Source organism: Asanoa siamensis (genome assembly GCF_016862555.1).
Taxonomy (GTDB): Bacteria; Actinomycetota; Actinomycetes; order Mycobacteriales; family Micromonosporaceae; genus Asanoa; species Asanoa siamensis.
This window is the reverse complement of record NZ_BONE01000056.1, coordinates 1-51,521: the sequence shown is the minus strand read 5'-3', so window position 1 is coordinate 51,521 and position 51,521 is coordinate 1. Positions and strand designations below refer to the sequence as shown.

Annotated in this window: 45 protein-coding genes; 20 read left to right on the top strand and 25 right to left on the bottom strand. The window is 71.2% G+C overall.

All coding sequences use genetic code 11. The features are described 5' to 3' along the window. The first annotated feature begins 59 nt into the window (after window positions 1-59). On the top strand, window positions 60-854 hold the full coding sequence (locus Asi02nite_RS28850; RefSeq protein ID WP_203717138.1) for an MBL fold metallo-hydrolase: 795 nt from the start codon (window positions 60-62) through the stop codon (window positions 852-854). Window positions 855-911: 57 nt separating this feature from the next. Here the strand turns inward: Asi02nite_RS28850 and mdh are convergent, their stop codons facing one another. Both mdh and Asi02nite_RS28840 read right to left on the bottom strand, forming a co-directional pair. Beyond that, on the bottom strand, window positions 912-1,862 hold the full coding sequence (gene mdh, locus Asi02nite_RS28845; RefSeq protein WP_203717137.1) for a malate dehydrogenase: 951 nt from the start codon (window positions 1,860-1,862) through the stop codon (window positions 912-914). 69 nt (window positions 1,863-1,931) lie between these two features. Next, complete coding sequence (locus Asi02nite_RS28840) at window positions 1,932-3,050, bottom strand: peptidoglycan DD-metalloendopeptidase family protein (RefSeq protein WP_203717136.1); 1,119 nt, start codon at window positions 3,048-3,050, stop codon at window positions 1,932-1,934. 446 nt (window positions 3,051-3,496) lie between these two features. On the opposite strand from Asi02nite_RS28840, the gene Asi02nite_RS28835 reads away from it, so the two are divergent. The 7 genes from Asi02nite_RS28835 to Asi02nite_RS28805 all read left to right on the top strand — a co-directional run bounded on the left by Asi02nite_RS28835 (window position 3,497) and on the right by Asi02nite_RS28805 (window position 11,421). After that, window positions 3,497-5,128 carry a peptide ABC transporter substrate-binding protein gene (locus Asi02nite_RS28835; protein WP_203717135.1) on the top strand — a complete coding sequence of 544 codons (1,632 nt, stop codon included), beginning with the start codon at window positions 3,497-3,499 and terminating at the stop codon, window positions 5,126-5,128. Between the two features lie 123 nt (window positions 5,129-5,251). Then, complete coding sequence (locus Asi02nite_RS28830) at window positions 5,252-6,178, top strand: ABC transporter permease (protein ID WP_203717134.1); 927 nt, start codon at window positions 5,252-5,254, stop codon at window positions 6,176-6,178. Continuing rightward, window positions 6,171-7,118, top strand: a complete 948-nt coding sequence (locus Asi02nite_RS28825; RefSeq protein WP_203717133.1) for an ABC transporter permease — start codon at window positions 6,171-6,173, stop codon at window positions 7,116-7,118. Before Asi02nite_RS28830 ends, Asi02nite_RS28825 begins: the two co-directional genes overlap by 8 nt. Then, a complete protein-coding gene (locus Asi02nite_RS28820; RefSeq protein WP_203717132.1) occupies window positions 7,115-8,278 on the top strand; it encodes an ABC transporter ATP-binding protein in 1,164 nt (387 codons plus the stop codon). The genes Asi02nite_RS28825 and Asi02nite_RS28820 overlap by 4 nt, the downstream gene beginning before the upstream one ends. After that, window positions 8,271-9,272 (top strand): ABC transporter ATP-binding protein, encoded by a 1,002-nt coding sequence (locus Asi02nite_RS28815; RefSeq protein WP_203717131.1) that lies wholly within the window; start codon window positions 8,271-8,273, stop codon window positions 9,270-9,272. Before Asi02nite_RS28820 ends, Asi02nite_RS28815 begins: the two co-directional genes overlap by 8 nt. Next, window positions 9,272-9,925 carry a formylglycine-generating enzyme family protein gene (locus tag Asi02nite_RS28810; RefSeq protein ID WP_203717130.1) on the top strand — a complete coding sequence of 218 codons (654 nt, stop codon included), beginning with the start codon at window positions 9,272-9,274 and terminating at the stop codon, window positions 9,923-9,925. The genes Asi02nite_RS28815 and Asi02nite_RS28810 overlap by 1 nt, the downstream gene beginning before the upstream one ends. Before the next feature lie 32 nt (window positions 9,926-9,957). Beyond that, window positions 9,958-11,421, top strand: coding sequence for a metallophosphoesterase family protein (locus Asi02nite_RS28805; protein ID WP_203717129.1), 1,464 nt, complete (start codon window positions 9,958-9,960; stop codon window positions 11,419-11,421). Here Asi02nite_RS28805 and Asi02nite_RS28800 read toward each other — a convergent pair whose 3' ends face one another. From Asi02nite_RS28800 to Asi02nite_RS28760, 9 genes are all read right to left on the bottom strand, one after another. Then, complete coding sequence (locus Asi02nite_RS28800) at window positions 11,422-12,447, bottom strand: aldo/keto reductase (protein ID WP_275410400.1); 1,026 nt, start codon at window positions 12,445-12,447, stop codon at window positions 11,422-11,424. It lies immediately after the preceding gene. Window positions 12,448-12,491: 44 nt separating this feature from the next. Next, on the bottom strand, window positions 12,492-13,571 hold the full coding sequence (locus Asi02nite_RS28795) for a hypothetical protein (protein ID WP_203717127.1): 1,080 nt from the start codon (window positions 13,569-13,571) through the stop codon (window positions 12,492-12,494). Beyond that, a complete protein-coding gene (locus tag Asi02nite_RS28790; protein WP_203717126.1) occupies window positions 13,568-14,089 on the bottom strand; it encodes a SigE family RNA polymerase sigma factor in 522 nt (173 codons plus the stop codon). Before Asi02nite_RS28790 ends, Asi02nite_RS28795 begins: the two co-directional genes overlap by 4 nt. A 70-nt stretch (window positions 14,090-14,159) precedes the next feature. After that, window positions 14,160-14,699: a TetR/AcrR family transcriptional regulator gene (locus Asi02nite_RS28785; RefSeq protein ID WP_203717125.1), complete on the bottom strand. Its 540-nt coding sequence runs from the start codon at window positions 14,697-14,699 to the stop codon at window positions 14,160-14,162. Then, a complete protein-coding gene (locus Asi02nite_RS28780) occupies window positions 14,696-15,055 on the bottom strand; it encodes a hypothetical protein (protein WP_203717124.1) in 360 nt (119 codons plus the stop codon). The genes Asi02nite_RS28785 and Asi02nite_RS28780 overlap by 4 nt, the downstream gene beginning before the upstream one ends. 49 nt (window positions 15,056-15,104) lie before the next feature. Then, a complete protein-coding gene (locus Asi02nite_RS28775) occupies window positions 15,105-16,703 on the bottom strand; it encodes a CysS/YqeB C-terminal domain-containing protein (RefSeq protein WP_203717123.1) in 1,599 nt (532 codons plus the stop codon). Next, complete coding sequence (locus Asi02nite_RS28770; protein ID WP_203717122.1) at window positions 16,700-17,503, bottom strand: alpha/beta fold hydrolase; 804 nt, start codon at window positions 17,501-17,503, stop codon at window positions 16,700-16,702. The genes Asi02nite_RS28775 and Asi02nite_RS28770 overlap by 4 nt, the downstream gene beginning before the upstream one ends. A 33-nt stretch (window positions 17,504-17,536) precedes the next feature. Further along, entirely contained in the window at window positions 17,537-18,454 is a 918-nt protein-coding gene (locus tag Asi02nite_RS28765) for a glycosyltransferase family 2 protein (protein WP_203717121.1), read from the bottom strand. After that, a complete protein-coding gene (locus Asi02nite_RS28760; RefSeq protein WP_203717120.1) occupies window positions 18,451-19,401 on the bottom strand; it encodes a sulfotransferase family protein in 951 nt (316 codons plus the stop codon). The genes Asi02nite_RS28765 and Asi02nite_RS28760 overlap by 4 nt, the downstream gene beginning before the upstream one ends. Before the next feature lie 50 nt (window positions 19,402-19,451). On the opposite strand from Asi02nite_RS28760, the gene Asi02nite_RS28755 reads away from it, so the two are divergent. Continuing rightward, window positions 19,452-20,222 (top strand): WecB/TagA/CpsF family glycosyltransferase, encoded by a 771-nt coding sequence (locus Asi02nite_RS28755; protein WP_505606300.1) that lies wholly within the window; start codon window positions 19,452-19,454, stop codon window positions 20,220-20,222. Window positions 20,223-20,233: 11 nt separating this feature from the next. Here the strand turns inward: Asi02nite_RS28755 and Asi02nite_RS28750 are convergent, their stop codons facing one another. From Asi02nite_RS28750 to Asi02nite_RS28725, 6 genes are read right to left on the bottom strand one after another with little or no spacing between them, the layout of a single operon-like run. Further along, window positions 20,234-21,226: a glycosyl hydrolase gene (locus Asi02nite_RS28750; RefSeq protein WP_203717118.1), complete on the bottom strand. Its 993-nt coding sequence runs from the start codon at window positions 21,224-21,226 to the stop codon at window positions 20,234-20,236. 20 nt (window positions 21,227-21,246) lie between these two features. After that, window positions 21,247-22,815: a lipopolysaccharide biosynthesis protein gene (locus Asi02nite_RS28745; RefSeq protein WP_203717117.1), complete on the bottom strand. Its 1,569-nt coding sequence runs from the start codon at window positions 22,813-22,815 to the stop codon at window positions 21,247-21,249. Then, window positions 22,812-23,684 carry a sulfotransferase gene (locus Asi02nite_RS28740; protein WP_203717116.1) on the bottom strand — a complete coding sequence of 291 codons (873 nt, stop codon included), beginning with the start codon at window positions 23,682-23,684 and terminating at the stop codon, window positions 22,812-22,814. The genes Asi02nite_RS28745 and Asi02nite_RS28740 overlap by 4 nt, the downstream gene beginning before the upstream one ends. After that, window positions 23,681-24,940, bottom strand: a complete 1,260-nt coding sequence (locus Asi02nite_RS28735; RefSeq protein ID WP_203717115.1) for a phosphotransferase — start codon at window positions 24,938-24,940, stop codon at window positions 23,681-23,683. Before Asi02nite_RS28735 ends, Asi02nite_RS28740 begins: the two co-directional genes overlap by 4 nt. Next, complete coding sequence (locus Asi02nite_RS28730; protein WP_239127191.1) at window positions 24,937-26,319, bottom strand: O-antigen ligase family protein; 1,383 nt, start codon at window positions 26,317-26,319, stop codon at window positions 24,937-24,939. The genes Asi02nite_RS28735 and Asi02nite_RS28730 overlap by 4 nt, the downstream gene beginning before the upstream one ends. Continuing rightward, complete coding sequence (locus tag Asi02nite_RS28725) at window positions 26,297-28,174, bottom strand: GNVR domain-containing protein (RefSeq protein ID WP_203717114.1); 1,878 nt, start codon at window positions 28,172-28,174, stop codon at window positions 26,297-26,299. Before Asi02nite_RS28725 ends, Asi02nite_RS28730 begins: the two co-directional genes overlap by 23 nt. A 185-nt stretch (window positions 28,175-28,359) precedes the next feature. Here Asi02nite_RS28725 and Asi02nite_RS28720 point away from each other — a divergent pair, with 185 nt between their 5' ends. Beyond that, entirely contained in the window at window positions 28,360-30,399 is a 2,040-nt protein-coding gene (locus tag Asi02nite_RS28720) for a glycoside hydrolase family 26 protein (RefSeq protein WP_203717113.1), read from the top strand. Window positions 30,400-30,456: 57 nt separating this feature from the next. Here the strand turns inward: Asi02nite_RS28720 and Asi02nite_RS28715 are convergent, their stop codons facing one another. The 3 genes from Asi02nite_RS28715 to Asi02nite_RS28705 form a co-directional block, all read right to left on the bottom strand. Beyond that, window positions 30,457-30,921 carry an SRPBCC family protein gene (locus Asi02nite_RS28715; protein ID WP_203717112.1) on the bottom strand — a complete coding sequence of 155 codons (465 nt, stop codon included), beginning with the start codon at window positions 30,919-30,921 and terminating at the stop codon, window positions 30,457-30,459. Window position 30,922: 1 nt separating this feature from the next. Further along, entirely contained in the window at window positions 30,923-31,246 is a 324-nt protein-coding gene (locus Asi02nite_RS28710) for an ArsR/SmtB family transcription factor (RefSeq protein ID WP_203717111.1), read from the bottom strand. 137 nt (window positions 31,247-31,383) lie between these two features. Then, complete coding sequence (locus tag Asi02nite_RS28705; RefSeq protein WP_203717110.1) at window positions 31,384-31,668, bottom strand: hypothetical protein; 285 nt, start codon at window positions 31,666-31,668, stop codon at window positions 31,384-31,386. Window positions 31,669-32,115: 447 nt separating this feature from the next. On the opposite strand from Asi02nite_RS28705, the gene Asi02nite_RS42825 reads away from it, so the two are divergent. Then, the gene (locus Asi02nite_RS42825; RefSeq protein WP_203717109.1) at window positions 32,116-32,316 is read left to right on the top strand and encodes a TetR-like C-terminal domain-containing protein; all 201 of its coding nucleotides are present in this window, start codon (window positions 32,116-32,118) and stop codon (window positions 32,314-32,316) included. A gap of 273 nt (window positions 32,317-32,589) precedes the next feature. Continuing rightward, on the top strand, window positions 32,590-33,201 hold the full coding sequence (locus Asi02nite_RS28695; RefSeq protein ID WP_203717108.1) for a DUF6082 family protein: 612 nt from the start codon (window positions 32,590-32,592) through the stop codon (window positions 33,199-33,201). 574 nt (window positions 33,202-33,775) lie between these two features. On the opposite strand, the gene cysC is transcribed toward Asi02nite_RS28695, so the two are convergent. Beyond that, window positions 33,776-35,278 carry an adenylyl-sulfate kinase gene (gene cysC / locus Asi02nite_RS28690; RefSeq protein WP_203717139.1) on the bottom strand — a complete coding sequence of 501 codons (1,503 nt, stop codon included), beginning with the start codon at window positions 35,276-35,278 and terminating at the stop codon, window positions 33,776-33,778. Between the two features lie 167 nt (window positions 35,279-35,445). Between cysC and Asi02nite_RS28685 the strand changes: the two genes are divergently transcribed. From Asi02nite_RS28685 to Asi02nite_RS28670, 4 genes are read left to right on the top strand one after another with little or no spacing between them, the layout of a single operon-like run. After that, complete coding sequence (locus Asi02nite_RS28685) at window positions 35,446-36,360, top strand: ABC transporter ATP-binding protein (RefSeq protein ID WP_203717107.1); 915 nt, start codon at window positions 35,446-35,448, stop codon at window positions 36,358-36,360. Next, complete coding sequence (locus Asi02nite_RS28680) at window positions 36,353-37,222, top strand: ABC transporter permease (RefSeq protein ID WP_203717106.1); 870 nt, start codon at window positions 36,353-36,355, stop codon at window positions 37,220-37,222. The genes Asi02nite_RS28685 and Asi02nite_RS28680 overlap by 8 nt, the downstream gene beginning before the upstream one ends. Further along, on the top strand, window positions 37,219-38,127 hold the full coding sequence (locus tag Asi02nite_RS28675; RefSeq protein ID WP_203717105.1) for an ABC transporter ATP-binding protein: 909 nt from the start codon (window positions 37,219-37,221) through the stop codon (window positions 38,125-38,127). Before Asi02nite_RS28680 ends, Asi02nite_RS28675 begins: the two co-directional genes overlap by 4 nt. Beyond that, window positions 38,127-38,837, top strand: a complete 711-nt coding sequence (locus tag Asi02nite_RS28670; RefSeq protein WP_203717104.1) for an ABC transporter permease — start codon at window positions 38,127-38,129, stop codon at window positions 38,835-38,837. The genes Asi02nite_RS28675 and Asi02nite_RS28670 overlap by 1 nt, the downstream gene beginning before the upstream one ends. Here Asi02nite_RS28670 and Asi02nite_RS28665 read toward each other — a convergent pair. Both Asi02nite_RS28665 and ppc read right to left on the bottom strand, forming a co-directional pair. Next, window positions 38,834-39,589 carry a hypothetical protein gene (locus tag Asi02nite_RS28665; protein ID WP_203717103.1) on the bottom strand — a complete coding sequence of 252 codons (756 nt, stop codon included), beginning with the start codon at window positions 39,587-39,589 and terminating at the stop codon, window positions 38,834-38,836. The genes Asi02nite_RS28670 and Asi02nite_RS28665 overlap by 4 nt on opposite strands. Window positions 39,590-39,626: 37 nt before the next feature. Beyond that, window positions 39,627-42,419, bottom strand: a complete 2,793-nt coding sequence (gene ppc / locus Asi02nite_RS28660; RefSeq protein ID WP_203717102.1) for a phosphoenolpyruvate carboxylase — start codon at window positions 42,417-42,419, stop codon at window positions 39,627-39,629. A gap of 143 nt (window positions 42,420-42,562) precedes the next feature. Between ppc and Asi02nite_RS28655 the strand changes: the two genes are divergently transcribed. Continuing rightward, complete coding sequence (locus tag Asi02nite_RS28655; RefSeq protein ID WP_203717101.1) at window positions 42,563-43,588, top strand: S66 family peptidase; 1,026 nt, start codon at window positions 42,563-42,565, stop codon at window positions 43,586-43,588. A 58-nt stretch (window positions 43,589-43,646) separates the two neighbouring features. On the opposite strand, the gene Asi02nite_RS28650 is transcribed toward Asi02nite_RS28655, so the two are convergent. Both Asi02nite_RS28650 and Asi02nite_RS28645 read right to left on the bottom strand, forming a co-directional pair. Continuing rightward, entirely contained in the window at window positions 43,647-45,044 is a 1,398-nt protein-coding gene (locus tag Asi02nite_RS28650; protein WP_203717100.1) for a pyridoxal phosphate-dependent decarboxylase family protein, read from the bottom strand. After that, the gene (locus tag Asi02nite_RS28645; protein ID WP_203717099.1) at window positions 45,028-45,912 is read right to left on the bottom strand and encodes an AraC family transcriptional regulator; all 885 of its coding nucleotides are present in this window, start codon (window positions 45,910-45,912) and stop codon (window positions 45,028-45,030) included. The genes Asi02nite_RS28650 and Asi02nite_RS28645 overlap by 17 nt, the downstream gene beginning before the upstream one ends. A gap of 199 nt (window positions 45,913-46,111) precedes the next feature. Here Asi02nite_RS28645 and mfd point away from each other — a divergent pair, with 199 nt between their 5' ends. From mfd to Asi02nite_RS28630, 3 genes are read left to right on the top strand one after another with little or no spacing between them, the layout of a single operon-like run. Further along, window positions 46,112-49,690, top strand: coding sequence for a transcription-repair coupling factor (gene mfd, locus Asi02nite_RS28640; protein ID WP_203717098.1), 3,579 nt, complete (start codon window positions 46,112-46,114; stop codon window positions 49,688-49,690). A gap of 38 nt (window positions 49,691-49,728) precedes the next feature. Then, window positions 49,729-50,466, top strand: coding sequence for a hypothetical protein (locus Asi02nite_RS28635; protein WP_203717097.1), 738 nt, complete (start codon window positions 49,729-49,731; stop codon window positions 50,464-50,466). Window positions 50,467-50,474: 8 nt separating this feature from the next. Then, entirely contained in the window at window positions 50,475-51,416 is a 942-nt protein-coding gene (locus Asi02nite_RS28630; RefSeq protein ID WP_203717096.1) for a nucleoside triphosphate pyrophosphohydrolase, read from the top strand. Window positions 51,417-51,521 lie beyond the last annotated feature (105 nt).

Below are 51,521 nucleotides of genomic sequence, written 5' to 3'. Positions count from 1 at the left end.
CTTCGACACAGGGCCTATGGGGGGCCTCGCCCCGGGCCGCACCGTGGGACCATCGGGCGATGCCCCTCCAGCGCCAGGTCGGAGAAGCCACGATCATCGCCCTACCCGACGGCGAAGGTCCCTTCTTCGAGCCACGAACAAAGGCATTTCCCACCGCAACACCGGACGATTGGCGCAGAGCCGACGAAACCGATCCCGCGTCCGTCACCGCGGGCGGCGACTGGCTCCTGCGCTTCCGCTGCTTCGCGATCCGCCTGGGCGACCGCACCGTCGTCGTCGATGCCGGCATCGGCCCGGCCGACTCGCCCGCCGCGGCGTGGGCGCCCGTGCCCGGCCGGCTCCCGGCGTCGCTCGCCGAGGTCGGCATCGATCCGGCCGAGGTCGACACCGTCGTCCTGACCCACCTGCACACCGACCACATCGGCTGGGCCATGCGCGACGGCGGGGCGTTCTTCCCGAACGCGCGCTACCTCATGCAGCAGGCCGAGATCGCGGCCATCAAGGAGCACGGGGCACCGGCCGGCCCGTACGCGATCGAGCCGTTGCTGGCCGCCGGCCAGCTCGACGCGATCGACGGCGAGCACCGGCTGGCGCCGGGCCTTCGGGTGATCCACACGCCGGGCCACACGCCCGGCCACCAGTCGGTGCTGCTCGAGGACGGCGGCGAGACGGTGCTGGTCACCGGCGACCTGCTCGTGCACGCGGTGCAGTTGGTCACGCCGGAGACGGCCTACACGCACGAGATGGACCCGGAGGTCGCGCGGACGACCCGGGTGGCGGTGCTCCGCGACGCGCGTGCGAAAGGGGCCACCCTGGCGGTTTCCCACCTGGGTGACCCCTTCGTCACGCTGTAGCGAAAGGAACGGTCCGTTATTAACGCATAGCGTTAATAACGGACCGTTCCTTTCGCGTCAGAGGTTGGCGACGTCGCCCTGCTTGGCGCGGACCGCCTCGGCGGCCTCGCCCAGGGCGGCGCGCTCGGCCTGCGTGAGGTCGGTCTCGACGACGCGCTTCACGCCGCCCGCGCCGATCTCGGCCTCGACGCCCAGGTAGACGCCGTTGATGCCGTATTCACCGTCGACCCAGGCGCAGACCGGCAGCACCGCGCCGCTGTCCTCGGCGACCGCGCGGGCCATCCGGGCGGCCGCGGCCGACGGGGCGTAGTAGGCCGAACCGGTCTTGAGCAGCGCGACCACCTCGGCGCCGCCGTTGCGGGTGCGCACGACGAGCTCGTCGATCTTCTCGGCCGGCAGCAGCTCGGAGAGCGGCTTGCCGTTGACCGTGCACTGCGAGGGCACCGGCACCATCGTGTCGCCGTGCGAGCCCAGGGTCAGCGTCTTGACCGTGCCGACCGGGACGGCCAGCGTCTCGGCGACGAAGTTGCTGAACCGGGCGGTGTCGAGCATGCCGGCCTGGCCGAGCACCCGGTTCTTCGGGAAGCCGGTGGCGATCTGGGCCAGCGCGGTCATCTCGTCGAGCGGGTTCGACACCACGATCACGACGGCGTCGGGCGCGTGCCGGGCGACCTGCTCCGAGACGCCCCGGACGATCTTGGCGTTGGTCTCCAGCAGGTCCATCCGGCTCATGCCCGGCTTGCGCGGGAGGCCGGCGGTGATCACCACGATGTCGGAGCCGGCGATCTGCTCGTAGCCCGAGCCGTCGGTGCCGGTGGTGACGCCGACGACCTGGGTCTCGAAGCCCTCGATCGGCCGCGACTGGTTCATGTCGAGGGCGAGTCCCTCGGGCTTGCCGTCGATGATGTCGGTGAGCACGACGGTCTCGAAGACGTCGTACTCGGCCAGCCGCTGCGCCGTCGTCGAGCCGTAGAAACCGGCACCGACGACGGTGACCTTCTTGCCCATGGTCGCCTCAACTCCCTGTTACCGGCAGATTTCCCGCGACCGTATCAGCGCCGGTCAGGATGCCCTTCCCTAGGGGCACCAGCCGTTCACCGGGTCACTGCGGCCGGTCCAGAGGAAGGCGTCGCTGACGTAGCTGCCGTCCTTGAGCTTGCTCCACAGGTTGGTCTTGACTCCGTCGCGGCCGGTGTGGGTCTCGCCCCGGGCCGAGCAGACGATGTCCAGCGTGTCGCCGTCGGCGCTCTCGCCGACCGCCGCGTAGCTCGTGCCGGGACCCGCCCGGTGGATGCTGGAGCCGCCGCCGTCGGTGTCGACGATGCCCTGGCGGAAGCCGAGGCGCCCGTAGTTGTAGAGCCCGTCGCCGACGTCGGCCCGCTCCGAGCCGTGCAGCGCGTACCCCTCGTAGGACTTGGCGGTCTGGCGGATGACCCACTTGCCGACGGCGTGCCCGTTGATCGCCACGTACTTGTTCTTGTATCGCAGCGAGAAGTGCACGTGCGCCCCGGTCGACGACCCGCCGCAGGACACGTCGTTGCCGATGTTGCCGAGGAACACCCCGTCGCCGATCCGCTTGCCGCTGACCTTGAGGTTGCCCTCGAGGTGGTAGTAGTCGGTCGCCCACCCACGGTCGTGGACGACCCGGATCCAACCTTTGTTCGACGAGCACATCGTGTACGCGAGCCCCGCGCGCGCCGACAGCACCTTGCCGTCACCGCCGGAGAGGTCGATCGAACTGCGCACGCTGGTGCTCATCGGGTGCGGCCCGCCGGTCAGCGTCCAGGTCTGGCCGTTCGCGTAGGGCAGCCGCAGGCCGGTGCGCCGGTCGAGCGCCTCGGCCCGGGTGCGGTCGACGCCGAACACCTTGCGCTCCTCCGAGCTGAGGATCGGCGAGCGGCTGGCGAGGTCGGCGAAGGCCCGCTCGCCCTCCAGCGCGGCGGTCCAGCCCGCCCGGTCGCGGTAGGCGATGAACAGCCAACCCTCCGGGTAGGCTCCCGCCACCTTCGGTGCTACCAGCACCGCGGTGCCGAAGCCCCACGTGCTGGTGGTCCGCCCGGCGATGTTCACCTGCGGCTCGGGGGCCGGCAGGGGAGACGCCTTGCTGCGGGTGATCAGCAGTTGCCGGACGACGGCGGCGAGGTCCGATCGGGGGCCGGCGTGCGCGGTGGCCGCGACTCCGGCAGATCCGATCAATGCGGTTAGGACGGCAGATGCGGCTATTGCGATACGGAGTCGCATAACACGATGATCGGAAATTGGGACAACTCGGTCACGTCGCCACGCCGACCGGGGTGTCCTCGGTCGAGATCGAGGCCGACGGCCCACCGGTCACAGTGGGTAGTCGCACGCTAGCGGCCTGCCGCAGGTATATCCGACTTATCCGTCTTAGGGACGGGCCGTTTTGCTCCGAATCCTGAGGCATAATTTTCCCCGGTCCACTCGTGACCTTGCGTTGGGTGGCTGTTCCACAACAGACGAAAAGCTTGACCCGCAACACCTGGCCGGACCGGCGTCGTGACCTCGCCGTGATCGCCGGTTTTGGCTGAGGCAGTCGGTTGACTAACCTTTGCCGTCGTTGCACTGCGTCACCCGACCGGTGGCGCGTCGACCCGCGCGCGAAGTGCCACCGAGGAGGCTCAATGCAGGTTCGCAGGCTGATCGCCGGAACCGTCGTACCCCTGGCCGTCACCGCCGGTCTGGTCGGTTGCAACAGCGGTGACTCGGCGAAGGTCGACCCGGACGGTGTCGTCAGCATCCAGATCGCCGAGCCGCAGCACATGACGCCGGCCAACAGCAACGACGCCAGCGGCATCCAGGTGCTCTCCGCCCTGTTCGCCCCGCTGGTCAGCTACGACGACAGCTTCAAGCCGGTGCCGGACGCCGCCGAGTCGGTCGAGTCCCAGGACCACAAGACCTGGACGATCAAGCTCAAGGACGGCTACACGTTCCACAACGGCGAGAAGGTCACCGCCGACAACTACATCGACGCGTGGAACTACGCGGCCTACGGCCCGAACGCGCAGAACAACGGCTTCTTCTTCAGCCGGATCGGTGGCTACGCGGCGACGCAGTCGAAGGACCCGGACGGCGCGGAGGGCCCGGAGAAGGCCCCGACGCCCAAGGCCAAGACGATGAGCGGCCTCAAGAAGGTGGACGACCTCACCTTCCAGGTCACCCTGTCGGCGCCGTTCACCGAGTTCGAGACGATGCTCGGCTACAGCGCCTTCTACCCGCTGCCGAAGGCCGCCTTCTCGGCACCCGGCGTGGTCAAGGAAGACTTCGAGAGCGCGCCGATCGGCAACGGCCCGTTCATGATGAACGGCAAGTGGGAGCACGACGCCAAGGTCGAGGTGGCCAAGTATGACGGCTACCCGGGCGCGAAGCCCAAGGTCGGCGGCGTCGAGTTCCGCATCTACCTGCAGCCCAGCGCCGCGTACGCGGACGTGCTCTCCGACAACCTCGACGTGATCCCGCAGATCCCGACCGAGAGCATCCCCACCGCGCCCGACGACCTCGGTGACCGCTTCCAGCGCAGTTCGGCGTCGCAGTTCCAGTTCCTGGCGTTCCCCACGTTCGAGCAGGAGTTCTCGAACCCCGACGTGCGCAAGGCGATCTCCAAGGCGATCGACCGCGACGAGATCGTCCGGTCGGTCTTCAAGGGCTCGCAGCAGTCGGCGCGCTCGTTCGTCTCGCCGGTCGTCGCCGGCTACCGCGAGAACACCTGCGGCGACGCCTGTGAGTTCAACCCGCAGGCGGCCAAGCAGCTTTACCAGCAGGCCGGCGGCCCCAGCAAGATCACGCTGTCGTACAACTCGGACGGCCCGCACAAGGACTGGATCGACGCGACCTGCAACCAGCTCAACGCCAACCTGGGCGTCGAGTGCACCGCGGTGCCGGAGGCGAAGATCGCGGACCTGCTCGACAAGGTCGAGGCGAAGACGCCGGTCGGCATCTTCCGGCTGGGCTGGATCATGGACTACCCGTCCATGGAGAGCTACCTGAACCCCCTCTACTCGACCACCGGCTCGTCGAACTACTACGGCTACAGCAACGGTGACTTCGACCGCCTGCTCGAAGAGGGCTCCAAGGCGGCGACGCAGGAAGAGTCCATCAAGAAGTACCAGCAGGCCGAGGACATCCTGGCCCGCGAGCTGCCGGTGATCCCGCTGCGCTTCACGCAGAACAACTTCGGTTACTCGACCCGCGTGCAGAACGTCGTGGTCGACCTGTTCAGCCGGATCGACCTCACCCAGATCGAGGTCCTGGGCTGACCTGGCGCACCCCGCGACCGCCGGTCCTTTCCGGGACCGGCGGTCGCTGGCCGTCAGCGGACGCGGGGTAAGTTCACTTTCCGATCCTCACCCAGGTCACCCGGCGCACAGAGACTGGCACGCATGGCTCGCTACATCATCAGACGTCTGCTCCAGATGGTCGTCACCTTCATCGGGACGACCTTCGTGGTGTACGCCCTGATGTTCGCGAACCAGAACGACCCGCTGCAGGCGCTCGCCGGCGACCGGCCCGTCAGCGACAACGTCCGGCAGGTGCTCACCGAGCAGTACCACCTCGACGACCCGTTCCTCGTGCAGTACGCCTACTACATGAAGGGCCTGCTCACCGGCGACCTCGGGCGCACCCTCACGGGCCGGCCGATCGGCGACGTGATGGCCGACGCCTGGCCCAACACCATCAAGCTGGCCCTGCTCGCGCTCTTCTTCGCCGCGCTGTTCGGCATCGGCGCCGGCCTGGTCGCGGGCCTGCGCCGCGGCACCGTCTTCGACAACACCACGCTGGCGCTCACGCTGGTCGTCGTCGGCCTGCCGATCATCGTGCTCGCGCCGATCGCGCAACTCGTCTTCGGCGTCAAGCTCGGCTGGTTCCCGACCACCGCCGGCGCCCGGCCCGACCTCTACGGGCTGATCCTGCCCGCGCTCGTGCTCGGCGCCGCCTCGACGGCGACCATCCTGCGCCTGACCCGCACGTCGGTGGCCGAGAACGTGCGCGCCGACTACGTGCGGACCGCCCGCGCCAAGGGCCTCGCCGTCCGCCGGGTCGTCTCGGTGCACGTGCTGCGCAACTCGCTGATCCCGGTGATCACGCTGATCGGCGTCGACCTCGGCAACCTGATGGCCGGCGCGATCGTCACCGAGGGCGTCTTCAACATCCCGGGCGTCGGCTCCAAGCTCCTGTTGGGCATCCAGACCGAGGACGGGCCGCTGGTCGTCGGCTTCGTCAGCGTGCTGGTCATCGTCTTCCTGGTCACGAACCTGCTCGTCGACCTGCTCTACGCCGTACTCGACCCGAGGATCCGGTATGAGTGACCTGGAGATGGCGGCCACCACCGAGTTGGGCGCGCGGCCCGGGGAGGTGCCGCCCGCCGCCGGTGGCACCCCGCCGCCGAAGACCCGCAGCCTGGCCGGCGACGCCTGGTACGACCTGCGCCGCAACTGGATCTTCTGGGTCGCGGCCGCGCTGGTCGTGCTGGTGGTCCTGATGGCCGTCGCGCCCGGGCTGTTCAGCTCGGCCGACCCGACCGCGTGCAACACCCGCCGCCAGTACGCGGGCCCGTCCGGCGGCGCGATCCTCGGCTACGACTTCCAGGGCTGCGACGTCTTCTCCCGCACCGTGCACGGCGCCCGCGCCTCGGTGCTGGTCGGCCTGTTCGCCGTACTCCTGACCGGCGTGATCGGTCTGGTCTTCGGCATGCTGGCCGGTTACTTCGGCGGTTGGCTCGACGCGCTGCTGTCCCGGGTGATCGACGTCGTGCTCGGCATCCCGCTGCTGCTGGCCGCGATCGTGCTGAGCAAGCGGCTGGCCGCGGACCGCTCCGGCTCCGGCATCGTCAGCGTGGTCATCGTGCTCGGCATCCTCGGCTGGACCACCGCGGCCCGGGTGATGCGCTCCTCGGTGCTGGCCGCGCGCAGCCAGGACTACGTCGCGGCGGCCCGGATGCTCGGCGCCGGCCCGCTGCGCATCATGTGGCGGCACATCCTGCCGAACGCGCTCGCGCCGTTCATCGTGGTGCTGACCATCGCGCTCGGCACGTTCATCGCGACCGAGGCCACGCTGTCGTTCCTCAACATCGGCCTGCGCCCACCGGCGATCTCCTGGGGCATCGACATCGCCACCGCCGGCAAGCACGTCCGCGAGGCGGCCATGCCGCTGATCGCGCCCTCGTTGTTCCTGACCCTGACGGTGCTCGCGTTCATCATGTTGGGCGACGCCATCCGGGACGCCTTCGACCCGAAGCTGCGCCGATGACCTACCAGCAGTATCCGCACCCGACGCACGGTTACCCCGCGTCCGGCGAGTCGCAGACCGCGCCCGTGGTGGCCGGCTGGGGCGACGACCGGTCCGCCTCCTGGGACACGCCGACCGCCGCCTGGACGACCGCGCCGAGCCGGGCCCGCGTCGAACGGCCGACCTCCGGCGAGCACCTGCTCGACGTGCGCGACCTGCGGGTCGAGTTCGACACCCGGGACGGCGTCGCCCGCGTGGTCAACGGGATCTCGTTCCACGTCGACCCCGGCGAGACGCTGGCGATCCTCGGCGAGTCGGGTTCCGGCAAGTCGGTAACCGCGCAGGCGGTGCTCGGCATCCTGGACACACCCCCGGCGGTCGTCCGCGGCGGCCAGGTGCTCTACGGCGGCGAGGACCTGCTGACCATGGCGCCGGAGCGCCGCCGGCAGGTGCGCGGCCAGGAGATCGCCATGGTCTTCCAGGACGCGCTGTCGGCGCTCAACCCGGTCTACCCGGTGGGCTGGCAGATCACCGAGGCGCTGCGCTCGCGGCGCGGCATAGCGAAGGCCGACGCCAAGCGGCGGGCGGTCGAGCTGATGGACCTCGTCCGGATCCCGGCCGCCGCGCAGCGCGTCGACGACTACCCGCACCAGTTCTCCGGCGGCATGCGGCAGCGGGTCATGATCGCGATGGCCCTGGCGATGCGGCCCAAGCTGCTGATCGCCGACGAGCCGACCACGGCCCTGGACGTCACCGTGCAGGCCCAGATCATGGACCTGCTGGCGACGCTGCGGGCCGAGCTCGAGATGGCGCTCATCCTGATCACGCACGACCTGGGCGTGGTCGCCGACGTCGCGGACCGGATCACCGTGATGTACGCGGGCCGGGTCGTCGAACAGGCCGACGTGCACACGCTGTACGGCGCGCCCGCCCACCCGTACACCCGTGGGTTGCTGGCCTCGGTGCCCCGCCTGGAGCGGCGCGGCCAGGGCCTGCACTCGATCAGCGGCACCCCGCCGAACCCGATCGCGATCCCGCAGGGCTGCGCGTTCCACCCCCGGTGCCCGTACGCGCAGCAGATGTGCCGGATCACCGAGCCGACGCTGCTGCGGATCGGCCGCCTCGACCGGGCCAGCGCGTGCCACTTCCCGCCGGAGGCGCTCGATGCCCGTCATGCCTGAGCCGATCCTGCGGGTCGAGAACGCGGTCAAGCACTACCCGATCAACCGCGGCCTGCTGCTGCCCAAGAAGGTCGGCGCGGTCAAGGCCGTCGACGGTGTCAGCTTCGAGCTGCGGCCCGGCGAGACGCTGGGTCTGGTCGGCGAGTCCGGCTGCGGCAAGTCGACGCTGGCCAAGCTGCTGATGCGGTTGGAGACGCCGACCGCCGGCCGGGCGTACCTCAAGGGTCACGACCTGTTCCGGATGCGCGCCGGCGACCTGCGGCGGCTGCGGCGCAGCATGCAGATGGTCATGCAGGACCCATACACCTCGCTCAACCCGCGGATGACGGTCGCCGACATCGTCGGTGAGCCGTTCGACATCCACCCGGAGGCCGCCCCGAAGGGCAACCGCGACATGGCCGTGCGGGAGCTGCTGGAGCAGGTCGGCCTCGGCCCGGAGCACGCGAACCGCTACCCGCACCAGTTCTCCGGCGGCCAGCGCCAGCGCATCGGCATCGCCCGCGCCCTCGCGCTGCGGCCCGAGGTGATCATCTGCGACGAGCCGGTGTCGGCGCTGGACGTCTCGGTGCAGGCCCAGGTGGTCAACCTGCTGGAGCGGCTGCAGGACGAGTTGGGTCTCGCGTACATCTTCATCGCCCACGACCTGTCCGTGGTCCGGCACATCAGCGACCGGATCGCGGTGATGTACCTGGGCCGGATCGTCGAGACCGGCACGGCTGACCAGGTCTACCTGCGCCCGACCCACCCGTACACCCAGGCCCTGCTGTCGGCGGTGCCGGTGCCGGACCCGACGGCCCGGGCCCGCCGGCAGATCATCCGGCTGTCGGGCGACGTGCCGTCACCGGCCGACCCGCCCAGCGGGTGCCGCTTCCGGACCCGCTGCTGGAAGGCGCAGCCGCGGTGCGCGAGCGAGGAGCCACCGCTGTCGCAGCGCGCCGTCGACCCGCACCCGTCGGCCTGCCACTACGCGGAACTGCACCAGGTCATCGCTTGATGGTGGACCTGCCGGCCGGCAGCGTGACCCTGGCCGACCGGCGCACCCAACGGCGGTGGACGGTCGACGTCGCGGCGTTCCGGCTGGCCGCGTTCCCGGTCACGCAGGCGGAGTACGCGGGCGTCACCGGCGCCTGGCCGAGCGCGGCGGCGCGCGGGGAGCGGCTGCCGGTGGAGAGCGTCTCGTGGCTCGACGCGGTGGGTTACTGCAACGCGCTGTCGTCGGCCTGCGGGCTCGCGCCGGCCTACGGCATCGCCGGCGCGGACGTGACCTGGGACCGGGCGTCTCCCGGCTATCGGCTGCCGACGGAAGCCGAGTGGGAGTACGCGTGCCGGGCGGGCACCACCGGGCCGCGCTACGGGCCGCTCGACGAGATCGCCTGGTACCGCGGCAACTCCGGTGAGCGGATCCACGAGGTGGGCGGCCGGCGCCCGAACGCGTGGGGGCTGCACGACATGCTCGGCAACGTCTGGGACTGGTGCTGGGACGTGTACGACGCCGAGGTCTACGGGACCTATCGCGTGTTGCGCGGCGGTGGCTGGTTCGACGAGCAGTGGAGCTGCCGGGCCTCGGTGCGGCGGCGCAGCCACCCGACGTACCAGGTCGACGATGTCGGCTTCCGGGTCGCGCGTACCCTGCGTGTCACGTCCTAATTGTCCGGACTGCTCCTGGAATGATCCCCGGCGTGACACGTCGAACTGTGCTGCGTCTCGGGGTCTCGGTCGGTCTGTTGCTCGCGGCGGCCCTCACCTCGGCCGCAGCCGGCCCGGCTGCGGTCAGCTCGGACCTCGCCGGCGATGGCTACAACCCGGCCAACCCGCCGCGGATGGGCTGGGCCTGGACGCAGCTCGTCCCCGACGGGGTCCAGGTCCGGTACGCGACCCCGGAGGCGACCTGCCCGTTCGTCGTCGAGACGATCGGCACCAGCACGCAACGGCACCAGCTCGTGCCCGAGTTCCAGGTCGGCGCGTACCCGTCGACGGCCACGCTCTGCGCGCGCCGGGTCAACCCGGCCGCCACCGCGGCGCGGATCGACACCAGCGGCGTCGGCGTGCCGGTGCACCCCGATCCGCAGGGCAACGTGCCGATACCGGGATACACCCAGCCCAACCCGGCTCGGCCCCGCCCGGCGAGCATCGCCGTCATCGGCGACACAGGCTGCCGGATCCCGGCGAGCGGCCCGATGCAGCGGTGCGACGCGCAGGGCTGGCCGCTCGCGGAGGTCACCGACAGCGCCGCGACGAAGCCCGTACCGCCGGATCTGGCTGTCCACGTCGGCGACTACCTCTACCGGACCTCGCCGCGCCGCCAGCCCACCGACCTGTGCGGCGCGGCGGGGCTCGGCAACAACGCGCACACCTGGGGCTGCCTGGTCACGGACTTCTTCCTGCCGGCCGAGGAACTGCTGGGCCGGGCGCCGTTCGTGTTCGTCCGCGGCAACCACGAGAACTGCGGGCGCGGCGGTGAGGCGTGGTTCCGCTACCTGGCCGCCGAACCCAGCACGACGGCGTGCACGAGCAACCCGCCGCAGGACTTCAGCCCGCCGGAGCGGATCCGGGCCGGCTCGCTGACGCTGCTCAACATGGACACCTCGTGCGCCTCGGACGAAGGCCCGGCGCCGACCTGCGACCGGGGCGCGCGGCTCGCCCGCTACACGGCGGAGTTCGACACCGTCAACGCGAACGTCAGCGGCGACACGTTCCTGCTCAGCCACACGCCGCTGTGGGCGGTGCACGGCCGCACGGCCAACGACAACCCGCTCTGGATCGACGAGTTGCTCGACGACGCGATCCGGGCGAGCGGCCTGCAGCAGCTCAACCCCGGGATCGGCGCCGTGCTCTCCGGGCACGTGCACCTCTACCAGGCGCTCGACTTCGGTGGCGCGGCGGTGACCTACCGGCCGCCGCAGCTGACCGTCGGTGCCTCGGGCACGACCCTGGACCCGAAGGACTGGGTCGACAGCCAGCTCGTCGGCAAGGACGTCGACCGCCTGCCGCTCGGCCAGCTCATCACCCGGCGCGAGTGGGGCTACGCGGTGCTGAGCCGGCCCGGGGCGGCCTGGCACGTGGGCTTCCACGACCGGGCCGGCAACCCCGTGGCGGGCACCGACTGCGACCTCGGCGTCGGGCAGTTCGTCAATTGTCAGTAACTAGCTGGGCAGGCGGCGGCCGCGCTGGTCGATGCCCGCCCGCCCGTACGGGTAGTCCGCGACGCGCGGCGCGCTGACCTCGTCGAGCCGGGCCCGCTCGTCGGCGTCCAGGACCAGGTCGCCGGCGGTCAGGTTGTCGTCGAGCTGCGCGGTCGTCCGGGCGCCGAGGATCACCGAGGTGACCGCCGGCGCGTCGGCGAGCCAGGCCAGCGCGATCGCGGCCATCGACACACCGCGGGCCTTGGCGATGTCACCCAGCGCCTCGATGATCTGCCACGTCTGCTCGGACGCGTTGCGACCGGCGTACGCCTCGACGCCCCTGTTCGGGTTCTCGCCCAGCCGGGTGGCGCCGGTGGGCACCTCGTCGCGCTGGTACTTCCCGGTCAGCCAGCCGCCGCCGAGCGGCGACCACGGCAGGATGCCGACGCCCTCCTCGAGGCAGACGGGCACGACCTCGTGCTCGATGTCGCGGGCGAGCAGGTTGTATTGCGGCTGGAGCGTGACGATCGGCGGCAGGCCGCCGAAGCGGGCCAGCAGCACGGCCTTCTGCAACTGCCAGCCGACGAAGTTGCTGACGCCGACGTACCGGATCTTCCCGGCCCGCACCGCGTCGTCGTAGAAGCGCAGCGTCTCCTCGATCGGCGTCATCGGGTCCCAGGCGTGCGCCTGGTAGAGGTCGATCGTCTCGACGCCGAGCCGGCCCAGGCTGGCGTCGAGCGCCCGGCTGAGGTGGGTCCGGGACAGGCCGGCGTCGTTGGCGCCGTCGCCCATCGGGAACCGGCCCTTGGTCGCGATGACCAGGCGGTCGCGTACGCCCGGCCGCGCGCGCAGCCAACGACCGATGATCTGCTCCGAGATGCCCCGGGAGTAGACGTCCGCGGTGTCCAGGAAGGTCCCGCCGGCCTCGACGAACCGGTCGAGCTGTGCCTGCGAGCCCGCCTCGTCGGTCTCGGCGCCGAACGTCATCGTGCCGAGACAGAGCGTAGAGACGACGGTTCCCGTGGATCCGAGCCGGCGATACCGCATGAGCATTCCTCCCCTTGCCGCGTGAGCGGGCCCAATCTATCCCGCTAGTTCGACGGGACCGGGAACCAGGTCTCGGGGCGGGCCACCGTGGCGAACCTGAGACCCTTGGTCATCTCCGTGAGCTCCGCCGCCGACAGGGTGCCCGACATGTCGTGGACCTCCGCGTAGAACCGGCCGTCGATCGGGACGTCGCAGAAGTGCTCGCCGACCGGGCACGGTGGGTTCACCGGGTGCCGGTACGGGCCTTCGCGGTCAACCGGCGAGATCCGCACGGCGATGGCGGGCAGGCCGGCCCCGGTCAGGTCCAGTGGCGCCGCGAGCGAGTCGAAGCCGGTGTCGGCGGGGACCCAGATCGTCTCCGCCAGCAGGGAGTCACCGGTGGTCAGGTTGCGGCCGACGGCGGCGACCGTCCAGCCGTTCGGCACGTAGCCGGCCTTGACCGGCGCGGTGGCGGGCCGGGCCCCGCCGGGTGCGAACGCGTCGACGATCCGCCGCAGGGAGACCGCGGGCAGGCCCTGCTTGGCGTCGTCGTCGTTCGACTCGAGGGTGGCCCACGCGTCCTCCGCGTACTGCCAGGCGAGGGCGGGAAGCGGGATGACCTTGGTCGTCGTCTTGCGGGTGCCCGGCGTGCCGTACACGATCGTGCGGTCGACCATCGCGGCCCAGCCGGGGCGGCCGTTCATCTCCAGCGGCGCGCCGGCCCTGAACCGGTCGGGCCGGAAGACGCCGGCCGCGTAGACGGTGAGGACCCCGACGTCCGGTGCGCCTTCGCCGCCGGGCCGCCGGACGAGCGCCTGCTGGTAGGTCGGGGCGATCCGCAGGGGATCGGTCACCTCGAAGCCGCCGACGCGGAAGCCGGCGAAGGTGGCGGTGAGCGGTCGGGCCGGCACCGCGGTGGTCGCCGTCTCCAGCGGCACCTCGGTCGGCCGGTCGGCCGGTGTGCCGGACGTCGCGACGAGCAGGGTCGCGGCGACGGCGACCAGGCCCAGGCCGGCGCCGCCGAACGTACCGGTCCGGGAGCGCCGCAGCCGTCGTCGCCCGGCGCGGATGATGTCGTCGACCGTGTCCGCCGGCGGTGGCGGGTCACCCTTGGCCGTTTCGAGCAGCTGTCGAATGTCGCTCATCGGGAGTCTCCTCCTTGCGCGGTGGTGACACGGTTCTCGTCGGCGGCGAGCGCGGCCCGCAGCGCCGCCAGGCCACGGGCGGTCTGGCTTTTCACGGTGCCCTGGCTGCGCCCGAGCACCTCGGCGGTCTCCTCGACACTGAGCTGCTCGTAGAAGCGCAGCACGAGGACGGCGCGCTGCCCCGGTGGCACCCGCGCGAGGGCGGCCTGCACGTGCAACCGGTCGTCGACGGCGCCGTACCGGTCGGGTCCGGGTTGTTCGGGCAGGAGGTCGCCGGCCGCCTGCTCCCGGCGCCACGGCCGGCGGGTCTCGTCGATGGCGGCGAGAACGACCATGCGCCGGGCGTACGCGTAGGGTGCGGCGATTCGGTTCCACCGCACGTAGAGCTTGCTGAGCGCGGCACCGACCGCGTCGTCGGCCATCGCCCAGCTGCCGCAGGTCAGGTAGGCCAGCCCGCGCAGGGTCTCCCGAGCGTTGGTGACGAACTCACGAAACTCCTCTTCGTCAGGTCCCTTCACGCGTCCGCGCTCCTTCCGTCGGGAGCAAGACGGTCGCGGACGGGTTCGAGGTTGCACGAGGTGGCTCAGGTCAACACGGGCGGAGCGCGGCGACCACCATCGCGCCGTGGCGGCGCCAGCGGTCGGGGGACCACTGGTCGAGGGCGATGAGTTGGCGGGCCGGGCCGCAGAGTGTGATGCGGAGGTCGAGGTCGTCAAGGTCCGCGCGGACCTGTCCGGTCGACTGGGCCGCGGTGACCAGCTCCCCGATCAGGTCCAGGAGCCGGGTGGCCGGTAGGAGGCGGGCCTCGAAGAAGGTCTCGGCCAGGCCGCGGTCGGCGGCCAGGCGGGCGAAGAGGTCCGGCACGTAGGTGGCGAGCGCCGTGTTGTTCGCGATGGCCGCTCGGGTCCAGGACTCGAGCGCCGTGAAGCTCTCCTCGGCGACCGCCAGCACCAGGTCGTCCTTGGTGGGGTAGCTGCGGTAGACCGTCGCCCGGCCCACGCCGGCGTGGGCCGCCACCTGTGGCACCGTGACCGTGAGGCCGTGGCGGGCGAAGAGTTCCCGGGCCGCGGCGACGACCCGGTCGTGGTTGCGCCGGGCGTCGGTGCGGCTGTGGCTGACCCGCGTCATGGCACGACGTCGAAGCCGGTCTCGGTCACCGTGCGGAAGCGACCGTCCGGGGCGTGCGTGGCGAAGACGTAGAGCTCCCGGTGCAGCCGGCTGCCGTCCTTCATCGTGACGTCGTAGACATGGCGCTCCGCGTAGGTCGTGCCGTCGTGCAGCTCGTCGAGCACCGTGATCGTGCCGGTGGCGATCCGGCTCCGCATGCCGGTGACCATCGCCGCGAAGCCGGCCCGGTCGAGCACCTCGCCGTCGTTGCGGTGCTCGAACTCGGGCGCGTAGTACTTGTCGAGCGCCTCCTCGAACGGCAGCGTCGGCTCGAAGGCCAGCTCCCGGACGGCGTCGCTGATCCGCGCGTAGCTCATGATGGTTCCTCCCCGTGGATCCGGACTCCCGAGTCCGGTTGCCTCCAATCTAACGGACTCCCGAGTCCGTTTCCTGTGTGAAGTGCCACGTCGTGCCGGACGGGCCGTCGCGGAGGTCGACCCCGGCGGCCGCCAGGCGGTCGCGGACCGCGTCAGAGGTGGCGAAGTCACGGTTGGCCCGCGCCTGGGCGCGCAGATCGACCAGCGCGTCGACGAACGGCCCGACCGTCTCCGCCGGGTCGACGGCACCGCGCTGGGCCAGTTCGCCCAGCCGGACCACCATGCCGCGCAGCACCGACCGGGGATAGTCGGGGCCGTCGCTGGTCTCGGTGTCGGCGGACCAGTCGACGATGGCCTGCTCGAGGTCGAGGATCGTGGCCACACAGACATCGACATCGCGCGCCGCCAGGCCCGCAGCGAACCGAGCGTCCAGCTCGTCGGTCGTGCCCCGAAGCGAGGGCGGCGCGGTGGGGGTCGCGCCGGTTTGCTGGGGCAGGGAAGCGAAGCCCGCGGCCTCGGCCGACGGACCCCCGGCCGTCGACGCACCCGCAGCGCCGAACAGACCTGAGGCGCCGTGTGAACCCGCCGAGCCAAACGGCACCGCGGCGCCAGACGGTGCCGCCGCGTCGAACGGACCCGCAGCGTCGAACGGACCCGCGGCACCAGACGAACCTGCGGCCGTCAACGGACCCGCGGCGCCGGGCGGACCCGCGGCGCCAGGCGGACCCGCGACGCCGGGCGAGCCGGCGGCGGCCGGCAGACCTGCGGCGCCCGGGAAACCTGCGGCGTCGGGCTGACCCCCAGCTGTCAACCGACCCGCGGCGCCCGACAGACCCGCGGCGCCGCGCAGACCCGCGCCCCGGGCCGTGGGGCCCTCCGCCACCTCCGCGAACGTGAGCACCGAACCAGCCGGGAAAACGGCGCTGGCACCCGCCCGGCGCAGCGTGAGCACGCCGTTCCCGGACACCGTCGCCGTCTGGGCGTCCAGGTCGAAGCAGACCGACGTGTGCTCGTCGACCCCGATGATCAGATGGTCGGGCGGCAGCTCGGCCTCGAGCGCCGCCAGGCGGCCCGCGCCCAGATAGCAGTAGCGCGTGTCGTGGTGGCCGCCCTCCGCGTTGTCGTAATGCGGGATGACCACCGCGGGGAAGCCGATCGCCGCCTCGATCAAATTAAGGCCCGGTGCCCAGTGCGGCTCGATGCCCGCCTTGTAGATCTCGTAGACCGGCACCGTGTGTGTGCCCAGCGTCAGTGCCGCCGCGCTGGCGAACAGGACCACCCCCGTCCGCGCCAGCTTGTCGGCCAGCAAGGCCGGGATCGCCGTGTCGCGCCACTGGCGCAGCGTGTAGGTCGGGCTGCCCGGGCCCGCGAACACCCAACCCGCGGCCCGCAGGTCGGCCAGCGCACGCTCCGTGGCCACCGGGTCGGCCGGTGGCCGCCGCCAGGTGACCACCTCGACCGCCCGGCCGACGCTCTGCCGGAAGTAGCGGACCGCCCGCGCCGAGATGTCGTCGGCGTTGGACTGGAAACCGTAGGGCGTGTCCAGCAGCACCGCCGGACCCGTCACACGCTCGAAGACCGACCGGTGCGGCTTGATCATCGTGGGCGCGGTCTCGCCGGAGCCCATCACCACCAGCAGCCGGCTCATGACCGCACCAGCGTCAGCAGGTCGGCGGCCAGCCGGTCGGGCTGCTGCGCGTGCAGGTCGTGGTCGCCGCCCGCGTAAGCCCGCACCGTGGCCGACGGGATCGCCGCCGCCGCGGACGCGACGCGCGCCGGGTCGCCGGCCGGCAGCAGCAGCACCGGCATCGTCAGGCGCGGGAACCACCGGCCCGGCGGGTGGTCCCACATGCTGCGCAGGATCTCCATGTGCCGCTCGACCGGCAACCGCCGCGACAGCCGCCCGTCGGGGCCGACCCGCAGGTTGGCCAGCGTCGCGTCGACCGCGGCGGCCGACCAGTCGGGATGCCCGGCCAGCAGCCGCGCCCGTAGGTCGTCGGCCCGCCACCCGTTGACGTCGGGTGGCCGCAGCGCCGCCGCGCAGGCCGGCCACGAGTCGAACTCGGCCGGCAGGTCGATCCACCCGCCGTCGACCAGGGCCAGCGCCCGCACCAGCGCGGGGTGCGTCGCGGCCAGCTCGACCACCACGTTGCCGCCCCAGGACTGCCCGGCCACCACCGGCCGGTCGAGACCGAGCGACGCGATCACGGACGCCAGGTCGCGCGCCGCGGTCGCGGTGTCGAAGCCCTGGTCGGGCAGGTCGGACTCGCCGTGACCGCGCAGGTCGACGGCGTAGCTCGGGTGCCCGGCCGCGGCGAGCGCGGCGGCCACCCCGTCCCACAGCCGGGCGTTGGACGCCAGGCCGTGCACCAACAGGAACGCGGGCGCCGCGGCGCCCACCGTGTGTCGCACGTTGAGCCCGACGCCGTCGGCGACAGTCACCTTCACGGCGCCGAATGTAGCCACACCCACCGACAAAAGTCAGATGCCGCGGCCATATCTGTGCAGGGTGGACAGGACGTTCTCCACCTTGACCGCGCCCGTCATCGCGGCGACCGCGATCGCCGTGCGCGGTTCGCGCCAGTTGGCCCGGACCGCCTCCCGCGTCCACTTCCAGGCCTCGGCCCGGTTGCCGGTCGCCGCGCTCCAGCAGGCGAGCTGGCCGTAGACCCGGGCCGCGCCGGGCGGGCAGCCGCGGATCTCCGGGTGCCGCTCCATCATCCAGCGCAGCGACGAGATCTTCGTCTGATACTCGTACGCGTAATGCGAGCTGCGCCCCCACAGCACCCGCACGAGCGGCTCGTCCACGTGCACGATCGGGTGCCGGCGCGCGGCCCGCAGCAGCAGGTCCCAGTCCTCGTTCTGCGAACCCGGCGCGTCCTCGGCGACCAGCCCGATCCGGTCCGACTCGACCAGCGCCGACCGCCGCATGAGGAACGTCGACGAGTGCAGCATCGCCATCCGCGAGCGGGCGAGCTCGGCCACGCCGACGGAGGCCATCCCGGCCAGCCGCGGGGTCACCTTGCCCTGGAACGACACCGCGATGGCGCAGGTCGCGAACTCGGCGGTCGACGCGGTCAGCGCGGGCACCTGGGTCCGCAGCTTGTCGGGCGCCCACTCGTCGTCGTCGTCGCAGAAGGCGACCAGTTCGGTGTCGAGGGCCAGGATCCCGCTGTTGCGGGTGCCGGCGAGGCCGGGTGCGCGCCAGTTCGAGATGACCATCACGGGTACGCCCTCCGTGGTGGCCAGCAACAGGTCGGGCTCGGTCTGGTCGAACGCCACCACGACCCGCAACTGCCCCGGGTAGTCCTGCGCCCGCACCGCGGCCAGCGCCTGCCGGAGCAGTTCCGGCCGGTTCCGGGTCGGGATGACCACACCGACCGACGGCCACTCGCTCATTGCGTACCTCCGCGGGAAGAGACCATGACCGGGTAGCCGTACGCGCGCAGCAGCGGGGCGCAGACCGCGCCGACCAGGCGCCGGTCCGTGGCCGGCAGGCCGCTCACCCAGCCGTCGTCGCGGCGCAGCGGTATCCGGCCGACCGAGAACCGCATCGGGTTGCCGGCGGCACTGTGCCCGACCCGCAGGTCGGCGTGCGCCTCGGTGAGGAAGTCGAGGTCGCCCTCGCCGAGCGCGAGCCCGGCGAACTCGGCGAGCGCGGTCAGGCCGGCCGACGGGTCGGCGACGAACTGCTCGTAGCGGACCCGCAGCAGCGGCACGCCGCGGCGGGCGAGCAGGCCGAACGCGGCGTTGTGGGCGTTCCAGAGCATGGCCGAGCGGCCGGGGGAGTAGCGGGTCATCTCGCTCTGGCCGTCGGTCTCGGGCCGGGCCACCACCTTGGTCCAGCTGTGCGCGACGCCGCGGGGGTCGCGGACGACGTGGGCCACCCGCAGGTCGATCCCGGTGGCCCAGCGCAGGCAGTGCGCGAGCGCGCTGTGCTTGGAGGAGTCCACGAGCACGGACGCCCCAGTCACCTCGGCGGCGGCGCGGTAGACGGCGGTGTAGTAGCCGGCGTACTCCCGCACCTGGGCCCGGTAGTCGTCGGGCAGCCGGGGCGAGGCGAGCCGCGGGATGTGCCGGGTGCGTTCCACCGCCGCCTGCAGGGCGAGCACCCGGTAGACGTCGACGTTGCCCCAACCGCCGAAGGCGGTCTCGCCGACCTTGGTCCAGAACGCGCACACGGAGAACCGCTCGCCGCAGCCACATCGCTCGTCGCCGCGGATGTCACGTTGCCAGAGGTGGACGACCTCCCCGAGCGCGCAGACCCCAGGCAGCTCGCCGAGCAGCCGTTCGACCAGCGTGGTGCCGCTTCGGCCCAGCCCGCCGACGAAGAGTAAGCGTGCCACCTTTACCCGCCTTCGCTCGTTTTCATCACATAACGAGCGGGAGAGCCGAAGTGTCACTTCATTACGGATTTGCCCGAGTTCGGCTGGACGGTTCGCGGCTACACATGATCACCGAACGCCGGGTGGTCACCGTGGTGCGGCGGGCGCTGGCGCGCGGGCACGGAGGGCGGATCCTCACCCCGAACGTGGACATCGTCCGGCAGGCCCGGTCGTGCCCCGAGGTCCGCGCGTTCCTGGACGACGCCACGCTGGTCGTCGCGGACGGCATGCCGTTGATCTGGGCCAGCCGGCTGGCCAGCAACCCGCTGCCGGAACGGGTCACCGGATCGAGCCTGATCTGGTCGCTCTCCGCCGGGCTGGCCGCCGACACCCGCTCGGTGTTCGTCCTCGGTGGCGACACCCCCGACATCGCGCAGCGGGCCGCCGACCGGCTGGCCACGAGCTGTCCGGGGCTGGCGGTGGCCGGGCACCGGTCGCCCCCGTTCGGCTTCGACGCCGACCCGGCCGCGGTGGACGACGCTGTCGCGTCGGTGGTCGCCGCGGCGCCCGACCTGGTCTTCGTCGGCATCGGCTTCCCCCGGCAGGAGCGGCTGATCGGCCGGCTGCGCAGCGAGTTGCCGCGCACCTGGTTCCTCGGCTGCGGCATGGCCGTCAACTTCGTCGCCGGCCACCAGCACCGCGCCCCGGTCTGGATGCAGCGCGCCGGCCTGGAGTGGGCGCACCGGCTGGGCTCGGAGCCCCGCCGGCTGGCCCGCCGCTACCTGCGCCACGACGCCCCGTACGCCCTGCGCCTCCTCGCCACCGCCAAGCGCCGCGGCTGAGGCCTCCTGGATCAGGGAGCCCGTTCACCGGACAGCTCACCCGCCAGCTCGCGGAACGCGCCGAAGGCGGCCTCGTCGTCCGAGATCTTGAACTGCAGCGTCGGTGGGTTGTCGTCGGGATCCGAGTCGAAGTAGGCCACCGCCCGGATCTGCGGGTTGGCCTGGAACACCTCGGTCGCGTCGTGGATCCACTCGGCCCGCTTCGCGGACCCCCACTCCTCGGACACCCCGAACTCGCCGATGATGATCGGCTTGGGCCGCTCCGCCGCCCACTTCAGGAAATTGCCCATGAGCTGGTCCAGCGGCTTGAACTCGCTGCTGGCGTAGACGTCGACGCAGGTCCAGTCGACCTGGTCGTCGCCCGGGTAGAAGGCCGGTGCGTCACCCCGGTCGAAGCCCTCCGCGGTCGGGCACCACACCCAGGACGCGTTGGTGGCGCCCTCCTCCTTGAAGATCCGCCGGGTGTACTTCCAGGCCGCGACGTAGTCCTCCGGCGACCACATCGTCGCCTGCAGGTTGGGCCGGTCCATCTCCCAGCGGAACCGCATCATCACCGGACGCTTGGCCTTCGCGATCTTCTTGGCCTGGGCCCGGATCATCTCGTCGTGCCGCCCGTCCACCATGGACCGCGTGTCGCCGGAGGCCCAGCTGACCATCACCACGCTGCCGCGCTTGACGTACTCCTTGTCGGTGTCGGTCCAGAACTTCTCGTCGAAGGTCCGGTAGGTGTTGATGACGTCGAACCGGCGGCCGAGCGACTTCTCCACCTTGGCGACCGCGTCGCGCCGGCCGGCCTGGCCCCACACCTCGGGCTTGACCCAGGCGCCCACCCAGACCTTGTCCGTCGGCGGCTTGACCGGCCCGCTCTCGAACGGCCCGGTCTTGGTGGCCACTCCGCGCGGGCTCCGCTGGAAGTCGGCCGTGGCCTCCGGCTCCGGCTTGCCCGCGGTGCAGCCGGCGAGCGCGAGCACGAGGACGGACACCACGGCGGCGGGGATACGCACGTTTCTCCTTCGGTCGGCATTCAGCGCTTGCGGCGCAGGGCTTTCAAGGCGTCCAACGCGAGTGGGCGCCGCAGGAGGCGGACGCCGGCCAGATACGTGGCGCCCGCGACACCGAGGGCGGTCATCGTGGCTCCCGGCCCGCCGCCGAGGACGTAGCCGACCGCCCGCGGCGCGACGCCGAAGCTGACGACCGTGACCGCCGCGGCCGACAGCCAGCCGGCGCCGAAGGGGTGCAGCTTGAGACCGAACCCGACCTGGGCGAGCGGCAGCACGTTGTTGGCCACCACCGCGGCGGCCAGCCCGATGGCGGCGCCGAGCGCGCCCATCCGGGGGATCAGCGCGAGGTCGAGCGCGATCGTCAGGCCGAGCGCGACCAGCACGTTCCCGAGGTTCCAGGTGGTCCGCCCGGCCATGGACAGCACGGTGTCGACCATCCCGCAGCCGGTCGCGACCAGCATCGCCGCCGCGAGCACGACGACGATCGAGGCACCGTCGCGGAAGGCAGGACCGAAGATGCCGAGGTACGCCGGCGCGTACGTCATCACCAGCAGGTAGAGCGGCCAGGTCAGCAGGATCAGCCAGCCGGTCGCGGTCTGGTAGAGGGTGTTGGCGGCGAGCCGGTCCTTGACCGCCAGGGCCTCGGCCAGCCGGGGCTGCACCGCCTGGGTGATGCCCTGGTTGGCGAACTGGCCGAGCACCACGAACCGGCCCGCGACCGCGTAGAGCCCGGCGGCGCCGAGGCCGGCCAGCGCCGCGACCAGCAGCACGTCGACGCGCTGCAGCGCGAGTTGGGCGACGGAGGCGATCGAGCGCGGCCCGGTGAACCGCCAGAACGCCCGGCGCATGCTGGCCCGGTGCGAGCGCTTCACCCGGGTCGGCACGATGTCGGCCATGGTGCGGGTGTGTGCGCGGTGCAGGGCGTACCCGGCGAGCAGGGCGGTCGGCACGTACGGCAGGGCCCAGGCGAGCGCGAACAGGCTCGGCCCGGCGACGCCGCTGACCGCGACCGCGGCGACGCCGACCGTCTGCAGCCCGGGCCGGACCAGCTTGTCGAGCAGCACGGTCGGCCGGATCAGCCGGTAGCCGCGGGTGGCCGCGAGCAGGGTGTCGGAGAGCACCGCCAGCGGTACGAACGCGGCCAGCAGCCGGAGTTGCCGCACCAGTTCGGCGTGGATCGCCGGCGGCGCGTCACCGGCCGTCAGGCTGGCCAGCTCCGGCGCGGACACGTACAGCGCGATCCCGACGGCGACGGCCGCGCAGACCACCGGCGCGAACGCGCTGCGCAGGCAGGCGCCGAGCAGGAAGCCGTGCCCCTGGGCGCGCAGCCGGGCCGGCCAGTAGACCAGCCCGGTCTGGGTGCCCAGCTTCGCCAGCGTCGAGGTGAGCACGAACGCCGCCGTCGCGGCGAAGAAGGCGCCCGCGTGCTCGGGACCGAGCCGGTGCGCGACGAGCCAGGTGACCGCGAGCCCGGCGAGCCCGGCCACCCCGGCACCGAGGATGCCGGCGACCCCACCCCGCGCGACCCCGCCGATCGCCTTCTTCGTCGCTGCGCTGTCGGCGGGCGCGAGACTCGCGGGGGGCGCCGTCATCGGCGCCAGACCGGCGGGTGGCCCAGCCACTCGGTCAGGCGGTCGTCGTGCGCCGCGAAATGGCTGGTCAGGTCGCGCCGGGTACGTTCGTCCATCGCGGACTCGCGCGGCCGGGCGTTGTGCCGCTCGAACGGCGGGTAGCCCAGGTTCGGCAGGCCGAGGAAGGCCAGCACCTCGTCGTAGACCTCTTCCGGCGTGCTGAAGAACCGCTCGCTCTCCACCACCAGGATCTGGTCGCGGCCGACCCGGCCGGCCATCGCGTCCAGGTAGGTGGCGTACTCGCCGCGGGCCCGGTAGGCGTGGTGCTGATGGGCGAAGCTGTAGTAGGTCGGGTCGTCGGCGAGGCGCTCCTCCTGGCCGTGCAGCCGGCCCGGCTCGAGCGCCAGCGCGCGGGCGAACGACGGCTCCGACTCGAAGCCGCGGGCGAGCTCGTGGGCGTGCTGCGAGTAGGCCCGCTCGACCGGGTCACGGACGAGCGTGACGAGCTTGACGCCGGGCAGGTCACGGGCGATCCGGGCCGCCGCGTGCGGGTGGTACATGTAGTACGGGCTCGACTCGAAGGTCTGCGCCGGCACACCCCAGCGTTCCTCGACCTTGGCGGCGGTGCGCTGGAGCGGGAAATGCCCGCGGTACCAGGCGAACCCGTGCTGATAGGACGTGTCGAAATAATGCACGCCCTTGTGCAGCACGGCTTTGAGCACCACGGGGTGTGCGGCCAGGGCCCGGTAGAGCGACGTCGTGCCGCACCGCTGCCCACCGCAGATCAGGAACGACGGCAGCATCCGGGCGGGCGCGGTGATCCGGCCGTACGACCGGGATCCGAAGTGGACGACCCGCTTGACGGGGGCCGGAACATGCGAGGACTTCACCGGAACGCCTCCACACGGCGGACGAGTACGGGCAGCAGCCAGGTCCCGAGCACGCCGAGGCGGGCGCCGGCCTCGGCCTGCCGGTCGGCGAGATAGCGGGCGGCCAGGTCGATCAGGTAGAGCAGCGCGGTCAACTCGGCCGCCTCGCGCGGCACGTCGAACGGCGCGAGCAGCAGCGGCGCCCGGGTGACCATCCGCTCGACGGCGGCCGCCGCGTCGGGGTCGGTCTGGATCCGGCGCTGCAACTCGTAGTGCAGCGCGTCGAAGCCGAGGGGCACGCCCAGCGTGAACCGCTCCCAGTCCCAGACCAGCAAGGAACTCGACAGCGGGGCCATGTTCCACGGCGACCAGTCGCCGTGCCAGGCGCCGTACCGCAGGTCGGTGTCGCCGGCCCGGGCGGCCAGGGCGCGGGCGGCCTCGCCCAGCGCCGCGCCGTCCGGCCGGTCCGCCACCCCGGCCAGCCGCTCCCGCATGTCCGACCAGTACGGGCTGGTCGACAGCCAGCCCTTCGAGGTGCCGCAGCAGAGCGCGACCGCGCGCATGGCGGCGGCCAGCCGGTCGGCCGAGAGCGGCGCCCGCGGCTGCCAGACCGGCAGGGCGCTCTGCACCAGCACCTGGTGCCCGCGCCACTGTCCACTGTGCAGCACGCTCGGGATCGTGACGTCGTCGACCACGGCGTGCGCGAGCGCGTTCAAGGCGGCCGTCTCGGCCCGCACCAGCCGGCGGGTCAGCGGCCCGGTGCCCAGCTTGCCGAAGCCGACCGTGCGCCCGTCCCGGGAGATGAGCTGCAGCACCGGCTTGCGGTTGGCCCGCGCGGGTCCGATGTGGATGCTGAGGGCGACGTCGGCGCCGAGCACCCGGTGCAGGTAGCCGTCGATGGTCTCGGCGGCCGGCCCGTAGACCCGGACCCGGTCCCGCAGCAGCAGGCCGCTCGCGCCGCTGCGCAGCGCGGTGACCACGGCGTCCCGCTTGAGCTTGGCGATCCGGCCCTGCGGCTCGGCGTAGCGCCGGACCGCGGCGGCGGCGATCCGCCGGGACCGGGCCGGCACCAGCAGCCGGGGACGGCGTGCGTCCGGCACGACCAGGTAGTCGACCACCGGGGTGCCGGCCACCCGGCCGTCGGTGTCGTCGCCGGGCGCGCCGTCGGTGAAGCACGGTGCGGGATAGAGCAGGTCGAGCACTTCACGCAGGTACTCCGCGCGCAGTTTGGCGTCCTGTGCTCGCAGGTGTGCCGGCGCCGTGGCGACAGGGCTCAAGGGGTCACTCCGGGGTCGGTGCGGGCGTTGCGCCAGAGCAGCGCGTACGCGAGGAACATGAACGCCAGCGGGGTGACCAGCGTGTTGTACCAGAGCATCGCGGCGAACGAGCCGACCAGCGCGCAGCTGCCGGCGATGCCGACCGGGCTGCGGTCGCGCCGGAACCGCCAGATCCCGTAGCCGAAGAACCCCAGGTAGCCCAGCGTGCCGATCAGGCCGTGCGCGAAGATCAGCTGCCAGAGCTGGCCGTTGCCGCCGATGGTGAAGTTGCCGCACCGCTCGCAGTCGTGGCTCTCGCCGACCGCGATCGAGTTGCGGCCGCCGATCGTGGTCCGGGTGGAGCCGAAGCCGATCAGCGGGGACTCGGTGGCGCCGGTCAGCGCCCGTTCGACCAGGTACGAGCGGACGCCGTTGGACTTGCCGTTGTCGAGCCGGGCGTCGACCACGTCGCCGAGCGGGGTGACCGCCAGCGCCGCGCCGAGGGCGGCGACCGCGGCGACCAGCACGCCGATGACCCAGACCCGGCCGGCGAGGGCGAGCCGGACGGCCGCGTACAGGGCGGCGACGCCGAGGCCGATCCACAGGCCCCGGTTCAGCGAGATCACCACGGGGATCACCGAGACCGCGAGGCAGGCGATCGCGAGGATCTTGACCCGCCGCCGGGTCGCGGCGCCGAACACCGCCGCGCAGAACCAGACCATCAGGAGGCAGAAGTTGTTGCCCCAGGTGTTGGTGTAGCCCCACGGCGCCGCCGGGCGCGGTCGGTGGTCGCCGATGATGTCGTGGATCTGGGCCGCGTACGGATGGACCAGGCTCCGGATGAAGCCCTTGCCCCGGATGTGCTCCGGCAGCAGCAGCTCGATCGGCGAGGTGAACTCGAACGTGCCGGCGTAGACGCCGAGCAGGCCGCCGGCCACGGTGACCACGAACAGCCAGCCGAGCTGCTGGACCAGCTTGCGGATCGGCAGCTCGCGCTCGTTGAGGTTGCCCGCGTAGAGCAGCAGCACGGTCAGGGCGCCGTACTCACCCAGCCGGAACACCGCGCCCGGGATCCGCTCGATCCCGCGCTCGGGCACGGTGCCGGTCGGGTCCGTGCCGAGCACTGCGACACCGATGACCAGAACGGCCAGGAACACCACCCAGTACGCGAACCCGGGTGGGAGCCGGATGCTGCGGCCCGCCGCCTGCGCCTTGACCAGGAACCAGGCCATCGGCACGGCGGCCAGCGGGAAGATCAGCACGCCGAGGCCGAGCGCCCACCAGAGTGGATAGAGCAGCAGCACCCCGGTCAGCGGCCAGGCGGGCAGCCAGACCTCCGAGGTGAGCGGTCGCCACGCGCGGGCGCGGCGACCGCGGTCACGAAGCTGAGTGCTGACCATTGTTGCCGGTGCGGTCCATGTCGCGGAGCGTGTCGTTGTCGAGCCGGCGCAGCACCGCGGTGTCGGGGTCGGGGTCGTGCTGGCGGGGCCGGGCGGCGGCGGGCCGGTTGCGGGTGATCGGCCGGCTGCCGGCCAGGTTGATGCCCGCGATGCTCAGGTCGCCGGAGTCGTCCTCGGAGCGGGCCTTCGGCGGTGCTGACGCGGGCACCGACGCCGTGCCCGGGCGGGCTCGCGGCAGCTCGCGGGCCAGGTCGCCGGAGTCGTCGAGGTCGCGCAGGTCGTCGAAGTCCGGCGCGTCGTCGTCCTGGTTGAAGTCGGCCTCGTCGTCGCCGTGCCCGTTCTCGATGCCGCTCGCCAGCCGGGGGATCACCACGCTGCCCAGCAGCGGGGTGCCGACCCGGGTGAGCTGGGCGACCGCGTCGACCACCTCCGGGCGGCGGGTGCGCCGCAACTCGACGGTGAGGATCGCGGCGTCGGCGAGCCGGGCCAGGCTCTGGGCGTCGGCGCTGGTGGCCGTGGACGGCGCGTCGATCACGACGTACCAGTCGCGCCGGCGGAGCTGGTGGAGCGCCTGGCGCAGGGCCTGCGACTGGAGCAGCCCGCCGGCGCTGCCGGTGCCGCCCGTGGTGATCACCCGCAGCGACGGGACGCGGGGCGCCCGCTGCACCGCGGACCGCAGCGGGACCTTGCCGGTCAGCACGTCGCCCAGGCCGGGCGTGGCGCCCACCCCGAACATCCGGGCCAGCGGCGCGGCGTCCACCAGGCTGTCCGGCAGGTGGGCGCCGACCAGCACGACCTCGCTGCCGCTGCGGGCCATCGCGGCCGCCAGGTTCGCGGCGACCAGCGTGGACGCGACGCCCCGGCTGGCGCCGGCGACGACCACGACCCGGTCCTCCGGGCGCAGGCTGGCCAGCACCTCGTTGCGCAGGCGGTTGAAGGTCCGGCCCCCGGAGGCGTAGGGCTGGAAGATCTCGTCGAGCTGCGGCCCCGAGGCGATGCTCAGCTCGGCCAGCACCGGCACCCGGGCGACCCGCTCCACGTCACCGGCCGCCCGTACCCGGCGGTCGAGCCGTTCCCGGATCACCGCGACCGACAGGCCCAGCAGCAGCCCGAGCATCGCGCCCGTGGCCAGGTTGAGCTTCTTGTTGGGCTTGGTCGGGGTCGTCGGCAGCTGCGCGTCACTGATGATCTTGCCGGCGCTGACCGTCTCGGTGGTCAGGTCGTTGAGCTTCCCGCTCAGCGAGTTGAGCTGGCTCTGGTTGGTGCTGCGCTGGCTCTCCAGGCTCGGCCGCGACGCGCTGGTCTCGGAGAGCGCGGCCAGCTTGGAGTTGATCTGCGCCAGGTTCGTGTTGAGCTGCTTGACCTTGCTGGTCAGCGCCGCGATCTGGGCGTCGATGCCGGCCTGCGCGCTGGCCTCGCGGTTGCGCAGGTACGCCTCGGCGAACGCGTGCGAGTTGGTCTGGGCGCGGCTCGGGTCCGCGGCCTTGTAGGTGATCTCCAGGACGGCGGTGTTCGCCGGCACCGTGACCGAGACCCCCTTGGCCAGCACGTCGGGCGCCTCGCCGGAGCGCAGGAGCTCGGCCGCGCCGACCGCGATCTGGGTCGAGGCGACGAGCTGGGCCTCGGTGTCGAGGTTGATGTCGCCCTTGGTGCGCCCGCCGGCGACGTTGGTGTCCTGGCCGGCCGGCTGCACCAGGACGGAGGTGACCGACTCGTAGGTCTTCGGCATGAGCTGGGTCGCGCCGAAGGCTCCGCCGATGCCGAGCCCGCATCCGAGCACGACCAGCCACCACTGCCTGCGGAGCAGGCCGAGGTAGTCGGACAGGTCGGGAGCGGTGGGGCCGGTGGTTTCCACGGGAGGTTCAACGGGCGGGGTGGGTTTCGCGTAACTCGCCCGTGGGGGGACGAATCGTACAAACGGCGGAGGCGCCGGTCACCCAGAAAAACGGCTAATGCTCCTAAGTATCTGATTTTGGTTAAAGTCGGTCTTGTGCACCATCAGCCACGCCGGTAGACCGGCGTCACGATGGAGGGAACCTGATGGCCAGACCACTGCGAGGACGGCGCGCCGCGGTCGCGGCCGGCCTGACCAGCTTCGCCGTCCTGCTGGGCGTCGTCGGTGGCGCCCTCGGGTCCAATCCCGACATCCGGCTGGCCGCGAGCGCCGACGGGTACGCGACGACGACGGGGGAGAGCCCCCGCGGGAGTCGCGTGCAGTTGGTCGCGGGCGGGCTGGGCGGTGGGGCCGCCGTCACCTACCTGAAGTTCGACCTGGCCTCGGGGCGCGCGAAACGGACGCCGGCGCGGGCCGAGATCACGCTGACCCGGCGGGCCGGCGACCTGCCGCGGCTGCTGGAGATCAGCGCGGTGCCGGCCACGTCGTGGCGCGAGGACGGGCTGGACCGGTTCAACGCGCCGCCGCTGGGGTCGGTGCTGGGGATCGCCCGGCCCGGGCCGTCCGACCGGTCGGTGCGGTTCGACGTGTCGAAGGCGATCAAGGGCCGGGGGACGTACGCGTTCGCGGTGACCGCGCCGGGCGGTGCGGCCGCGGACTTCTTCGACGGCGACGGGGTACGGGCGGCCGGCGCGGCGCCGACGCTGCGGGTGTCCTGGCAGGACGCGGTGACGCCGTGGGTCGGTGCCGGTCTGCCGGGGGTGCCGGGCGTGGGTGACCTGCCGGGGATGCCGTCGTGGCCGCGGCCGAGCCTGCCTCCGCCGCCGGACCGGCCGGAGCCGCCGGACCTGCCCGGGCTGCCGGGGGTGCCTGACCTTCCGGATCTGCCCGACCTGCCGGGGGTGCCCGATCTCCCGGACCTGCCGGATCTTCCTGACCTGCCGGATCTGCCCGGGGTGCCGGATCCGACCGACGACCCGACGGACGAGCCGACGACGCCGGCGCCGACCACGGACCCGACGACGCCGGCGCCTCCCACGCCGACCGCTGGGCCGACTTCCACGCCCACCGCCGGGCCGACTTCCACGCCGACCGCCGGGCCGACCGCGGGGCCGACGTCGACCCCGACCACTGGCCCGACTTCGACGCCGACCGCGGGCCCGACCTCGACCCCGACCGCCGGGCCGCCGACGCCTACTCCTTCGACCAGTCCGACGACGCCCGGCGGTGACCCGCGATGCTCGTTGGGGCCGCGACTCGTACCCACGTGTGGGGTGCTCTGGGGTGTCGCCCCTGGTGCGCACACGGACCAGCCGCGCGATGAGGCGCTGTTGGACTTCGAGGCGGACACCGGTCGTACGCAGGCGATCTATCACGCCTATCACCGGGGCACCGAGATCTTCCCGACCGCGATGGAGATGCGGCTCGCCCGCGACCCGGCCAAACCGCGCCTGCTCTTCCTCAACTGGAAGCCGACCGGTGCGAGTTGGGCGCGGATCGCCCGGGGTGACGAGGACACCGACAACTATCTCGACCGGCTGGCCGAGCACATCCGCGACAACTTCACGGACCCGTTCTTCTTCACCGTGCACCACGAGCCCGAGAACGACGTCCGCGCGTCGAGCGGTTCCGGCTACACCGCGACGGACTACCGCAACATGTTCCGGTACGTGATCAACCGGTTGCGGGCGCAGGGCGTCACCAACCTGGTCTCGGTGATGGTGCACATGGCGTACATCCCGTGGTTGACGCAGTCGTGGTGGGAGGACCTGTATCCCGGCGACGACGTCGTCGACTGGCTGGGCTGGGACGTCTACGCGCACAGCGAGCGGGGCGAGTACGGGTACGGCGACTTCGAGGAGCTGATGAACCGCACGTCGAGCAGCGCGCCGGACTGGCCGGGCTTCTACAACTACGCGGCCGCGCGGCACCCGAACAAGCCGTTCATGCTCGGCGAGTGGGGAGTCTGGTATTCGTCGCGGAACCCCGGGCACATGGCCGAGCTGTACGACTCGGTGGCGCGGCAGATCTCGATGTTCCCGCGGCTGAAGGCGATGGTCTATTTCGACACGCCCGCCGACCAGAGCGGCAAGGACTCGCGGGTCACGCGCACGTCGGACGGTCTCGCCGCGTACCGCCGGCTGGGTCAGCAACCCACGTTCAACGTGGACCTGACGCGGCGCTGAACGAGTCGAGGGGATGCCCGGTCCGCCGGGCATCCCCTCCTGCTGGCTCGTCGAGCCTTAGCTGATCTTGGCCAGGTAGTCGGCCAGGGCGTCGTAGGACTGCCCCGCCCCCTCCGACATGCCCGACTCGATCATCCCGTCGCGCTGCTCCTTGGTGTCGAAGCGGGTCACGCTGGTGACCGTGGTCTTGCCGCCGTCCTCGGTGAGATCCAGCGTCTCCTCGCAGATCTGCCCGGGCATGCCCTCGAACTCGAAGGTCTGCACGATCCGGTCGGGCGCCTGGATGTCCCGGTACTCACCCCGGAAGGCCCAGTCACCGTCGGGCGCGTGCTCGACGAAGCGCCACGAGCCGCCGACCCGGAAGTCCATCTCGATGTCGAGCGGGTTGCCCCGGCCCCACCAGTGCTTGACGTGCTCGGCCTTGGAGTGCGCGTCGAACACCAGGGCCTTGGGTGCGTCGAACACGCGCACCATCTTGACCTCGAGGTCGGACGGCGTGGTCACGGTCAGGTTGTTCGCCATCTCAGTGCTCCTTCTGGATCCGTTTGAGGTACTCACTTAGCTGGTCGTAACGCTCTTCCCAGAAGACCTGGTAACCGGTCACCCAATCGGCGACCTCGCGTAGAGGTGCCGCGTCGAGCCGGCAGGGCCGCCACTGCGCTTCCCGGCCCCGAGTGATCAGGCCGGCCTTCTCCAACACCTTCAGGTGTTTCGAGATCGCCTGGAGGCTGATCGGAAAAGGTTCGGCGATCTGGTTGACGGTCGCCTCGCCTTCGGCCAGCCGCGCCAGAATCGCCCGCCGCGTCGGATCAGCGAGAGCGCTGAACACCTCGCTCAACCGGTCCACCGCGGCCTGCCTTCCTCAACCACTCGGTTAATTAACTTCTAGGTTGAATATGCTCCTCAGGCCAGCCGCTGTCAAGCTCGTCGGGGCAAAGAAATCCCCGATCCCCCCGTCGGGACCCGGGCACTTTCGCTGCTTGGTCAGGCGTACCCGTCCTGCTTGACGGGCCTGGCGGTGGTGATCGTGCCGGCGCTGCGCAGCGTGCTGATGCTGACCGCGAGGGTCCACGGGCTCCAGACGGCGCCCATAGTCGCGATGGTGCCCCAGTCCAGTGCGGTGTAGAAGTCGGCCGGTTCGTCACCGAAGAACACGCAGGGACGAATGCGAGGTTGATCGCGGCGAGGACGTAGGCCGGCCGATCCGTCGACCCAGGTGGGAAGAAGGCGCCGCCTGCTGATCGCGTTGCCCAGCGCGATCAGCAGCAACGCTTTCAGGAAGCGGGATGGCGCCCTGCATGGGGTATTGCGCCGCCGCGAACGGGTTCTCGGTGGTGGTGTCCATGTCGCGGTCGACGGAGCCACGACCGCCGCCGTGAAAGCGCACGCCAGGCGATCATCGAGGCCGCCCTGGAGCTGTCCCGCGAGCAGGGCCTGGCCCGCACCACAGGTCGAGGAGATCGCCAAGCGCGCGCGTCGGCAAGCAGACGATCTACCGCTCGTGGCCCTCGAAGGCGGCGGTAGTCGAGGAGGGCATCAACGCGTTGGCCGGCCAGGCCACGGATGTCCCGGACGCGGGCGACCGGATCGCTGACCTCCGCACCGAGATGGCCGCCGTCGCGGCGATCCTGTCGAGCCCGCGCTTCGCGCCGTACCTCAGCCTGATCGGCGCGGCCCAGGACGACCCGGAAGTGGCGAAGTCCTTCGGACGGCCTGGTGAAGCCCCGGGCGGGCGTGGCCCGGGACCGTCTGGAACGCGGGCGATCGCAAGGCCAGCTACGCGCGGACGCGAACCTGGACGACGTGGTGGAGATCCTCTACGGCCCGATCTGCTACCGCGCCCAGCTGCACAAAGGCCCGCCCGGCAGAACAGGTGGACCAAATCCTCCGCCTGGCCTTCGCGGGCCTGAACCCTGACTGATCATTCGAATCGCGGTAGGGCCGATTGCGGGCTAGCGTTCTGAACTGGTGCACACGGCCGCCTTCCCGTTCGTTCACTCACGCTTCCTCTAGTCAAAGCCATGGCGCCGCTTGCGCCTCGATGCCAATATCGAAGTATGGCGATGGGCGCTGGCAAGTTAGCCGTTCGGGTGAGAATTTGGACTTTGGTGGCCACCTGTGGATGAGAAACTAAGCGGCCAGGTAGTCGTCCGCCGAGTTCGGCGCGTGTTGGCTTGGAGTGCTGCCGTCTTGGTCGCCCTGACCAGTGCGTTGCTTTTCGGCGTGGGTGCGGCGAGCCTGCTCGCTTCGACTGCGAAAGATCTGAGCTGGTCGGCTCTGGCAGACGTCGGCGACTCGTTTGGTGTCCTAAACGCCCTCTTCTCGGGCCTTGCCCTAGCGGCTGTTGTGGTGACGTTCTGGATGCAGTTTACGGAGTTGAGATCGCAGCGGGGCGAGCTGGAGGTACAGCGCCATGCGCTTGTACAGACGCAAGCCGAGCTCCGTCGGAGCGCCGAGGCTGACGTCCGCCGCCTTCACATGGATTTGATGAAGATGTCGATAGCTGACCCTAAGTTGGCAGCTGTCTGGCCGAAGGTGACGGATTCCGAGATCCGAAATCGTCAGTACCAGTACGTCAATTTGATTCTCCAGCACACCTGGATGCGCCACTTTGGCGAGATCGATGAGGAAGAACTGCGAAGGACATTCAGGTATCTATTTCTAAGCCCGATCATTCGTGATTACTGGGCCGCAACCGCAGAAGCACGCGCTAGTGCGTTGGTGGCAGGCTCCTTTGAGCACAAGATGAATCAAGTGGGCGACGAGATCCGCGCTGAATGCAAGCAAACCTTGGGGATGTAGCGCCTGGAACCGTCAGGCTCCCCCGGCTCGTCGCCCCGGTCCAATATCCATTGCGAGATGTTGCTGAGCTAACTGGGCGTGTCTGGTGCCCGTCTGATGTCCCTGAGCGCATCCAGCATGACGTCCCTCGGCAACACGACGATTCGCTCGTCATCCGCGCGGGAAGCCTCAACTTTGTGTAGCTCGCCGTCGAGGGCTCCAGTCGCGTCCAAGCCCACGACCGCAAACCGGCCATCCGCAAGTTCGAAGACGTCGGGACACGTGACGTTGGTGCTACACCGCTCCGTTGGCGACGAACCGTGTCTACGGAGGATTTTAATGGGGTCGTCGAACGCCGCTACCGACACAATCCACACTCCTGTGGTGATCAACGTGTCATTTGGGACATAACGCTAGCGCGCCGAGGGCGCAGCTGAGGGGACGGCCGGCAAATGGTTACCTAAAAAGGGGCGGGTACCGTCGCCATTCGGACGAATGACTTGGTCCGGAGATCCTTCCTCAAACTGCGCCTCGTGGCAAGGTCCTGAGCGATCAAGACACGATGTGGGCAGCTAGCGAGAAGTTGACGCCGCGATCAGTGCTTGGGCTCGACCCAACCCGTTTCCGTCAGGTGGTGCAGGACCGCGGCTACGGCTTCGTCCACGCTCAGTTGGCTTGTGTCGATCGTCAGGTCCGCGTCCAGCGGCACCTCGTACGGGTCGTCCACCCCCGTCATACCCTTGATCAAGCCCGCCCGCGCCTTCGCGTACAAGCCCTTGCGGTCCCGGCGCTCGCAGACCTCCAGCGGGGTCGCGACATGGATCAGCACGAAGCCCGCCCCCGCCAGTGTCGCCATGTCGCGGGCCGTCTTGCGGGCCGCCGCATAAGGGGCGATCGGGCAGCAGATCGCCATCCCCCGGTGCCGGGCCACCTCCGCCGCCACCCAGCCGATGCGGCGGATGTTGAGGTCGCGGTCCTCCTTGCTGAAACCGAGACCCGCCGACAGCTCCCGGCGGACCACGTCCCCGTCGAGCAGCGTCACGGTCCGGTCGCCGGTCTCGCGCAGATGATCAGCGACCCCGCGCGCCACCGTCGACTTGCCCGAGCCCGACAGACCCGTCATGAACACGACCAGGCCCCGATGCCGCCGCGCCGGGCGGGCGCGGGCCAGTTCCTTGGCCACCGCCGGCGGTGTGTGCCATTCCGGCAGCGGGAAGCCGCGATCGAGCAGATCGTCGATCTCCTCGTTGGTCAGCGCCAGCCGCCGGTTGCGCGGGGGGATGTCGTCGCGCCAGCGCCACTGGCCGTCGCGGTTGTCGTAGGCCAGCTCGCGCGGCACCAGCACCCGCGGGCCGCCGCCCGACAGCATCTCGCCCGTCGAGAGCAGGTGGGTCACGCCGTAGGCGGCGGCGACCCGGGCCCGGAGCAGCGCGTCGCGGATCTCGTCGCCGCGGCGCACCAGCGGCACCGCGACCAGCGTCGCGGGGGGCATCCGGTCGCGGGCCGCGAACACCGTGCGGACCAGCACCTCGGGCGACAGGCCACCGGGGCCCGCGTCGCCGACGGGGATCAGCACCAGCAGGTGCGCGGCCAGCGTGCGGGCCGCGTGCGCGATCTGGGCGAGCTGCGGCCGGTGCAGCGGGCGGTCGGCGACCACGCCGAGCACCCGGCCCGGCGGCAGCAGCTCGCGGACCTCGGCCGGCGAGCGGCGCAGCCGCTGGAACGGCCCGTGCCGGCCGTCGCCGAGCTGGCGGACCGGGCCGCCGACGCCGTAGCGCCCGTCCCGGGTCGGCCAGGTGTCGGTGACCTCGAGGGCGGCGATCGGGGCGCCCTCCTGGTCGGTCAGCACGATCGAGCGCAGCGCCGGGTCGGACAGGTCGAGGCCGAGCGCCAGCGACTCAGGGATCTCCAGGGTCACGGGTAGGGGCCACGGCGTGCCGTCCTCGAGCCGCCCGCGGCGCTGCAGGGCGATCAGGTCGGCCCGGCCGAGGAACCCCGTCAGGGGCGCGTACGCCCCGGTGAGCAGCAGCTCCAGGTCGGCGAGCTCGGACGGCCGTGGATTGTAAGCCGGCGCGTCGCGCAGCATCTCCTCGGGCATCAGCCACCCGCGCTCGCTCAAACCAACCCCCTCGGTCAATCCGCGCCCAAAGTGTCTCAGCACCGTACCGTCAGGGTCGAGTGGGACCCACGGAACCCGATCCCTTAATGGCGAGATCCGGGGTGCGCCGGATCCACGGCAGTGACGCTGGGTCATACGCTGAGCCCGTGACACTCATCGCGACCGAGTCGCTCACCAAGACATACGGCGGCCGGGTGACCGCGCTGTCGGACCTGACGGTCAGCGTCGAGCCGGGGATCATCGGGCTGGTCGGCGCCAACGGCGCGGGCAAGTCCACGCTGATCAAGATCCTGCTCGGGCTGCTGCCACCGACCTCCGGCCGGGTCCAGGTGCTGGGGCTGGATCCCACCGTCGACCCCATGGGCGTCCGCGCCCGGGTCGGCTACATGCCCGAGCACGACTCATTGCCGCCCGACCTGTCCGCCGCCGAGCTGGTGACCCACCTCGGCCGGATCAGCGGGCTGCCGAAGACCACGGCGCGTGAGCGCGCCTCGGAGGCCCTGCGCCACGTCGGCCTCTACGAGGAGCGCTACCGGCAGGTCGGCGGCTACTCCACCGGCATGAAGCAGCGGGTCAAGCTGGCCCAGGCGCTCGTGCACGACCCCGACCTGCTGCTGCTGGACGAGCCGACCAACGGCCTCGACCCGGCCGGCCGGGACGCGATGCTCAGCCTGGTGCAGCGGATCGGCACCGAGTTCGGCATCTCGGTCGTGGTCTGCTCGCACCTGCTCGGCGAGGTCGAGCGGATCTGCGACCACCTGATCGCGATCGACGGCGGCCGGCTGCTTCGCTCCGACAACGTGTCGGCGATGACCACCTCGACCGACGTGCTGGTCGTCGAGGTCAGCGAGGGAGACGCGGAGCTCGAGGCCAGGCTGCTGGAGATGCGGCTGCCGGTCACCCGCGACAACCACGCGCTGCTCGTACCCCTGGAGGACGATCAGACCTATGACCGCATCCTGACCGCGGTGGCCGATCTCGATCTTCCCCTGCACCGCCTCGACCAGCGCCGCCACCGGGTGGCCGAGCTCTTCGCCGACCGGGAGGCCGCGCATGTCTAGCCCCGCGGGTGTCATCCATGACATCGGATACCAGCGGTACGAAGGCGAGCGGCTCGGCCGCGGCGACGTCTTCCTGGCGCTCTACACGCAGAGCCTGCGTACCGTGTTCGGCCTCGGCCGCAACTTCAAGGCGAAGATCTTTCCCTGGTTGATCGTCGGCGTGGTCACCATCGTCGGCATCGTGATGATGGCGATCCGGGCGCAGACCGGCGAGGTCGTCATGAAGTACGCCGAGCTGCCGCAGTTCCTGAGCACGCTGATGGTGCTGTTCGTGGCGATCGCCGCGCCAGAGCTGGTCTCCCGGGACCTGCACAGCGGGGTGCTGCCGCTCTACTTCTCGCGGCCGCTGCGGCCCGCCGACTACGCGCTGGCCAAGCTGGCCGCCCTGGTGACCGGGATCGTCCTGGTCTGGGGCGGCGGCCAGATCCTGATCTTCCTGGGCGCCGCGTTCTCGGTGAAGGGCTTCGGCAACGTGATGAACGAGCTGGCCGACGCCGGGCTCGGGATCATCTACACCGCCCTCTACGCGGTCGTGTTCGCCAGCATCGCGATCCTGGTGGCGTCACTGCTCAAGCGGCGCGCGGTGGCGGCCGCGGCGATCGTCGGCGTGTTCCTCGTGACCGTGCCGATCGTCGGTGTGCTCTACACGGTGCCGTCCGAGACCTCCCACCAGCTCGCCCAGATCGTCAACCCGGCCACCATGGTCGGCGGCGTCGGCGACTGGCTCTTCGAGTCGGCCAACGAGATCGAGGAAGGCGGCATCGGCCCGTTCGGCCCGCTGTACGCCCTCGTCACCCTCGGCGTGATCGCCCTGTGCGTGACGCTGATGATCGGCCGCTACCGGAAGGTGTCGCAGTCATGACCCTCGAAGTCACCGGGGTTTCCCGCTGGTACGGCAATGTGGTCGCCGTCAACGACGTGACCATGACGCTCAACCCCGGCGTGACCGGACTGCTCGGCCCCAACGGCGCCGGCAAGACCACCCTGCTGCACATGATGGCCGGCTTCCTGCCACCGTCGCGTGGCACGCTGGCCATCGACGGCCAGTCGACCTGGCGCAACCCCGAGGTCTACCGCAAGCTCGGCCTGGTCAGCGAGCGCGAGTCCGTACACGCGTACCTTTCGGCTGAGGAGTTCGTCCTCGTCAGCGCGAAGCTGCACGGCCTGCCCGACCCGGCGGCGGCGACCGCCCGCGCGCTGGACCTGGTCGAGATGACCGAGTTCAAGGACCGTCGGATCGGCACCTACTCCAAGGGCATGCGGCAGCGCACCCGGGTGGCGGCCGCGTTGGTGCACGACCCCGAGGTGCTGCTGCTCGACGAGCCTTTCAACGGCATGGACCCGCGCCAGCGTATGCACATGATGGACCTGCTCAACCGGCTCGGCCAGGCCGGCCGGACCATCCTGTTCAGCTCGCACATCCTCGAAGAGGTCGAGCAGCTCTCCGGCACCGTCCAGGTGATGGTCTCGGGCAGGCTCGCCGCGTCCGGCGACTACCGCACGATCCGCCGGCTGATGACCAACCGGCCGCACGTGTTCGCGGTGCAGTCCACCGACGACCGGCGGCTCGCGGTCGCGCTGATGCACCAACCGTCGGTCAACGGCGTCGACCTGACCCGCGAGGGCCTGACCGTACGGGCCGGCGACTACGGCAGTTTCACCCGGGCGCTGCCCCGGATCGCGCTCAAGGAGGGCATCCGCGTCCGGCGGCTGCTGCCCTCCGACGAGTCCCTGGAAAGCGTGTTCTCCTACCTGGTGGAGGCCTGATGTCCACGGTCGCCTGGATCACCACGCGCGGCCTGCTCGGCCGGCGCCGGTTCCTGTTGCTCCTGCCGTTGCCGGTGCTGATGGTCGCAGTGGCGCTGATCCCGCGCCTGAGCGGCGCCTCGCCCGAGGAATGGGTTCAGGAAGTCATCGTGGCGATGGGCTTCACTACGCTGCTGCCGGTGGTCGCCTTGATCGTCGGCACCGGCGTGCTCGGCGCCGAGATCGACGACGGCACGATCACGCACATCCTGTCGAAGCCGATCCCGCGCTGGCGGATCGTGGTGCCGAAGCTGCTCGTCGCCATCGGCGTCACCGCGGCCACCGCCGCCGTTCCCTTCTACATCGTCGGCGCCATTGCCTCAGGTCCGCGGCTCGGCCTCGGGATCGTGGTCGGCTCCACCGTGGGCGCGGTCATCTACTCCACGATCTTCGTGGCGCTGAGCCTGGTCTCCCGCCGACCAGTGCTCCTCGGCCTGGTCTACGTGATCGTCTGGGAAGGCCTGCTGTCGAACCTGGTCAGCGGGACGCGGGTGCTTTCGGTCCAGCAGTACGCGCTCACCATCGCAGACAAGGCATCGGCCTCGCCGTTGCTGAACAACAACGTGTCGCTCCCGGTCGCCGTCGTCATGAGCATCGTGGTTACGGTCGTGTTCCTGGTGGTGGCCATCCGCAAGCTGGGTTCGTTCTCGGTGACCGGCGAGACGAGCTAGGAAAGAGCGCTCGGCACGAGCCACTCCGGTAGGGAGCGCAACAGCGCGACCAGGATCGAGATGACGATCCCGCCGACGATCAAGAGACCGAGGCCGGTCAGCCCCGTGTACCGCTTGGGCTGGCCGGTCTTCTTGTCGGGTGCCGGCGGTTCGGGCTCGGTCCACGGGCGTTCCGCGCGTAGCCACAGCAGGACGCCGAGGCCGAACGGGAGCAGGCCGAGGAAGAACCAGAACCAACGCGTGCCCAACTTCGGTGCGGGACCCTGGATCAGGACGGCGAAGCAGACCAACGCGATCGTCAGCGCGAGAACGGAGGCCACCGATGGGATGGGGTTGCCGTGCTGACCGGCAGGCAGGGCCGCGCGGAGCGGGTCCGCCGGGTTGGGCTCCACGACCACCAGGCCGCGCGGGCCCGGCTCGGTGACGATGTCAGCGACGAGCGCGTAGTGCACCCGGCCGAAGCCCGCGCGCCAGACCAGCATCTGTGCCGGTCCGTCGTAGATCGTCGACACCTGCGGCGGGGCAAACCACAGGGTGTCGTTGGCGCTGGCGGCGAACGAGTCGGCCCAGTAATGGGCGACGATCCGGCCGGCCGCCGCGTCAGCCTGGGCCTCCGCGATCGTGGCCGCCCGCGGCGCTGACCACCATGTGACAACAGCCCATGCGACCCACAGCAGGGCGAGCCCGACCCGAAGGGCCGGGCGCACCCGAGACCATGTGCTGACACCACGTGCCGCGTCGACCCCCGTCATGCCGCCGATCGTGGCAGGCCGGTGCGACGCGTCGCAATCAGCCGGTGTTGCGCATGCCCGCCGCGATGCCGTTGACCGTGGTCAACAGCGCCCGCTCCAGCGCCTGCCCGTCGCTCGGCGCCCGCCGCCCGCCCGGCGCCGTCGCCACCGCGCGGCCGGCCGCGCCCGAGTCGCGGTACTGCCGGAGCAGCGCGACCTGCAGGTGGTGCAGCGGCTCGAGGTAGGTGTCGCGGACGGCCAGCGTGCGCTGCAGCACCGTGTTGTTCTCCAGCAGCGCCGGCGAGCCGGTGATCGCGAGGACCTCGCGCTTCGTCAGCTCGTACTCCTGCTCGATGGTCTCGAAGATCCGCCGCAGCGGCTCGGGCACCAGCGTCTCGACGTAGCGCCGGGAGATGGTGAGGTCGGTCTTGGTCAGCATCATCTCGACGTTCGAGAGGAACGTGCGGAAGAAGTGCCAGTCGCCGTGCATCTCCGCGAGCACGGGCGCGAGGCCGGCGGCGCGGGCGGCCTGCAGGCCCGTGCCGACCCCGAACCAGCCCGGCACGATCTGCCGCGACTGCGTCCAGCCGAACACCCACGGGATCGCCCGCAGCCCGCCGAGACCGGCGTTGGCGTTGGGGCGCTTGGCCGGGCGGGAGCCGATGTTGAGCGCGCCGAGCAGCTCGGTCGGCGTCGAGGCCCAGAAATAGTCGGGCAGGTCAGGATCTTCGACCAGGCCGCGGTACGCCGAGAAGGCGGCGCCGGAGACGACGTCCATCGCGTCGTCCCACTTGGACAGCATCTCCTGCGGCTGGCGCGGCTCGGTGTGCAGCAGGGTCGCCTGCAGCACGGCCGCCACGGTCAGCTCCAGGTTCTCCCGGGCCAGCGCCGGCAGCGTGTATTTGTCGGAGATGACCTCGCCCTGCTCGGTGACCTTGATCGAGCCGTCCAGCGTGTCGTAGGGCTGGGCCAGGATCGCCTCGTGGGTCGGGCCGCCACCCCGGCCGACGGTGCCGCCGCGACCGTGGAAGAGCGTCAGGCGTACGCCATGGCGGGCGGCGACGTCGCGGAGCGCGCGCTGCGCCCGGTGGATGGACCACTGCGAGGTGGTGATGCCGGCTTCCTTGTTGGAGTCGGAGTAGCCGAGCATGACCTCCTGCACGTCGCCCCGGGCCCGCACCAGCGCGCGGTAGGCGGGCAGCGACAGCAGCTCGTCGAGCAGCTCACCGCCGGCGTTGAGCTCGGCGGGCGTCTCCAGCAGCGGCACGAACCCGATGTCGGCGCGGTTGCCGTGCACGTCGACGAGGCCGGCCTCGCGGGCCAGCACGGCCGCGGCGAGCACGTCGTCGACGCCGAGCGTCATCGAGATGATGTAGGACTCGATGACCTCGGGGCCGAACCGGTCCTGCGCCTCGCGGATCGCGGTGAAGACGTCGAACGTCTTGCGGGCGGCGTCGGTCAGCGCGGTGCCCACCCCGGCCAGCGGGCGGCGCCCGGACAGCTCGGTGGCGAGCAGCTTGGTGCGCTCGTCGCGGGGCAGGTTGCGGTAGTCGGCCACCTCGCCGACGTGACCGTAGAGCTGGGCCAGCACGAGGTGGTGGGCCTCGGCGTGCTCGCGGATGTCCATGGTGGCCAGGTGCAGGCCGAACGCCGACATCGTGCGGATCGCGCTGGCGAGCTTGCCGACCGCGGTGAGCTGGCCGGCGTTGCGGGCCAGCGACGCGCGCATCAGCTCCAGGTCGGCGATCAGCTCGACGCTGCCGCGGTAGTCGCGGCCCGGCACGTGCGCGGTGCCGTGGGCCAGCCGCTGGCGGGTGTTGGCCAGCTTGGCCTTCACGCAGCGGGCCTTGAGCCGGTAGGGCTCCTCGGCGTTGACCCGGCGGAACCGCTCGGCGACCTCGGGCAGGTTGTCGAGGTCGCGGGCGAGGCTCGCGGACAGGTCGAGGGAAACCCCGCGCAGCCGGCGGGACACCGAGACCTCGTTGATCAGGTCGTCGAGGGCCTGCTCGGTGGCCTGGATGCCGTGCTCGTACTGGATGAGCAGCACGTCGCGGGTGACCCTAGGGGTGACGAACGGGTTGCCGTCGCGGTCGCCGCCGATCCAGGTGCCGAAGGTCAGCGGCCGCGCGGTCGGCGACGTCTCGATGCCCAGCCCGCGCAGCGTGTCGGCCAGGTCGTCGAGCACCTGCGGCGCGGCGTCGGCGTAGAGGTCACGCAGGTAGTAGATCGCGTTGCGCGCCTCGTCGGTCGGGTCGGGGCGGTCGAGGCGCAGCTCGTCGGTCTGCCAGAGCAGGTCGAGCAGCTCGGCCAGGCGCCGGTCGTCGGCGTGCGGCGGGGCGCCGTAGAGCACGCTCTCGGCGGCCTCGGCGTCGAGCTCGTCGGCGACGGCGCGCAGCTTCGACAGGATCGAGCGGCGGGCGGCCTCGGTCGGGTGGGCCGTGAAGACGGGGCGCACCGCGAGACGCCGGCCGGCGGCCGCGATCTCGTCGGCGGGGACGCCGCGCTCGGCGATCAGCTTGGCCGCCCGGTCGAGCCAGCCGCCCTGGGTCGCGCGCTGCCGGCGCAGCTCGCGGGCGCGGTGCACCTGCTCGGTGATGTTGGCCAGGTGGAAGTAGGTGGAGAACGCGCGGGCCAGCTTGGTGCCGGTGGTGACATCCATCGACGAGAGGCGCGTCGCGGCCGCCTCGGCGTCGCTGCGGACCAGGGCGCGGATCTCCTCGACGAGGTCGAGCAGGGGGCGGCCCTCCTGCCGGGCCAGCGTGTGCCCGAGCAGGGTGCCGAGCCGGCGGATGTCAGCCCGGAGAGCGGCGTCGGGGTCGTCGGCCGGGGTCGGACCGGTGGGGTCGGACACGGGTGCGCTCCTTACGGCGGTGCGGGGCGGACAGCGCTGTCCCGTGCATGATGATGCTACCTGCGCCGACCGGGCACGCGGGCGGTGTGGCCTTGGCCTGTTGGGCGGTTAATCCCGTTTGCGCCCGTCGCTAACCTTCGTGAATGGAATACCCACCGAAGCCCCGACCCGGGTCACGCGTCGCGGTGATCTCGCCGTCCGCGGGCCTGCCGGCCATCTTTCCCGAGGTGTACGAACTGGGGCTGCGGCGTCTGCGCGACGAGTTCAAGCTCGAGCCGGTGGAATTTCCCACTACCCGCGTGCTCGGGGCCTCGCCCGCTGATCGGGCCCGCGACGTCATGGCGGCGTTCGCCGATCCCTCGATCGAGGCCGTGCTGGCCACCATCGGCGGCGACGACCAGCTGCGGATCCTGCGCCACCTGGACCCGGCGGTCCTGCGAGCCAACCCGAAGCCGTTCCTGGGTTACTCCGACAACACCACCCTGCTCAACTACCTCAGCGGCCTCGGCATCGTCGGCTACCACGGCGGCTCGATCCTGGTGCACTTCGGCCGGGCCGGCGCGATGCACCCGCTGACCCGCGACTCGCTGTCGGCGGCGCTGTTCGGCTCCTCGTGGTTCGACCTGACCCCGTCGTCCGACTACACCGACGAGTCGGTCGACTGGCTCACGCCCGGCTACGCGTCGGTGACCCAGCCGATGTTCCCGTCCTCGGGGCGGCGTTGGCACGGCGCGTCGGGTGCGGTGACCGGGCGCCTGTGGGGCGGCAACATCGAGGTGCTGACCTGGCTGCTGGCGGCCGACGTGGTCGCGGCCCCGCCGCCCGGCGCGATCTTCTTCATGGAGACGTCCGAGGACATGCCGTCGGCGACCGAGGTCTACTACATGCTGCGCAGCCTGGGCGAGCGCGGCTGGCTGTCCGGTTGCCCGGCGATCCTGGTCGGCCGGCCGAAGTGCTGGGACCGGTCCAACCAGTTGGCGCCCGACGCGAAGCGGGCCTACGGCGACGACCAGCGGGCGGCGGTGCTGCGGGCGATCGGCGAATACGCCCCGGAGGCGGTCGCGGTGCTGGACCTGGACATCGGCCACACCGACCCGCAGCTGGTCCTGCCCTACGGCGGCGAGGCACGGGTCGACGCCGGGGCGCAGCGGATCTCGGTCCGCTACTGATGCGGTCCCTCGACCGCACGGAAAGGGCTATTCCGTTCTGCGTGCCCCAATTCCCGTTTCATACATCGTGCACTGCGGACCGGATCAGGTCGATTGCCTCGGCGACGTGCGCGGCGCTTGTCCGGAGACCCTGCGGGCAGAGTCGTACCGTGTACCGACCGCCGATCTTGGTACTGGACAGGAAGATTCGTCCGGTACCGTTGATTCGGTCGAGCAGCCGACGGTGTATGGCGGCGGCGTCCGGCCCAGCGTCGCGTAGCCGGAAGCCGACCACGGTCAAGTCCGGTTCCCACGGCAGCTCGAGCCGGGGCTCGGCGGCGAGCGCCCGATACAACGAGCGCGCCAGGTCGAGCTTCTCGTCGAGAGCCTCACGGAACGCGGCCACACCGTGCAGTTGCAGTGGCAGCCACAGGCGTAAGCCCCGCCACTCACGGCTCAGCTCGGGGCCGAGGGCGGCGTAGTCGGGCAGCTCTGCCACGCCGCCGATGTCCTGCAGATAATCGCCGTCCCCCGCGTGCGCGGCGCGCAGCGTTCGTTCGTCTCGGACCAGCAACATGCCCGTCCCGTACGGCAGAAACATGCTCTTGTGCGGGTCCAGCACGATCGAGTCGGCGTCCTCGATCCCGGCGAGTAGCGCCCGGCCGCGCTCGGTGAGCTGGTACGGCGCGCCGTATGCCCCGTCGACGTGAAACCACAGGTCTTCCCGGCGGGCGAGCCTGCCCAGCTCGTCGAGTGGGTCGACGAGGCCGGTGCTCGTGGCGCCGGCGGTAGCGACCAGCAGGAACGGGTACAACCCGGCGGCCCGGTCGATGGCGATCTGTTCCGCGGTGGCCGTCGGGTTCATCCGCATGTCGTCCCTGGTGGGAACCACGCGAAGCTGTGAGTCCTCCAGACCCGCGAGATGGGCGGCCTTCGACACGGAGTAGTGGGTGTGCTCGGTGACGTACACGACCCCCCGCCGCGGATCGCCGGTCAAGCGGTCATCACGCGCTGCCACGATGGCGACCAGGTTCGCCATCGATCCGCCGCTCAGCACCAACCCGCTCGACCCCGCGGGTAGCCCGAGCTCGACACAGAGCCATCGGATGATGCCCTGCTCCATGGCAACCAGACCAGGCGCGAGCGCAGCGAACGCGGTGAACCGGTTCAAAGTCTGAGCGACCATCTCGGCGATCGCGGCGCTGGGCAGTCCGCCGGCGGGAAAGTATGCGAGATAGCCGCCGGCTGCCGGGTTGAGGCCGTATCCGGCGGCGGTACCGAGTGTCGACAGCAGGTCGCCCAGGTCGCCCGGTTTCTCTGGCGGCGGGCCGAGCAGTTCACCCACCAGGCGGTCCGCGTCTGCGAAGTGTGATACCGGTTCAGTCGGCAGCGCACGGAGGTAGTTCGTAACGAATTCGACAGCCCGGCGGCCGAGGTGATCCACGGTCTCGGGTTCAAGGTCAAGTGGGAAACTCATTTCGCGACCGTAGAGAGCCCCGCGCCGTCAGGTCTTGTACGTAGTTGCGCCGCTCCTCGCATTCCCGCCGGTATGCCCCAGGCGCCACCCCGATGATTGCCCGAAAGTTCCGGGACATGTGCGGCTGGTCGGTGAAGCCCGCAGCGGCAGCCGCGTCCGCGAGCCCGACTCCCCGCTCCAGCATCCTCTGGACGTGACGCACCCGCAGCTGGTTGAGGTACACGTACGGCGGCACCCCGTGGACCGTGTGGAACGCTCGGAGTAGCGCGAACTTCCCGGTGCCGACCAGCGCAGCGAGCTCGTCCAACGTTGGCGGGGACATCATCCGTTCGTGCAGCACCGCGGTTGCCCGATCGACGTACTGGCGAGAAGCGAATGCGGTCAGGCGCCGCCGCGCCGGCTCACCGTACCGGGTGAGCAGCCGACCGAGAGTGACCTGGAGGAGATAGCTCGACGCCAGATCGTCGCATTTGTCGGCCGCTTGGTGCGCGGCGCGGAGGTCGGCGAACATCTGCGGGGCGTAGACAATTTGTTCCCGGAAGGCCGGGGGTCCGCCGACCGTCAGCTCCTTGGCCAGCGCTGTGATCAGCTCCGGGTCAGGGTAGAACACCCGGTAGCTCCACTCGTTGTCAGCGGCGGCCCGGCCGGCATGCACCTCGCCCGGATTTATCAGGACGACGCCGCCGGAAGCTGCTATATCGGACCCGGTGCCGAATCCGAGATCCTCGGGCCCGGTCTCGATAAGTCCGATCGCGAACGTCTCGTGACTATGCCGGCGGAACTCGTGCCGCCGGAAGCGGGCCCGCATCAGGTCCACCCCGGCGACTGCGGGATGGCTCCAGTACCGCACCAGGTTGGAGCTGCTCACTACCTCATTGAAACGTGATCAGCTAGATGCGCAACCCCTGGTCGACAGCGCGCGGGCGGCGCTGAGCCTTGATCGAGAACCGGCCCTGGCGAAACGTGCGGGCGGGTTGTCGTACCCCCGGCGTAGTCTTGGAGCCGCACGTCGCACCCCCCTGCCTGCCGGCTGGGGGGCCGTCCTGCGTGCCCCGAGAGGATCATCCATGCTTCATGGTCTGTTGGCCGCTGCCCTGGGTGACGCCGGCCTGGCCCGTGCGCGCGATCTCGCTCGTGCCGGCTTTCCCGACGCCGATGGGCTCGATCTCACCGCGCCCGCTGCCCTGCGGCCCTTCGTCGTCGCCGCCGTCGCCGCGGTGCGGGACGGCGCCGATCGGCCCGTGCTCGCCGTCACCGCCACCTCCCGTGAGGCCGACGATCTCGCCGCCGCGCTCGGCAGCCTGCTGCCCGCCGACCAGATCGTCAGCTACCCCGCCTGGGAGACCCTGCCGCACGAGCGCCTATCGCCCAGGTCGGACACCGTCGGCAGGCGGCTCGCCGTCCTCAGAAGGCTCGCCCACCCCGGCGACAACCCGGTCAAGGTCGTCGTCGCCCCCGTCCGCAGCATGCTGCAGCCTCAGCTCAAGCGGCTCGGTGACCTCGAGCCCGTCGAGCTCGCCGCCGGCCAGGATGCCGATCTCGACGAGGTCGCGCACCGCCTCAACGACATGGCGTACGCCCGGGTCGATCTCGTCACCAAGCGCGGCGAGTTCGCCGTACGCGGTGGCATTCTCGACGTTTTCCCGCCCACCGACGAGCATCCCTCCCGGGTCGAGTTCTGGGGCGACCAGGTCGACGAGATCCGCACCTTCGCCGTCGCCGACCAGCGGACCATCGACAAGGTCGAGACGATGTTCGCGCCGCCGTGTCGCGAGCTGCTGCTGACCGACGACGTCCGAGACAAGGCCCGAAAGCTGGGCGAGCAGCACCCCGAGCTGCTCGAGATTCTCGACAAGCTGGCCGAGGGCATCCCGGTCGAGGGCATGGAAAGCCTCGCACCCGCGCTCGTGGGGGCCGACCAGCTCGAGCTGCTCGTGCACTGCATGCCGAAGAGCACCCACGTGCTGCTCTGCGACCCCGAGCGCATCCGCACCCGGGCGCACGACCTCGTGCGTACCAGCGAGGAGTTTCTCCAGGCCTCCTGGGCCGCGGCCGCCGTCGGTGGCCAGGCGCCGATCGACCTCGGCGCCGCCGCATTCAAGACCCTGGCCGAGGTACGGCACGCCGCCGAGGAGCTGCGGCTGCCCTGGTGGTCCGTCTCGCCGTTCGGGCTCGTGGAGAGCGTGGCCGAGGCCGAGCCGGCGCCCTGGGAGGACCCGCTCGAGACCGTCACGGTCACGCCCGACACGGGTGACGCGATCGCGCTGGCGGCCCAGCCGACGGCGCTCTACCACGGCGAGACCGAGAAGGTGATCAAGGACGTTGGGCAGTGGCGCGACCAGGGCTGGGCGGTCGCGCTCGTCTTCGAGGGCCACGGGCCGGCGCAGCGGGCCGTCGAGGTGCTGCGCGACGCCGGCCTGGGTGCCGTCCTGACCGAGGGCATCGACGCGCCGCCGGAGCCGGGGACGGTGCTGGTCACCTGCGGCGGGCTGAACCACGGGTTCGTCGACGAGGCGTCCAGGCTGGCCGTGCTGACCGGCAACGACGTCACCGGCGGGCGCGGCGCCACCACGCGCGACATGCGGAAGATGCCCAGCCGGCGGCGCAACACCATCGACCCGCTGGAGCTGCGCAACGGCGACTTCGTCGTGCACGAGCAGCACGGCATCGGCCGATACGTGGAGCTGGTGCAGCGGGTCGTCAACGGCGCGAGCCGCGAATACCTGGTCATCGAGTACGCCCCGTCGAAGAAGAACCAGCCCGGCGACCGGTTGTACGTGCCGACCGACCAGCTCGACCAGCTCTCGCGCTACGTCGGCGGCGAGACGCCCGCGCTGCACAAGATGGGCGGCACCGACTGGCAGAAGTCCAAGGCCCGCGCCCGCAAGGCCGTCCGGGAGATCGCCGCGCAGCTCATCCAGTTGTACGCGGCCCGCAAGGCGTCCAAGGGCCACGCGTTCGGCCCCGACACACCGTGGCAGCGCGAGCTGGAGGACGCGTTCCCGTGGACCGAGACGCCCGACCAGCTCTCCGCGATCGACGAGGTCAAGGGCGACATGGAGCAGTCGGTGCCGATGGACCGCCTGATCTGCGGCGACGTAGGCTACGGCAAGACCGAGATCGCGGTACGCGCGGCGTTCAAGGCCGTCCAGGACGGCAAACAGGTCGCGGTGCTCGTGCCGACGACCCTGCTCGCCCAGCAGCACTTCAACACGTTCACTGAACGGATGAACCAGTTCCCGGTGCAGATCCGGCAGCTGTCCCGGTTCCAGACGCCGAAGGAGGCCGAGCAGACGCTCGACATGGCCGCCGCCGGCACCGCCGACATCGTGATCGGCACGCACCGGCTGCTGGCATCGGCGACGCGGTTCAAGAACCTCGGCATGATCGTCGTCGACGAGGAGCAGCGGTTCGGCGTCGAGCACAAGGAACACCTGAAGTCCTTGCGTACGTCGGTCGACGTGCTGACCATGTCGGCCACGCCGATCCCGCGCACGCTGGAGATGGCGATCACCGGCATCCGGGAGATGTCGACGATCGCGACCCCGCCCGAGGAGCGGCACCCGGTGCTGACCTTCGTGGGCGCGCACGACGACCGGCAGGTCGCCGCGGCGATCCACCGCGAGCTGCTCCGCGACGGTCAGGTCTTCTACCTGCACAACCGGGTCGAGTCGATCGATCGGGCGGCGCGCCGCCTGCGTGAGCTGGTGCCCGAGGCGCGGGTGGCGGTGGCGCACGGCCAGATGGGCGAGGAAGCGCTCGAGAAGGTCATGGTCGGCTTCTGGGAGAAGGAGTACGACGTCCTCGTCTGCACCACGATCGTCGAGTCCGGCATCGACATCCCCAACGCCAACACGCTGATCGTGGAGCGGGCCGACCTGCTCGGCCTGGCCCAGCTCCACCAGATCCGCGGCCGGGTCGGCCGGGGCCGGGAGCGGGCGTACGCCTACTTCCTCTACCCGCCGGAGAAGCCGCTGACCGAGCACGCGCACGAGCGGCTCGCGACGATCGCCCAGCACACCGAGCTGGGTGCGGGCATGTACGTGGCCAAGAAGGACCTCGAGATCCGTGGCGCCGGCAACCTGCTCGGCGGTGAGCAGTCCGGCCACATCGAGGGCGTCGGGTTCGACCTCTACGTGCGGATGGTCGGCGAGGCGGTGTCGGCGTTCAAGGGCGAGAAGCCCGAGGAGGAGTTCGACTTCAAGATCGACCTCCCGATCGACGCCAACCTGCCGCACGACTACATCGCGGTGGAGCGGCTGCGCCTCGAGATGTACCGGAAGCTGGCCGAGGCCCGTACCACCGAGAAGCTCGACGAGATTGTGGCCGAGTTGACCGACCGGTACGGCGAGCCGCCGGAGCCGGTCCGGAACCTGGTGGCGATCGCCCGGTTCCGGCTCGTGATGCGCGCGCGGGGGATCACCGACGTGTCGGTGCAGGGCAAGCACCTGCGGTTCTCGCCGATGCCGCTGCCCGACTCGCGGCAGTTGCGGCTCAAGCGCTACCACCCCGACGCGGTCTACAAGGCGGCGATCGACCAGGTCAGCGTGCCGCGCCCGACCACGCGCCGGATCGGCGGCGAGCCGCTGCGCGACCAGGCCCTGCTGCAGTGGTGCGAACAGCTGGTGAAGGACGTCCTGGGGTGAAAGGCGGCGCGACGGCGAGGCGTGAGAGAGTGTCGACCATGCTTCGTGCCCGCCGCATCGCGTCGATCGTCGTCGTCGCCGCCCTCGGCCTCGGTGGCCTGGCGGCCTGTCGTTCCGAGCCATCCGTGGCCGCCTACCTGGGCGACCGGAAGGTCACCGAGGACCAGGTGACGCAGATCTTCGACGGCGCGGGTGCGGGTGCGTCGGCGACCCCGGCGGCTACGCCCGCTGCGGAGCAGCCGGGTGCCGAGCCGGCGTCGGGCCCGAAGGTCAGCCGACAGCAGGTCGTCGACCTCGAGGTCACCCTCGACCTGGGCCGCAAGGTCGCCGCCGAGCAGGGCGTGCAGCCGGTCGAGACGGTCAGCGCCGAGCAGGTGGCGGCGGGGCTGGGCGTGCCGGCCGAGAGCCAGTACGCCAAGGACTACGCCGAGTGGGTCAACCTCTCGCAGGCCATCTTCGCCAAGATCGGCACCAATGTCCCGGCCGTGACCGAGGATCAGTTGCGCGGCGTCTACAACGCGCTGGTCAAGGTCGACGCGATCGAGGCCGGCTTCGACCTGGCCAAGATCAAGCAGGCATTCGGCAACGGCGAGTTCGTCTCGGCGGCCTACCAGCTCACCGGCCTGCTCGAGAAGGCGGCGACGGCCAGCGACGCGACGGTCAACCCGCGCTACCTGCCGCTCGCGGCCCCGATGGTGGTCTCCTCCCAGCAGGGCGCGGTCTTCTACGACCTGCCGTACCTGGAAGGCAGCGACACCGTCTCCGACCGCGCTTAGCTAGGGACATGCCCCGCATCCTGCTGCTCGTCACGTCGCCGCGGCTGCCGGCCGGCCTGCTGACCGCGGACGCCTGGGACGCCGTCCGGGCGCGGCCCGTGCTGGCCGCCGCCGAGACGCCGTTGACCGACGCCGTGCGCGCGGCCGGTGGGACGGTGACGATCGTGCCGGCGCGGGTCGACAGCCTGCTTGAGCACGCCCGGGAGGGCGACATCGTCTGGCTCGCCGGGCCGACGGGTGACCCGGATCTGGCCCGTGAGCTGGGCGTACGCCTGGCGCGCCAGCCCGGTCTGGCCGAGCTCGAGGTGACCTACGGGTCTTGGGACCCCGCCGGGGGCCGGCTGCTCGACGCGGTGGCCGTGATGGACCGCCTCTACTCGCCGGGCGGCGACCCGTGGAAGCGGGCCCAGACCCACCAGTCGCTGGCGCAGTTCCTGCTGGAGGAGGCGTACGAGGCCTACGACGCGATCGAGGCCGAGGACCTGGCGGGCCTGCGCGAGGAGTTGGGCGACGTGCTGCTCCAGGTGGTGCTGCACGCGCGGCTGGCGGAGGACCTGCCGGAAGACGAACGCTGGACGGTCGACGACGTAGCCGGCGGCCTGGTGGAGAAGATGATCCGCCGCAACCCGCACGTCTTCGCCGGCACCGAGGTCGGCTCCGTCGACGAGATCATCGACAACTGGGAGCAGATCAAGAAGGCCGAGAAGTCCCGCGACTCGGCCATGGACGGCGTAGCCCTCGCCCAACCGGCACTGGCCCTGGCCGCCAAGTTCCTGCAACGCACGGAGCGGGCCGGCCTGGAGGTGGCGCTGCCGACGGGCGACGACCTGGGTTCGCGGCTGCTGCGCCTGGTCGCCGCGGCCCGGGCGGCCGGCGAGGACCCGGAGGCGGAGCTACGGGCGGCCGCCCTCCGCTACGCGGACGCGGTGAGGCTGGCGGAGCGCTCCTGACCCGCGGCCGCGGCCTTCGGCTATGCCGACGCGGTGAGACTGGCGGAGCGCTCCTGACCCGCGGCCGCGGCCTTCGGCTATGCCGACGCGGTGAGGCTGGCGGAG

Excerpts from the sequence above, each read along its gene's own strand:
- Asi02nite_RS28715 (WP_203717112.1), bottom strand. The coding sequence starts at position 30,921 with ATGGCGAACAACCTGACCGTGACCACGCCGTCCGACCTCGAGGTCAAG.
- Asi02nite_RS28635 (WP_203717097.1), top strand. The coding sequence starts at position 49,729 with ATGCTTCGTGCCCGCCGCATCGCGTCGATCGTCGTCGTCGCCGCCCTC.
- Asi02nite_RS28815 (WP_203717131.1), top strand. The coding sequence starts at position 8,271 with ATGCCTGAGCCGATCCTGCGGGTCGAGAACGCGGTCAAGCACTACCCG.
- Asi02nite_RS28665 (WP_203717103.1), bottom strand. The coding sequence starts at position 39,589 with ATGACGGGGGTCGACGCGGCACGTGGTGTCAGCACATGGTCTCGGGTG.
- Asi02nite_RS28785 (WP_203717125.1), bottom strand. The coding sequence starts at position 14,699 with ATGACGCGGGTCAGCCACAGCCGCACCGACGCCCGGCGCAACCACGAC.
- Asi02nite_RS28800 (WP_275410400.1), bottom strand. The coding sequence starts at position 12,447 with ATGCGGTATCGCCGGCTCGGATCCACGGGAACCGTCGTCTCTACGCTC.
- Asi02nite_RS28820 (WP_203717132.1), top strand. The coding sequence starts at position 7,115 with ATGACCTACCAGCAGTATCCGCACCCGACGCACGGTTACCCCGCGTCC.
- Asi02nite_RS28680 (WP_203717106.1), top strand. The coding sequence starts at position 36,353 with ATGTCTAGCCCCGCGGGTGTCATCCATGACATCGGATACCAGCGGTAC.
- Asi02nite_RS28780 (WP_203717124.1), bottom strand. The coding sequence starts at position 15,055 with ATGAGCTACGCGCGGATCAGCGACGCCGTCCGGGAGCTGGCCTTCGAG.
- Asi02nite_RS28825 (WP_203717133.1), top strand. The coding sequence starts at position 6,171 with ATGAGTGACCTGGAGATGGCGGCCACCACCGAGTTGGGCGCGCGGCCC.
- Asi02nite_RS28810 (WP_203717130.1), top strand. The coding sequence starts at position 9,272 with ATGGTGGACCTGCCGGCCGGCAGCGTGACCCTGGCCGACCGGCGCACC.
- mdh (WP_203717137.1), bottom strand. The coding sequence starts at position 1,862 with ATGGGCAAGAAGGTCACCGTCGTCGGTGCCGGTTTCTACGGCTCGACG.
- cysC (WP_203717139.1), bottom strand. The coding sequence starts at position 35,278 with ATGCCCGAGGAGATGCTGCGCGACGCGCCGGCTTACAATCCACGGCCG.
- Asi02nite_RS28830 (WP_203717134.1), top strand. The coding sequence starts at position 5,252 with ATGGCTCGCTACATCATCAGACGTCTGCTCCAGATGGTCGTCACCTTC.
- Asi02nite_RS28670 (WP_203717104.1), top strand. The coding sequence starts at position 38,127 with ATGTCCACGGTCGCCTGGATCACCACGCGCGGCCTGCTCGGCCGGCGC.
- Asi02nite_RS28630 (WP_203717096.1), top strand. The coding sequence starts at position 50,475 with ATGCCCCGCATCCTGCTGCTCGTCACGTCGCCGCGGCTGCCGGCCGGC.
- Asi02nite_RS28720 (WP_203717113.1), top strand. The coding sequence starts at position 28,360 with ATGGCCAGACCACTGCGAGGACGGCGCGCCGCGGTCGCGGCCGGCCTG.
- Asi02nite_RS28655 (WP_203717101.1), top strand. The coding sequence starts at position 42,563 with ATGGAATACCCACCGAAGCCCCGACCCGGGTCACGCGTCGCGGTGATC.
- Asi02nite_RS28765 (WP_203717121.1), bottom strand. The coding sequence starts at position 18,454 with ATGAGCGAGTGGCCGTCGGTCGGTGTGGTCATCCCGACCCGGAACCGG.
- Asi02nite_RS28650 (WP_203717100.1), bottom strand. The coding sequence starts at position 45,044 with ATGAGTTTCCCACTTGACCTTGAACCCGAGACCGTGGATCACCTCGGC.
- Asi02nite_RS28835 (WP_203717135.1), top strand. The coding sequence starts at position 3,497 with ATGCAGGTTCGCAGGCTGATCGCCGGAACCGTCGTACCCCTGGCCGTC.
- Asi02nite_RS28745 (WP_203717117.1), bottom strand. The coding sequence starts at position 22,815 with ATGACGGCGCCCCCCGCGAGTCTCGCGCCCGCCGACAGCGCAGCGACG.
- Asi02nite_RS28675 (WP_203717105.1), top strand. The coding sequence starts at position 37,219 with ATGACCCTCGAAGTCACCGGGGTTTCCCGCTGGTACGGCAATGTGGTC.
- Asi02nite_RS28775 (WP_203717123.1), bottom strand. The coding sequence starts at position 16,703 with ATGAGCCGGCTGCTGGTGGTGATGGGCTCCGGCGAGACCGCGCCCACG.
- Asi02nite_RS28850 (WP_203717138.1), top strand. The coding sequence starts at position 60 with ATGCCCCTCCAGCGCCAGGTCGGAGAAGCCACGATCATCGCCCTACCC.
- mfd (WP_203717098.1), top strand. The coding sequence starts at position 46,112 with ATGCTTCATGGTCTGTTGGCCGCTGCCCTGGGTGACGCCGGCCTGGCC.
- Asi02nite_RS28730 (WP_239127191.1), bottom strand. The coding sequence starts at position 26,319 with ATGGTCAGCACTCAGCTTCGTGACCGCGGTCGCCGCGCCCGCGCGTGG.
- Asi02nite_RS28795 (WP_203717127.1), bottom strand. The coding sequence starts at position 13,571 with ATGAGCGACATTCGACAGCTGCTCGAAACGGCCAAGGGTGACCCGCCA.